Annotated in this window: 48 protein-coding genes (1 of these 48 running past the window's edge); 41 read left to right on the top strand and 7 right to left on the bottom strand. The window is 41.0% G+C overall.

Features of this window, described 5'->3' with window-relative positions; genetic code table 11:
• The 8 genes from ACKWB9_RS07215 to ACKWB9_RS07180 form a co-directional block, all read left to right on the top strand.
• On the top strand, nucleotides 1-178 hold the 3' portion of the coding sequence (locus ACKWB9_RS07215; protein ID WP_414002337.1) for a TAT-variant-translocated molybdopterin oxidoreductase. It extends 2,954 nt beyond the left edge of the window; only the last 178 of its 3,132 coding nucleotides appear in the window; its start codon lies beyond the left edge, outside the window; it ends in the stop codon at nucleotides 176-178.
• 32 nt (nucleotides 179-210) lie between these two features.
• Nucleotides 211-1,950, top strand: a complete 1,740-nt coding sequence (gene nrfD, locus ACKWB9_RS07210; RefSeq protein ID WP_414002336.1) for an NrfD/PsrC family molybdoenzyme membrane anchor subunit — start codon at nucleotides 211-213, stop codon at nucleotides 1,948-1,950.
• Between the two features lie 87 nt (nucleotides 1,951-2,037).
• On the top strand, nucleotides 2,038-2,568 hold the full coding sequence (locus ACKWB9_RS07205) for a DUF3341 domain-containing protein (protein ID WP_414002335.1): 531 nt from the start codon (nucleotides 2,038-2,040) through the stop codon (nucleotides 2,566-2,568).
• A 2-nt stretch (nucleotides 2,569-2,570) separates the two neighbouring features.
• Nucleotides 2,571-3,131, top strand: a complete 561-nt coding sequence (locus ACKWB9_RS07200) for a c-type cytochrome (protein ID WP_414002334.1) — start codon at nucleotides 2,571-2,573, stop codon at nucleotides 3,129-3,131.
• A 16-nt stretch (nucleotides 3,132-3,147) separates the two neighbouring features.
• Nucleotides 3,148-4,482 carry a quinol:cytochrome C oxidoreductase gene (locus ACKWB9_RS07195; protein ID WP_414002333.1) on the top strand — a complete coding sequence of 445 codons (1,335 nt, stop codon included), beginning with the start codon at nucleotides 3,148-3,150 and terminating at the stop codon, nucleotides 4,480-4,482.
• Between the two features lie 31 nt (nucleotides 4,483-4,513).
• Nucleotides 4,514-5,575 carry a cytochrome c oxidase subunit II gene (locus ACKWB9_RS07190; protein WP_414002332.1) on the top strand — a complete coding sequence of 354 codons (1,062 nt, stop codon included), beginning with the start codon at nucleotides 4,514-4,516 and terminating at the stop codon, nucleotides 5,573-5,575.
• Between the two features lie 44 nt (nucleotides 5,576-5,619).
• Nucleotides 5,620-7,449: a cytochrome c oxidase subunit I gene (locus ACKWB9_RS07185; protein WP_414002331.1), complete on the top strand. Its 1,830-nt coding sequence runs from the start codon at nucleotides 5,620-5,622 to the stop codon at nucleotides 7,447-7,449.
• Nucleotides 7,450-7,590: 141 nt separating this feature from the next.
• A complete protein-coding gene (locus ACKWB9_RS07180; protein ID WP_414002330.1) occupies nucleotides 7,591-8,418 on the top strand; it encodes a GIN domain-containing protein in 828 nt (275 codons plus the stop codon).
• Nucleotides 8,419-8,711: 293 nt separating this feature from the next.
• On the opposite strand, the gene ACKWB9_RS07175 is transcribed toward ACKWB9_RS07180, so the two are convergent.
• Nucleotides 8,712-10,976, bottom strand: coding sequence for an acyl-CoA dehydrogenase family protein (locus tag ACKWB9_RS07175; protein ID WP_414002329.1), 2,265 nt, complete (start codon nucleotides 10,974-10,976; stop codon nucleotides 8,712-8,714).
• Nucleotides 10,977-11,075: 99 nt separating this feature from the next.
• Between ACKWB9_RS07175 and ruvB the strand changes: the two genes are divergently transcribed.
• The 12 genes from ruvB to ACKWB9_RS07115 all read left to right on the top strand — a co-directional run bounded on the left by ruvB (nucleotide 11,076) and on the right by ACKWB9_RS07115 (nucleotide 31,845).
• Nucleotides 11,076-12,098: a Holliday junction branch migration DNA helicase RuvB gene (ruvB, locus tag ACKWB9_RS07170; RefSeq protein WP_414002328.1), complete on the top strand. Its 1,023-nt coding sequence runs from the start codon at nucleotides 11,076-11,078 to the stop codon at nucleotides 12,096-12,098.
• A 28-nt stretch (nucleotides 12,099-12,126) separates the two neighbouring features.
• On the top strand, nucleotides 12,127-13,020 hold the full coding sequence (gene queG / locus ACKWB9_RS07165) for a tRNA epoxyqueuosine(34) reductase QueG (RefSeq protein ID WP_414002327.1): 894 nt from the start codon (nucleotides 12,127-12,129) through the stop codon (nucleotides 13,018-13,020).
• Between the two features lie 232 nt (nucleotides 13,021-13,252).
• Nucleotides 13,253-15,952 carry a class I SAM-dependent DNA methyltransferase gene (locus ACKWB9_RS07160; RefSeq protein ID WP_414002326.1) on the top strand — a complete coding sequence of 900 codons (2,700 nt, stop codon included), beginning with the start codon at nucleotides 13,253-13,255 and terminating at the stop codon, nucleotides 15,950-15,952.
• A gap of 3 nt (nucleotides 15,953-15,955) precedes the next feature.
• Nucleotides 15,956-17,893 (top strand): DEAD/DEAH box helicase, encoded by a 1,938-nt coding sequence (locus tag ACKWB9_RS07155; protein ID WP_414002325.1) that lies wholly within the window; start codon nucleotides 15,956-15,958, stop codon nucleotides 17,891-17,893.
• Nucleotides 17,886-19,091: a GIY-YIG nuclease family protein gene (locus ACKWB9_RS07150; RefSeq protein WP_414002324.1), complete on the top strand. Its 1,206-nt coding sequence runs from the start codon at nucleotides 17,886-17,888 to the stop codon at nucleotides 19,089-19,091. Before ACKWB9_RS07155 ends, ACKWB9_RS07150 begins: the two co-directional genes overlap by 8 nt.
• Nucleotides 19,092-19,126: 35 nt before the next feature.
• Nucleotides 19,127-19,861, top strand: a complete 735-nt coding sequence (locus tag ACKWB9_RS07145) for an HTH domain-containing protein (RefSeq protein WP_414002323.1) — start codon at nucleotides 19,127-19,129, stop codon at nucleotides 19,859-19,861.
• Nucleotides 19,862-20,035: 174 nt separating this feature from the next.
• Complete coding sequence (locus tag ACKWB9_RS07140; protein WP_414002322.1) at nucleotides 20,036-22,330, top strand: NADP-dependent malic enzyme; 2,295 nt, start codon at nucleotides 20,036-20,038, stop codon at nucleotides 22,328-22,330.
• Between the two features lie 79 nt (nucleotides 22,331-22,409).
• Nucleotides 22,410-22,991, top strand: coding sequence for a Holliday junction branch migration protein RuvA (ruvA, locus tag ACKWB9_RS07135; RefSeq protein WP_414002321.1), 582 nt, complete (start codon nucleotides 22,410-22,412; stop codon nucleotides 22,989-22,991).
• A 5-nt stretch (nucleotides 22,992-22,996) separates the two neighbouring features.
• The gene (gene sov / locus ACKWB9_RS07130) at nucleotides 22,997-30,175 is read left to right on the top strand and encodes a T9SS outer membrane translocon Sov/SprA (protein WP_414002320.1); all 7,179 of its coding nucleotides are present in this window, start codon (nucleotides 22,997-22,999) and stop codon (nucleotides 30,173-30,175) included.
• A 121-nt stretch (nucleotides 30,176-30,296) separates the two neighbouring features.
• The gene (gene gcvH / locus ACKWB9_RS07125; protein WP_414002319.1) at nucleotides 30,297-30,677 is read left to right on the top strand and encodes a glycine cleavage system protein GcvH; all 381 of its coding nucleotides are present in this window, start codon (nucleotides 30,297-30,299) and stop codon (nucleotides 30,675-30,677) included.
• Entirely contained in the window at nucleotides 30,670-31,071 is a 402-nt protein-coding gene (locus tag ACKWB9_RS07120) for a VanZ family protein (RefSeq protein WP_414002318.1), read from the top strand. Before gcvH ends, ACKWB9_RS07120 begins: the two co-directional genes overlap by 8 nt.
• 54 nt (nucleotides 31,072-31,125) lie before the next feature.
• Nucleotides 31,126-31,845 (top strand): energy transducer TonB, encoded by a 720-nt coding sequence (locus ACKWB9_RS07115; RefSeq protein ID WP_414002317.1) that lies wholly within the window; start codon nucleotides 31,126-31,128, stop codon nucleotides 31,843-31,845.
• A gap of 63 nt (nucleotides 31,846-31,908) precedes the next feature.
• On the opposite strand, the gene ACKWB9_RS07110 is transcribed toward ACKWB9_RS07115, so the two are convergent.
• Entirely contained in the window at nucleotides 31,909-32,796 is an 888-nt protein-coding gene (locus ACKWB9_RS07110; protein ID WP_414002316.1) for an MBL fold metallo-hydrolase, read from the bottom strand.
• A gap of 115 nt (nucleotides 32,797-32,911) precedes the next feature.
• Here ACKWB9_RS07110 and cyoE point away from each other — a divergent pair, with 115 nt between their 5' ends.
• The 15 genes from cyoE (at nucleotide 32,912) to tsaB (ending at nucleotide 45,123) form a co-directional block, all read left to right on the top strand.
• Nucleotides 32,912-33,814 (top strand): heme o synthase, encoded by a 903-nt coding sequence (gene cyoE / locus ACKWB9_RS07105; protein ID WP_414002315.1) that lies wholly within the window; start codon nucleotides 32,912-32,914, stop codon nucleotides 33,812-33,814.
• Nucleotides 33,815-34,396: a cytochrome c oxidase subunit 3 gene (locus ACKWB9_RS07100; protein WP_414002314.1), complete on the top strand. Its 582-nt coding sequence runs from the start codon at nucleotides 33,815-33,817 to the stop codon at nucleotides 34,394-34,396.
• Between the two features lie 98 nt (nucleotides 34,397-34,494).
• Nucleotides 34,495-35,469: a cytochrome c oxidase subunit 3 gene (locus ACKWB9_RS07095; protein ID WP_414002313.1), complete on the top strand. Its 975-nt coding sequence runs from the start codon at nucleotides 34,495-34,497 to the stop codon at nucleotides 35,467-35,469.
• Between the two features lie 69 nt (nucleotides 35,470-35,538).
• Nucleotides 35,539-35,922: a cytochrome C oxidase subunit IV family protein gene (locus ACKWB9_RS07090; RefSeq protein WP_414002312.1), complete on the top strand. Its 384-nt coding sequence runs from the start codon at nucleotides 35,539-35,541 to the stop codon at nucleotides 35,920-35,922.
• 167 nt (nucleotides 35,923-36,089) lie between these two features.
• Nucleotides 36,090-36,722 (top strand): hypothetical protein, encoded by a 633-nt coding sequence (locus tag ACKWB9_RS07085; RefSeq protein WP_414002311.1) that lies wholly within the window; start codon nucleotides 36,090-36,092, stop codon nucleotides 36,720-36,722.
• Entirely contained in the window at nucleotides 36,722-37,447 is a 726-nt protein-coding gene (locus ACKWB9_RS07080; RefSeq protein WP_414002310.1) for an SCO family protein, read from the top strand. The genes ACKWB9_RS07085 and ACKWB9_RS07080 overlap by 1 nt, the downstream gene beginning before the upstream one ends.
• On the top strand, nucleotides 37,448-37,981 hold the full coding sequence (locus ACKWB9_RS07075) for a DUF420 domain-containing protein (RefSeq protein WP_414002309.1): 534 nt from the start codon (nucleotides 37,448-37,450) through the stop codon (nucleotides 37,979-37,981). It begins immediately after the preceding gene.
• A 1-nt stretch (nucleotide 37,982) separates the two neighbouring features.
• Nucleotides 37,983-38,195: a hypothetical protein gene (locus ACKWB9_RS07070; protein ID WP_414002308.1), complete on the top strand. Its 213-nt coding sequence runs from the start codon at nucleotides 37,983-37,985 to the stop codon at nucleotides 38,193-38,195.
• Between the two features lie 117 nt (nucleotides 38,196-38,312).
• Nucleotides 38,313-38,486: a hypothetical protein gene (locus ACKWB9_RS07065; RefSeq protein WP_414002307.1), complete on the top strand. Its 174-nt coding sequence runs from the start codon at nucleotides 38,313-38,315 to the stop codon at nucleotides 38,484-38,486.
• Between the two features lie 135 nt (nucleotides 38,487-38,621).
• Nucleotides 38,622-39,323, top strand: a complete 702-nt coding sequence (locus ACKWB9_RS07060; RefSeq protein ID WP_414002306.1) for an ABC transporter ATP-binding protein — start codon at nucleotides 38,622-38,624, stop codon at nucleotides 39,321-39,323.
• A complete protein-coding gene (locus ACKWB9_RS07055; RefSeq protein WP_414002305.1) occupies nucleotides 39,316-40,542 on the top strand; it encodes an ABC transporter permease in 1,227 nt (408 codons plus the stop codon). Before ACKWB9_RS07060 ends, ACKWB9_RS07055 begins: the two co-directional genes overlap by 8 nt.
• 1 nt (nucleotide 40,543) lies before the next feature.
• On the top strand, nucleotides 40,544-41,806 hold the full coding sequence (locus tag ACKWB9_RS07050) for an ABC transporter permease (protein WP_414002304.1): 1,263 nt from the start codon (nucleotides 40,544-40,546) through the stop codon (nucleotides 41,804-41,806).
• Nucleotides 41,807-41,850: 44 nt separating this feature from the next.
• Nucleotides 41,851-42,990: an efflux RND transporter periplasmic adaptor subunit gene (locus tag ACKWB9_RS07045; protein ID WP_414002303.1), complete on the top strand. Its 1,140-nt coding sequence runs from the start codon at nucleotides 41,851-41,853 to the stop codon at nucleotides 42,988-42,990.
• A 35-nt stretch (nucleotides 42,991-43,025) separates the two neighbouring features.
• The gene (locus ACKWB9_RS07040) at nucleotides 43,026-44,375 is read left to right on the top strand and encodes a TolC family protein (RefSeq protein WP_414002302.1); all 1,350 of its coding nucleotides are present in this window, start codon (nucleotides 43,026-43,028) and stop codon (nucleotides 44,373-44,375) included.
• Nucleotides 44,376-44,448: 73 nt separating this feature from the next.
• Nucleotides 44,449-45,123: a tRNA (adenosine(37)-N6)-threonylcarbamoyltransferase complex dimerization subunit type 1 TsaB gene (gene tsaB, locus ACKWB9_RS07035; RefSeq protein WP_414002301.1), complete on the top strand. Its 675-nt coding sequence runs from the start codon at nucleotides 44,449-44,451 to the stop codon at nucleotides 45,121-45,123.
• A 144-nt stretch (nucleotides 45,124-45,267) separates the two neighbouring features.
• Here tsaB and ACKWB9_RS07030 read toward each other — a convergent pair whose 3' ends face one another.
• The 4 genes from ACKWB9_RS07030 to ACKWB9_RS07015 all read right to left on the bottom strand — a co-directional run bounded on the left by ACKWB9_RS07030 (nucleotide 45,268) and on the right by ACKWB9_RS07015 (nucleotide 49,476).
• Nucleotides 45,268-46,086 carry a mechanosensitive ion channel family protein gene (locus ACKWB9_RS07030; RefSeq protein ID WP_414002300.1) on the bottom strand — a complete coding sequence of 273 codons (819 nt, stop codon included), beginning with the start codon at nucleotides 46,084-46,086 and terminating at the stop codon, nucleotides 45,268-45,270.
• 84 nt (nucleotides 46,087-46,170) lie between these two features.
• On the bottom strand, nucleotides 46,171-48,210 hold the full coding sequence (locus ACKWB9_RS07025) for a thioredoxin domain-containing protein (RefSeq protein ID WP_414002299.1): 2,040 nt from the start codon (nucleotides 48,208-48,210) through the stop codon (nucleotides 46,171-46,173).
• Between the two features lie 83 nt (nucleotides 48,211-48,293).
• The gene (locus ACKWB9_RS07020) at nucleotides 48,294-48,494 is read right to left on the bottom strand and encodes a dodecin family protein (protein WP_414002298.1); all 201 of its coding nucleotides are present in this window, start codon (nucleotides 48,492-48,494) and stop codon (nucleotides 48,294-48,296) included.
• Nucleotides 48,495-48,564: 70 nt separating this feature from the next.
• Complete coding sequence (locus tag ACKWB9_RS07015; protein ID WP_414002297.1) at nucleotides 48,565-49,476, bottom strand: NifU family protein; 912 nt, start codon at nucleotides 49,474-49,476, stop codon at nucleotides 48,565-48,567.
• A gap of 125 nt (nucleotides 49,477-49,601) precedes the next feature.
• Between ACKWB9_RS07015 and ACKWB9_RS07010 the strand changes: the two genes are divergently transcribed.
• The gene (locus ACKWB9_RS07010) at nucleotides 49,602-50,624 is read left to right on the top strand and encodes a PorP/SprF family type IX secretion system membrane protein (RefSeq protein WP_414002296.1); all 1,023 of its coding nucleotides are present in this window, start codon (nucleotides 49,602-49,604) and stop codon (nucleotides 50,622-50,624) included.
• Nucleotides 50,625-50,674: 50 nt separating this feature from the next.
• Here ACKWB9_RS07010 and ACKWB9_RS07005 read toward each other — a convergent pair whose 3' ends face one another.
• Nucleotides 50,675-51,850: a vWA domain-containing protein gene (locus ACKWB9_RS07005; RefSeq protein WP_414002295.1), complete on the bottom strand. Its 1,176-nt coding sequence runs from the start codon at nucleotides 51,848-51,850 to the stop codon at nucleotides 50,675-50,677.
• A gap of 204 nt (nucleotides 51,851-52,054) precedes the next feature.
• On the opposite strand from ACKWB9_RS07005, the gene ACKWB9_RS07000 reads away from it, so the two are divergent.
• From ACKWB9_RS07000 to ACKWB9_RS06980, 5 genes are all read left to right on the top strand, one after another.
• Nucleotides 52,055-54,256 carry a histidine kinase gene (locus ACKWB9_RS07000; RefSeq protein WP_414002294.1) on the top strand — a complete coding sequence of 734 codons (2,202 nt, stop codon included), beginning with the start codon at nucleotides 52,055-52,057 and terminating at the stop codon, nucleotides 54,254-54,256.
• Nucleotides 54,253-54,984, top strand: coding sequence for a LytR/AlgR family response regulator transcription factor (locus ACKWB9_RS06995; protein WP_414002293.1), 732 nt, complete (start codon nucleotides 54,253-54,255; stop codon nucleotides 54,982-54,984). Before ACKWB9_RS07000 ends, ACKWB9_RS06995 begins: the two co-directional genes overlap by 4 nt.
• Nucleotides 54,985-55,007: 23 nt before the next feature.
• A complete protein-coding gene (locus ACKWB9_RS06990; RefSeq protein ID WP_414002292.1) occupies nucleotides 55,008-55,532 on the top strand; it encodes a gamma carbonic anhydrase family protein in 525 nt (174 codons plus the stop codon).
• 78 nt (nucleotides 55,533-55,610) lie between these two features.
• A complete protein-coding gene (fabD, locus tag ACKWB9_RS06985; RefSeq protein WP_414002291.1) occupies nucleotides 55,611-56,495 on the top strand; it encodes an ACP S-malonyltransferase in 885 nt (294 codons plus the stop codon).
• 156 nt (nucleotides 56,496-56,651) lie between these two features.
• On the top strand, nucleotides 56,652-57,671 hold a 1,020-nt coding region (locus tag ACKWB9_RS06980), incomplete at its 3' end, for a Calx-beta domain-containing protein (RefSeq protein WP_414002290.1).

Genomic DNA, 57,671 nt, shown 5'->3' with positions numbered 1-57,671 from the left:
GACCGCTTGTTCATCGGCTTGTGGCAACGGGGCCATTATATTTGGGGATGTCAACGATAAGGAAAGCAAGGTGGCCGAGCTTAAGGAAAGTGACCGGATGTACCACTTGCTGGAGCATGTGGGAACAAAACCAAATGTGTTCTATCACGTAAAAGTTAGAAATACCAACGAAGCATAAACAATACTAGAAAGTAATTATAACAGAAGTCTATGGCGTCGCATTACGAAGCACCTATACGAAAACCCCTGGTCATTGGAGATAAAGGCTACCATGATGTAACCGTGGATATTGCCGCTCCGGTAGAAGGTAGGGCCAATAAGCATTGGTGGATAGTTTTTTCCATTGCCCTGGTGGCATTCCTTTGGGGGGTAGGTTGTATCATTTATACCATTTCCACAGGTATTGGAACATGGGGATTGAACAAAACAGTTAACTGGGCCTGGGATATTACCAATTTTGTTTGGTGGGTAGGTATTGGTCATGCAGGAACATTGATATCGGCGGTATTGCTATTGTTCCGTCAAAAATGGAGAATGGCGATCAACCGTTCGGCGGAGGCCATGACCATATTTTCTGTAATACAGGCAGGATTGTTCCCTATTATCCACATGGGCCGTCCATGGTTGGCCTATTGGGTATTGCCCATACCTAACCAATTTGGTTCCTTGTGGGTCAATTTTAATTCCCCGTTACTTTGGGACGTATTTGCCATTTCAACCTATCTATCCGTTTCCTTGGTATTCTGGTGGACGGGACTGTTACCGGATTTCGCAATGATTCGGGATAGGGCGATATTGCCTTTTCAAAAAAAGATATATAGCTTATTGAGCTTTGGATGGAGCGGGCGTGCCAAGGATTGGCAACGTTTTGAGGAAGTTTCCCTGGTTCTGGCAGGTTTGGCCACACCTTTGGTACTTTCCGTGCATACCATCGTATCCTTTGATTTTGCCACATCGGTAATACCGGGATGGCATACTACCATTTTCCCTCCATATTTTGTGGCAGGGGCTATTTTCTCCGGGTTTGCCATGGTGAACACCCTTTTGATCATTATGAGGAAGGTGTGTAGTCTGGAAGCCTATATTACCGTTCAGCATATCGAATTAATGAACATTGTAATTATGATTACAGGTTCCATTGTGGGCTGTGCCTATATTACGGAACTGTTCATGGCATGGTATTCCGGTGTGGAATATGAACAATATGCATTCCTTAACAGGGCTACGGGGCCTTATTGGTGGGCCTATTGGGCCATGATGACCTGTAATGTGTTCTCACCACAGTTCATGTGGTTCAAGAAATTGCGTACAAGCATTATGTTCTCTTTCTTTATTTCGATAGTAGTGAACATTGGAATGTGGTTCGAGCGTTTTGTAATTATAGTTACCTCATTGCACCGGGATTATTTGCCATCGTCCTGGACCATGTTCTCACCTACCTTTGTGGACATCGGAATATTTATCGGTACCATAGGATTCTTTTTTGTGTTGTTCCTGTTGTATTCAAGGACCTTCCCTGTAATCGCCCAGGCGGAAGTAAAATCGATTTTAAAATCGTCCGGGGAGCGTTATAAAAAATTAAGGGATGCCGGGAAACCGCTTTATCAAATTTCCAATACTAAGGTTGAAATAAAGAATACTGTTACGGAGGATGTGTTGGTGAAAGATGAAGCCCCTGCAATCGGAGATAAGGAGGGCGTGTCGGAATTGCTCAGTTCCATAGGTGCTTTTGACTCGACCAAGGAGACACCGGACGACTTGAAAAAAGTAAAAGGTATCGGTCCTCAAATGGAAACGACCTTAAATGAAATAGGCATATTTACCTTTGCCCAAGTGGCAAAGATGACTGAAAAAGAATATAACCTGCTGGATTCCATTACCGGATCTTTTCCCGGGAGGGCGCAACGAGATGATTGGGCAGGACAGGCAAAAAAATTAAACAGTAAGTAGTAACGGTTAAGCAGTGTACGGAATTTTGCAAAGATTTCTGCTAACTGCACAACCGATGACTGCTGATTAAATAAATTAGATAGAACAATGGCATCTAAAGTTATACAGGCATATTACAACGATGATGACGTGCTGATGCATGCTGTAAAGAAAGTTAAGGCGGCCAAACACCATATCGAGGAAGTGTATTGCCCTTTTCCGGTACACGGCTTGGACAAGGCCATGGGCTTGGCACCTACACGTATTGCCATTACGTCCTTTATATATGGATGCATTGGGCTAACGGTCGCGATCGTGATGATGAATTTTATTATGATCAAAGACTGGCCTCAGGATATAGGAGGTAAACCCAGCTTTAGTTATATAGAGAACATGCCCGCGTTTGTTCCTGTAATGTTCGAACTTACGGTGTTCTTTGCGGCGCATTTAATGGTAATTACATTTTACCTGAGAAGTAGGTTGTGGCCCTTTAAAAAAGCGGAGAACCCCGATGTGCGTACCACCGATGACCATTTTTTAATGGAGATAGAGATTCATGGTAATGAACGGGAATTGAAAGATTTATTAGCGGGTACGGGAGCTGTGGAAATAAATATATCAGAAAAAAACAGTCATTGAATATGAACAGTTTTAAGACAATAGGAATTGCTTTTGGTTTGTTGGTCGTGTTGGCCTCTTGTTTTGATAAGAGCCAGCCAAACTATCAATACATGCCCAATATGTATGAACCTGTGGGCTATGAAGCATACGGAGAAGTCGATTTTTTGCCCGGGCGATCAGAAGCCATGTCTCCACCGGCAAATACCATTAATAGGGGTTGGTTGCCATATGGGTTCGAGAATACGCCCGAGGGAAAGGAATTGGCTAGACTGAACCAGAGTCCGTTAGATTCTTTAGATCAAGATGAAAACCTGAGTAATGGTAAGGAAATGTACGATATCTATTGTGCCATTTGCCATGGCCCAAAAGGTAAGGGGCAAGGTACTTTGGTAAAAAGGGAAAAGATATTGGGTGTGCCCAGTTATGATGATGTGGCCCGTAATATTACCGTTGGAACAACTTTTCATACCGTACAATACGGATTGAATTCTATGGGGTCGTATGCCTCACAAATGAATACAACGGAAATGTGGCAGGTTTCCGAGTATGTGATGAAATTGAAAGAAGATTTAACAAAATAATAGGCAATCTTATAGTATGTATACGTTTTCGAATAGACTAAAAATAGGTTCCATTATCTTAATGGCTGTTGGGCTGTTGGGCATTATCGGTGGATTTCTTGCCGCACCCGGCACCGTTGAAGAGGCAAAGGCAATAGTTGCAAGTCATAATGGCGGTCATGGAAATGATCATGCCGCGGAAGCGTCCCATGCGATGGCCAAAGACGGTCATGGTAATGAGGCTGCACATGGGGGAGGGCATGACGCTGCGCACGATGAACACGTATTGCACCAATTGCAGAACAAACCATGGGCCGCATTATACGTAGCTGCCTTCTTTTTTATGATGATCGCTCTGGGGGTGTTGGCGTTCTATGCCGTTCAAAGGGCCGCACAGGCAGGTTGGTCCCCATTGTTGTTTAGGGTTATGGAGGGCATTACCTCCTATTTGGTTCCCGGTGGAATTATAGTGTTCGTGATATTGGTATTATCGGTATTGCATATGAATCATTTATTTGTTTGGATGGATGCGGATGTAGTGGCCCACGATGCACTTTTGCAGGGTAAATCCGGGTATCTAAACCCTACCTTTTTCCTGATACGGGCTGCCATTTTCCTAGGAGGTTGGATCGCATACCGTCAATATTCCAGGAAACTATCATTGGAACAGGACGAATCCGATGATAACTCCAAATTTAAATTGAATTTTAGAATTTCCGCGGCTTTCTTGGTTTTCTATTTGATTTCGGAATCCATTATGTCCTGGGATTGGATTATGAGCGTGGATCCACACTGGTTCAGTACCCTGTTCGGATGGTATATTTTTGCCAGTATGTTCGTATCCGGGATTACGGTAATAGCCATGGTCACCATCTATTTGAAATCCAAGGGATATTTAGAAGAAGTTAATGACAGCCATATTCACGATTTGGCCAAGTTTATGTTCGGTATCAGTATTTTCTGGACCTATCTATGGTTCTCGCAATTTATGTTGATATGGTACTCCAATATCCCGGAAGAAGTAACTTACTACGTAACACGAATCCAGGACTATAGATTGCCATTTTTCGGAATGGTGGCCATGAACTTTTTGTTTCCTGTGCTGCTGTTGATGAACAGTGATTATAAGCGATTGAATTGGTTTGTGGTCATGGCCGGAATCGTTATACTGGCCGGACATTATATGGATATTTTTAATGCGATCATGCCAGCAACGGTAGGTGATCAATGGTATATAGGGATTCCGGAGATAAGCGCTATCCTGTTTTTTGCCGGATTATTTATCTTTTGGGTATTCCGGGCATTGACCTCGGCACCATTGCAACCAAAAAGGAATCCATTTATCGAAGAAAGTAAGCACTTTCATTATTAAAGAGTTTTAAAGTATAATTTCAAATCATACAATGACGACATTATTGACTTTAGCTGTTTTAGTTCTTGTAGCAATTGCTATATGGCAAATGACCAAGATATTTGAACTTTCTCAGCTTAGAACGGCTAATTCGGAAATAGCTTCGGACAAGGATAATAAGTACAACGGTTATTTACTGTTCGGTTTCCTTATTTTTATATACGGGATTACAATTTTCAGTTTTTGGAAATACAGCAAATTCTTGTTGCCCGAAGCGGCTTCTGCCCATGGTGGGGAATATGATTACTTGATGCTGGTCTCCTTTGTCATCATCTTTATCGTACAGACCCTTACACAGGCCTTGTTACATTATTTTGGTTATAAATACAGGGGTGAAAAAGGTAAAAAGGCATTATTCTATGCCGATAATGATCGATTGGAATTTATTTGGACCATTATTCCTGTCATCGTATTGGCTGGCCTGATACTTTGGGGTCTTTATACATGGACCAATATCATGGATGTAAACGATGAGGATGACCCCTTGATCATTGAGCTCTATGCACAGCAGTTTAACTGGACGGCCAGATATGCAGGTGATGATAACGTTTTGGGAGGGGCCAACGTTAGGATGATAGATATTGACCGTGCAAATGTATTGGGTCTTGATGAGGCCGATTCATATGGTGCCGATGATGTTATCGTAAAGGAGTTACACCTGCCCGTAGGTAGAAAAGTAAACTTTAAAATGCGTTCACAAGATGTATTGCATTCAGCTTATATGCCACATTTTAGGGCACAGATGAACTGCGTACCGGGTATGGTCACGGAATTTTCCTTTACACCTATCTATACTACGGAGCAAATGCGCCAGAATCCGGATGTGGTCGCCAAAGTAAAAAGAACGAATAAAATCAGGGCCGAAAAATCCGCTAAAGGTGGGGAAGTGTTGGATCCGTGGGAATTTGACTATGTATTGCTGTGTAATAAAATATGTGGAAAATCACATTATAACATGCAGATGAAAATTATTGTAGAAACAGAAGAGGAATACAATAAGTGGATGGCCGATCAACGGACATTTAAGCAAACAATGGTGGCATCGATACAATAGTCCGGGCTGGAAAAAAAATTAAATAAAAGAAATTCAATTAGATTATGTCAGTAGCAACAGCAAATGCACACGTAGATGATCACGCACATGACGATCATGGACATCATCATAAAGAAACATTTGTAACAAAATACATCTTTAGCCAAGACCACAAGATGATTGCAAAACAGTATTTGATTACTGGTTTGATTATGGGGTTCATTGGTATAGCCATGTCTTTATTGTTCAGGATGCAATTGGCCTGGCCCGGTGAGTCCTTCCCTGTTTTTGAAGCACTTTTGGGGAAATGGGCACCCGATGGTGTAATGGATGCGGATGTCTATTTGGCATTGGTAACCATACATGGTACCATTATGGTATTTTTTGTATTAACGGCAGGTCTAAGCGGTACCTTTAGTAACTTATTGATTCCCCTGCAGATCGGGGCGCGGGATATGGCTTCCGGTTTCTTGAACATGGTTTCTTACTGGTTGTTCTTTACATCCAGCGTTATTATGGTCATTTCCTTATTTGTAGAGGCTGGTCCCGCAGCGGCAGGTTGGACCATTTATCCACCATTGAGTGCCTTGCCTATGGCACAGCCGGGTTCCGGTATGGGTATGACCCTATGGTTGGTTTCTATGGCAATTTTTATAGCATCCTCACTTTTGGGATCGTTGAATTATATCGTTACGGTACTTAATCTAAGAACAAAGGGGATGACTATGACCAGATTGCCCTTGACCATTTGGGCTTTCTTTGTTACCGCTGTTATCGGGGTAATTTCCTTTCCGGTTTTATTGTCGGCGGCCTTGTTGTTGATTATGGACAGGAGTTTTGGTACCTCTTTCTTTCTTTCGGATATATTCATTCAGGGAGAGGTATTGCACTATCAAGGAGGGTCTCCCGTATTATTCGAACATTTATTTTGGTTTTTAGGACACCCCGAGGTGTATATTGTACTCCTTCCGGCTTTGGGTATTACCTCTGAGGTCATGTCCACAAACGCACGTAAACCTATTTTTGGATACCGTGCCATGATAGCCTCTATTTTGGCCATTGCGTTCCTGTCTACCATTGTATGGGGACACCATATGTTTATATCCGGAATGAACCCGTTCTTAGGCTCCGTATTTACATTTACGACTTTATTGATCGCGATACCTTCGGCGGTGAAGGCCTTCAACTATATAACTACGTTGTGGAAAGGTAATTTGCAGTTGAATCCGGCCATGTTGTTTTCCATAGGTTTGGTATCTACTTTTATTACGGGTGGTTTAACAGGAATTATTTTAGGGGACAGTACGTTGGATATCAACGTACACGATACCTATTTTGTAGTGGCCCACTTCCACTTGGTAATGGGGATTTCTGCACTTTACGGACTTTTTGCCGGGGTTTACCATTGGTTCCCTAAAATGTTCGAAGGAAGGATGCTGAACAAGAATTTGGGATATGTCCATTTTTGGGTAACGGCCATTTGTGCCTATGGTGTATTCTTTCCCATGCACTTTGTGGGTATGGCAGGTGTGCCCAGGAGGTACTATGAAAATACCGCTTTCCCCATGTTCGATGAACTTACCGATATACAGGTTTTGATGACCGTATTCGCCTTGATAGCCGGTGCCGCTCAATTGGTATTTGTCTTCAATTTTATAAGAAGTATATTCTATGGAAAGAAAGGACCACAGAATCCCTGGAATTCTAACACATTGGAATGGACAGCGGAAATGAAACACATTCACGGTAACTGGGACGGCCCCATTCCGGAGGTACACCGTTGGGCCTATGATTACAGTAAAGTGGACGCTAACGGGGAATACATTATTCCCGGCCAGGATTTTGTACCGCAAGATGTTCCTTTGCAAGATGACGAAGAAGAGCTCAATCATTGATAGCGAATAGAATTTAATTAAAATGCCCGACTAGATGAGTCGGGCATTTTTTTTTGAAGATCGGTCAGTAGTAGCTGTTGGATATTTTGTCTTTAAGTCAAAAATGGATACCTTCATTTTATATTTATCAATAAAGAATATATGAAAAGAGTTGCCTTTTTATTGCTTGTAGGTATAGTAGGATTTCAGGTAAGTGCCCAAAGAAAACCGAAAATAAAAGGAAATAAGAACGTAGTGGAAGTTCGTGAGGACTTGCCCCCATTTCACGCCATTCAGTTAAATGACGATTTGGAAATAGTCTTGCAAAAATCTTCCAATGAGGGGTATGGGCTGGAAATTGATGATAACTTAATAGATGTTCTAAAGTTTAAGGTCGCCGATAGTACTTTGATCATTTCATCGTTCTATAACATCACTTCCAAGAAGAAATTGAATATTACCGTTTTTTATACGGAGTTGGCGGCCATAACCATGAAAAAGGGAGAAATAAGCATGAAAGATGTCATTTCTTCAGACAGGTTGTATGTAAACACTTCGGGTACTTCAAGATTGGAATTGAATGCCACGGCGGACATCATTGATATTAATATGGACGAAATAAGTTCGGGGGATTTTAATTTAGCGAGTGATTCCCTTAATCTTACCCTAAAGGACCGTATAGATGTGAGGGTGTATTCTACTGGTGAGAAGAACACGGTCTATATGTATAAAAATGCCTCCGCAAAACTGGAGGGGACATCGGATTTTCTCATGGCAAAACTGTACGGGAACACGAACCTTAAGGCCGAGAATTTAGAGGCTCGGTCGGCTTTGCTCATCTCCGAAGATTCCCCAAATGCCCGGATAAAGGTGTTGAATGATTTTCAACTGTCCTCCAGGGGGTCTTCCAGGACAAATTTATATGGGAACCCCAAGATTACCATTCTTGACTTTCTGGATACTTCCCAATTGCGAAAGGCGAAAGACTGATTTAAATGGGTTTTTCCTATGGTCTTGTTTTGAAGGCAATCGGTTTTAAGAATTTTTTTATTATCAAATTAAAGATTAAAACCCTGCTCCCGAGCTATCGGGATTCGTTGCAGTTACGTTGGTTTCTATAAATGTTTAAGGATATCTTGTTATTTCGACAGAGCGAGGAACGAGTGACGAGAAATCTTGATAATAATGGGATTCCTCTTCGTGCCTCATTTGGAATGACAGGTGAACTCTAAGAAGAATTTCATTCTTTTGTTTAAAACTATGGATTTCTAATCCATGGTGGTTTACTTGACAATAGGAGCGGATAAACAATGGTCCGGAATGCCAAAACCGTCCACGAGTACTGCTATATGAGGTCGCAATTCTGTTGACAACCGTTCCGTACGCTGGCGTATGGCCTTAGACTTGGTACCGTTTAAATACCCCTGTTCCAGATACCAGGAAGCATCTTTTCGTATTTCATGCAGGGCGTAGAGCGTACCCAGTTTCTGAAACAATGCCCTGTTCTTGGTATCTGCGATTCCTTCCGTAAAATCGGTGAAAGTACGATAGGCCAGTTCAATACTATAGGCTTTTCCCAATGCCAATAAATGGGTCTGTACTTTAAGGAAGGCCTGGTAGGAAGGGATGCCTTTTTTAATGTAGTTCCTTATCCGCATGGCCAAAGTATAGGTGAGTCTCCGGGTACGATAATCAAAAGCGTGTTTATGGAACTTGGGATTGTACAGGTGTTCAGGATCCACTTTGTTGGAATATACCGGGTTTATGGTGGTGAGCTTATCACTTAATTGCGTACCCAAAAGCTTTAGGACAGATGAAAATCCGGCACTGTTGAATTCAGCCTTAAAATTGGACAGTACACCTTTTGCGGCCAATTGCAACAGCACATTGTTGTCCCCTTCAAAAGTGGTGAAAATGTCCACATCCCCTTTGAGGTCGGCTATGCGGTTTTCTGTCAAATACCCTTTTCCACCACAGGCTTCCCGGCATTCCTGAATGGTGCTATTGGCATACCAGGTTATGACGGATTTTAATCCCGCCACCTTGGTTTCCACAATACGCTTGTCCGGTTGTGATTCGTCACAATAGACCGCCATCATTTTATCCAGGGTGATATGATATACATAAGCGGACGCGACCAAGGGGATGAGCCGTAATTGATGTGTCGGATAATCCATCAACAGATCTTCCTGTACCTTTATACTATCATTGAACTGTCTTCTCTTAAGGGCGTGTTTGACCGCCACGGTCAACGCCATTTTAGCTCCGCCCAATCCCGCTCGGGCTACGCATATCCGTCCTCCAACAAGTGTGCCCAGCATGGTAAAAAAGCGTTTATGGGCATTTTTTATATCCGAATGGTAGTGTCCGTTATTCGTGATACTTCCGTATTTATCCAATAAATTCTCTCTGGGAACACGAACCTGATCAAACCATATTTTCCCGTTATCTACGCCGTTTAGTCCCAGTTTATAACCATTGTCCTCAACGGTAATCCCCGGGAGCAGCGTATGGTTTTCATCACGTAAAGGAACCAATATGGCGTGTACGCCTTCATTTTTTCCGTCAACGATCAATTGTGCGAATACGGAGGCCATTTTGGAATGAAGGGCGTTTCCAATATACTCCTTATTGTCATTTTTTCCCGGGGTATGGATAACTATGGAATCCGAATTTTTATCATAGGTAGCCGTAGTCTTAATACCGCGCACATTGGAACCGTGACCGGTTTCCGTCATTGCAAAGCACCCTAACAATTCCGCTGTCCCGGCTTTTCCAAGATAGTTATCATGATGCTTTTTGGTGCCCAGTTTCTGAATACTGCCGCCAAAGAGCCCAAACTGTACGCCGAACTTTATGGCGAGACTGCCGTCTACATACATCAAATGTTCAAAAATAGCCGCATAGCCTTCCATATCTCCCGTGCCACCGTATCCCTTTGGGTAGGCCATGGCACCGTATCCCTTTTTTGAGAGCGACCGGACCTGTTCCAAAACCTTTTTTCTGAACACCTCCTTATCGCGATGTATATCCCATTTAAAAACCGGATCTTTCAGGACCGCTCTAAACCCATCGATGGCCTCTGCATGTTTTCCTTTTAAGATCGCATCGATTTCAGGGGCATTGTAAAAATCGGAAGTTGCTTTGTGCTGTACCTCAATATCGAATAAATGATTGTAATGATTGGGTTGTATGCCCAAATTGATTTCAATGTCCCTAAGGTGGTCGTTAAAGGGGCAGGTATCATAATAGGAACAGACTACTTTTTGACTAAAAAAAGCCAATGGATAGGTTTCGTCCTCGATCAGTTTTATGTTTGAATGGGAAACGATCTGTTTCCAGTGTTTGAATGTCGCATTGGAAGGCGGGCGGTTTACGTCCAGCCAGGATTTTAACTGTTTCTTTTCTTCGGCAGTCAAAGTAGGATCCGTGGCTATTGCCTTTTCTACTACGTTTATTTCTGAAACGGAGACCAGGTCGTCCGACCAGATCACATAAAAAAAGGGAATGTACTGTAGTATTCCCGAGGCGTAAATTTTCTTTTCCATAAAATGAAATTACGAATTTTATTTACGCTGGAACAATCTTGTTCCCTCGTCTAAAAAGCATGGCGGTCTTTTTTCTTTTTCCGCTATCTTTGTTAGCCTATGAATGAGTATTTGGATCCTACGGGAGAACATTTTTCGGATGCCGAAACAGATATGGAAAGGGCATTGCGGCCGGTCACTTTTGATGATTTTACGGGGCAGGAGCAGGTTCTTGAAAACCTTAAGGTTTTTGTGGAAGCGGCCAACCTTAGGGGAGAGGCTCTGGACCATACCTTGTTCCATGGCCCTCCGGGCCTGGGAAAAACGACTTTGGCGCATATTCTGGCCAATGAGCTCGGTGTGGGAATAAAGATTACCTCCGGCCCCGTTTTGGACAAGCCCGGGGATTTAGCGGGACTGTTGACCAATCTGGACGAGCGCGATGTGCTGTTCATAGATGAGATACACCGTTTGAGCCCTATAGTGGAAGAATACCTGTACTCCGCCATGGAAGACTATAAGATCGATATCATGATCGAAACGGGGCCCAATGCACGTTCCGTACAGATCAACCTGAACCCTTTTACATTGATAGGCGCTACCACACGTTCCGGTCTGTTGACCTCTCCCATGCGTGCCCGCTTTGGGATCCAGAGCAGGCTTCAGTATTACTCCACCGAATTGCTGTCTACCATCGTAGAGCGCAGTGCGGAGATCTTAAAGGTTCCCATTGCCCATAATGCCGCGATCGAGATTGCGGGCAGGAGCAGGGGAACGCCCCGTATCTGTAATGCACTGCTCCGCAGGGTACGAGATTTTGCCCAGATAAAGGGAAATGGTAAGATAGATATGGACATCTCCAAATTTGGTCTAAAGGCCCTGAATGTAGATGCCCATGGCCTGGATGAAATGGACAATAAGATATTGATGACCATCATAGACAAATTCAAGGGCGGACCCGTTGGGATAACGACCTTGGCAACGGCCGTTTCCGAAAGTGCCGAGACCATAGAAGAGGTCTATGAGCCTTTTTTGATACAGCAGGGTTTTATCATGCGTACACCGCGTGGCCGGGAAGTAACGGAGCTGGCCTATAAACATTTGGGCAGGATCAAGGGAAATGCCCAGGGAGGGCTTTTTTGATTTGAACCCAAAGGAGAAACATACAACAATGATCAAGACCGAAGCCCAGCGCCTCGGTTTTTTGTCCTGTGGAATCTCCAAGGCCGAATTTTTGGAAGCGGAGGCCCCGCGTTTGGAGAAATGGTTGGACCGGAACATGCACGGTGAAATGGGCTATATGGAAAATCATTTTGACAAACGCCTGGATCCCACAAAATTGGTGGAAGGCTCAAAATCCGTGATTTCCCTTTTACTGAATTACTATCCGTCCGAAAAGCAAGTCCCGGATTCCTATAAAATTTCCAAATATGCCTACGGGAAGGACTATCACCATGTGATCAAATCCAAATTAAGACAGTTGCAGGAGTTTATTTCCAGCGAGATCGGAGCGGTACATGGCCGTGCCTTTGTGGATTCCGCTCCCGTTCTGGATAAGGCCTGGGCCGCTAAGAGCGGTTTGGGGTGGATCGGCAAGCACAGTAACCTGTTGACCCAACAAGTAGGTTCTTTCTATTTTATAGCTGAACTGATCGTGGATTTGGAACTGGAATACGATTCGCCCGTAACCGACCATTGCGGTACCTGTACCGCCTGTTTGGATGCCTGCCCTACCCAGGCCATTGTTGCCCCTTATGAGGTAGACGGGAGTAAATGCATCTCTTATTTTACGATCGAGTTAAAAAATGGGATACCCACGGAGTTCCAAGGCAAATTTGATGATTGGATGTTCGGTTGTGATGTTTGCCAGGATGTTTGCCCCTGGAACCGATTTTCCAAACCGCACCGGGAGCCCCTTTTTGATCCGCATCCGGACCTCCTGTCCATGACCAAAAAAGATTGGGAGGAAATTACGGAAGAGGTATTTAAAAGAGTATTCCAAAAATCTGCGGTAAAACGTACCAAATTTTCCGGTTTAAAACGAAATATCGATTTTTTGGGTTAGAAAGTAATACCTAAATCTATACCTTTTTTCAAGTAGAGAAATTACGGGCGAATTTACTATCAGCTAATTTTTCCAAAATGTCCTTGTTATTCTTTGTTATAGAAAGTAGCACAAAAGACTTTTGGTCAAACATGATGTAAATTATTTTAAGAAAAATATTTAAAAAGCGATAATTGATTCCTTAACAGTCAAAAGATTACTAATTTTAAATTATTAATCTCTGCGCCTATCAATGAATGCATCTCAAATAGAAAAGAATGTAACTACTTTAGTCCAAAATTTCAACAAAAAAGAATTCATATTCGATTTACTGAAAGCATATGGTATATCCAAAACGTCTATCACTCGCTTAAAAAAAGGGGATTTTAATTTATCCAGAGTTAAAGGAGAGGTCCTTTATAAAAGTAAAATGCTTTTTAAAGAGGTTGAATCTGGAACACTATTAAATACCATTGATGAATTAACTAAAGATGTAGATTCATTAAAGCATAATCCACGTTTTGTAATAGTTACAGATTACAGGACTTTATTAGCAAAAGATATAAGAACAGGGTTGACTTTAGATACGCCTATTCTTGAAATCCATAAACACTATGGATTCTTTTTGCCTTGGGCTGGACAAGAAAAATATTCTCAGAAAAATGAGAATTATGCAGATAGAAAAGCGTCATACAAGATGGCGAAACTCTATGATATATTAGTAACTAAAAACCCTAATGTGTATGATGATGGAGGTCATAACTTAAACATCTTTCTATCGCGCTTACTCTTCTGTTTTTTTGCTGAAGATACTGACATATTTCCTATTGAGGGAATGTTTACAGATACGCTAGCACAGCATACCAAAAAAGATGGTACAGATGTAAATATCTTTTTAGATAGACTCTTTAAGGTTCTCGATACAAAAGATAACAGTAAAGAAGCATCACACTTTAGAGAGTTTCCTTATGTAAATGGAGGTTTATTTAGGGATAATATTATTTCACCAAAGTTCACAAAAGAAGCTCGCAAAATTATTTTAGAATGTGGTGATTTAGATTGGAGCGAAATCAATCCAGATATTTTTGGTTCTATGATACAAGCAGTTGTAAATCCTGCATATCGTAGTGGTTTAGGTATGCACTATACCTCTGTACCTAATATTATGAAAGTGATTGAACCTTTGTTTTTAAATGAATTATACGAAGAGTTTGAAAAGCACAAAGAGAATACTAAAAAGTTACGTCAATTAATATACAGAATATCAAAACTTAAAATATTTGATCCTGCTTGTGGCAGTGGTAATTTTTTAATTATTGCGTATAAAGAATTAAGAAAATTAGAAATAAAAATTTGGAAACAAATTAATGAGTTAGAGCCGCAATACTCTTTTGTATTTACAGAAGTAAAACTATCACAATTTTATGGTATAGAGTTAGATGATTTTGCTCACGAAATGGCAATACTATCATTATGGTTAGCAGAGCACCAAATGAATAAAATATTTACAGATGAATTATACGATTTTGGTAGAGCTAAACCTATTTTACCTCTAAAAGAAGCTGGACATATTACACAAGGTAATGCGGCACGTTTAAATTGGGAAGACACCTGTCCTAAAAAAGCAGATGATGAAATTTATATTTTAGGAAATCCGCCTTATTTGGGTGCAAGGTTACAAGATGCGGAGCAAAAAAAAGATATGAATATCGTATTTCATAATATTAAAGGATTTAATAATATGGATTACATTGCTTGTTGGTTTTATAAGGCAAAGGAATACATTGAAGATTCTAATTCAGAATGTGCTTTTGTATCAACAAATTCTATTTGCCAAGGAGAACAAGTAGCTTTAATATGGCCTCATTTGCTTTCTGAAAAAATAGAAATAGGTTTTGCTCATCAATCATTTAAATGGACTAATAATGCTAAAGGCAATGCAGGTGTAATAGTTATAATAGTTAATCTTCGCAATATTTCTAACAAACCAAAATATTTGTACATAGAAAGTTTAGAGAAAAAGACTAATAACATAAATCCATATTTAGTTGATGCAAAGAACACTTACGTGCAAAACAGAAGCAATCCTCTTTCAAAAGTTCCAGAAATTAATTTTGGAAGTATGGCTAATGATGGAGGAAATTTATTGCTTACTGAAAAAGAGAAAAATGAGTTATTGAAAGTTGAACCAAAATCCGAACCTTTAATTAAAAATTTAGTTGGTGCTTTAGAATTTATAAGAGGAAAAGAAAAATATTGTTTATGGATAGATGAAACTAATAAAGAACTAGCATATTCACTTCCATTTGTTGAAAGGCGAATTAAAGCGACAGAGAAGTCAAGACTAGAAAGCAAAAGAAAATCTACACAAGAATTAGCTTGTGTACCTTACAGATTTGCAGAAGTCCGATATTTAAATACGGATTCAATAATAATACCAAGTGTTTCATCAGAGAGAAGAGATTATATTCCAATAGGTTTTCTGGATTCTAATTATGTAATTGTCGCACCAAACTTTGCAATTTACAATGCTGAAATATGGGTGTTTGGAATAATTACTTCAAAAATGCATATGGTTTGGGTTAAAAATGTTAGTGGAAAATTAAAGTCAGATTACCGATATTCCGCTAAACTATGTTATAACACATTTCCTTTTCCAGAAATCAATAAAAAACAAAAAGAGCAAATTAATCTACACGTTTTTGAGATTTTAGAAGAGCGTGAAAAACATTCAGGGAAAACAATGGCTCAATTATATGACCCAGATAAAATGCCTAAAGGCTTAAAAGAAGCGCACCATCAATTAGATTTAGCTATTGAGCGTTGTTATCGTTTAAAGCCGTTTGAGAGTGATACAGAGCGTTTAGAATATCTCTTTAAGGAATATGAAAAAATGATAAACAAAAATACCTTGTTAGAAAAACCTAAAAGAACACGTAAAAAGAAAGCTTAATATATGCCAGATATAGTACACGTAAAATACCAACAAACAGGTAAAAGTAAAAGTACCAATGAATATGGTATGAGAGAAATGCAACAAAAAGCATTTGAAGCTCGTACAGCTCAATACTTATTAATTAAAGCACCACCAGCTTCTGGTAAATCTCGTGCATTAATGTTTATTGGTTTAGATAAATTAGTAAATCAAGGTATAAAAAAGGTTATTGTAGCTGTTCCAGAAAGGTCTATTGGTAGTTCGTTTGCCAAAACAGAATTGCAGCAATTTGGTTTTTTTGCAGATTGGATTCCTAATCCTAAATATAACCTTTGTACACCTGGAGGTGACCAAAGTAAAGTAAAAGCCTTTTTAGAGTTTTTAGAAACAGATGAGCAAATCTTAATATGTACACACGCAACCCTACGTTTTGCGTTTGAAGCAATAGACGAAAAACAACTAAACGATTGCTTATTAGCTATAGATGAATTTCATCACGTTTCTGTAGATGGCGATAATAAATTAGGGTTGGTTTTAAGTAGTGTAATATCTAAATCTACTGCACACGTAGTAGCGATGACAGGTTCTTTTTTTAGAGGTGATAGCGTACCTATTTTATTACCAGAAGATGAAGAAAAATTCATTAAGGTTAAATACGATTATTACCAACAATTAAATGGTTACGACTATTTAAAATCTTTAGGTATTGGTTATCATTTTTATCAAGGTAGATATACAGATGCTATTGATGAAATTTTAGATGAAAACAAAAAAACAATAGTCCATATTCCAAGTGTTAATTCAGGGGAATCTACTAAAGATAAAGAACAGGAAGTAGCAAGGATAATTGATAGCTTGGGAGATTTAGAATATCAAGACCCTGATACGAATGTTAATTTTGTTAGAAGTAAAAAATCGGGAAAACTATTAAAAGTTGCTGATTTAGTTTACGATGTACAAAAAGAAAGAGATAAAATTCAAGAATATTTACGTAATGTATCAAGTGTTGATGATATTGATATTATCATAGCATTAGGTATGGCAAAAGAGGGTTTTGATTGGCCTTATTGTGAACATGCCTTAACCGTTGGATATCGAGGTTCTTTAACCGAAATAATTCAAATTATCGGTAGAGCAACAAGAGATAGTGAAAACAAAACTCATGCGCAATTCACAAACCTAATTGCTCAACCAGATGCCGAGAATGATGAAGTAAAATTGGCAGTAAACAATATGTTGAAGGCCATTACAGCTTCTTTATTAATGGAGCAGGTATTGGCTCCCAATTGGAAGTTCAAACCTAAGTTTCCTGAAGGAGATAAAGAAGAAACAGAGGAAGATGATTCTACTATAAAAATTAGAGGGTTTAAACTACCTAGTTCCCAAAGAGCCAAAGATATTATAGAGTCAGACCTCAATGACTTAAAGGCTAAAATTATGCAGGATGATACTATGCTGAAGGCAATGCCAGGGAACGTTGACCCCGAAGTCATCAATAAAGTATTGATACCTAAAATTATCAAAGAAACGTATCCAGATTTAACAGATGAAGAAGTGGAAGCCGTACGCCAACACGTCGTGGTTGATTCTGTTATCAAGAATGGGATTGTAGAAGAACAAGGAGACAAACGTTTTATTCGTCTGGCAGATAGTTTTGTGAATATCGATGATATAAACATTGATTTGATTGACACTATCAATCCATTTCAGAAAGCATTCGAAATATTATCAAAATCAGTTACAGCATCTGTATTTAAAGCAATACAAGAAACTATTGATGCAACAAGAATCCGCATGACGGAAGAAGAAGCAATCATATTATGGCCTAAAGTAAAAAATTGGATTGCAAAAACAGGAGAACAACCTAGTATCCAAGCTTTTGATCCTCAAGAAAGACGTTTGGCAGAGGCAATCATATTCTTAAAAGAAGCAAAAAGAAAAGCAGTAACTAATGAGTAAAAAAAAGACATTAGAAGATATTTTTAATGATGATGAATTTGGAATTTTAGATTCCAAACCCAAAAAATCTAATGTAAAATCTGAAGATGAACGTTTAATCGAATTGTTCCAAGAGATTAATGTCTTTTTTGAAAAAAATAATAGAGAACCAGAAGCTACTAATGTCACTGAATTTAAACTACTATCAAGATTAAAAGCCTTGCGAAATGATGCAAGTAAAATAGAAACACTAAAGCAATACGATATTCATAACCTCTTAAACACCAAAGAAGAAATTAAGTCAGTAGCTGATATTATAAAAGATGATGATTTAGGCATATTGGATACTGAAGAGGCCTTGTCAATTTTTAAGATAAAGCATGTTCCAAGTATTACTGAAAGAGCGGAAACAGATTTTGTGGCTAGAAGAAAACCCATGAAAGATGAGGAGTTTGCATTGTATGAAGATAAATTCAAACAAGTTCAAAAAGAGCTCAGAGAAGGTAAAAGAAAACTTGTCAATTTTAACTACGAATCTTTAAAGACCAATGAATATTACATCAATAACGGCATTCTTCTTTATTTAGAAAGTATTGAGTGGGAAAAAAGGATACAAGAATTTGATAGTGGTGTGCACAATAGGCCAGATGGACGCACAGTTACTATTTTCGAAAATGGCACAAAATCAAATATGATGTTCCAATCCTTATACAAGGTTTTGCATTACAATGGACAAATGGTTACAAATCCTGATTCTGAAATTGAAAAAGAATTATTTAATAATGCAAATGCAGTTAATGAAGAAGACATAGAAACTGGCTGGGTTTATGTACTAAAATCAAAATCAACTCATGATAAAATTTCCACAATAATTAATCTTTATAAAATAGGTTATTCGACAGTTCCTGTTCCAGAAAGGATTAAAAATGCTTCAAAAGAACCTACCTATTTGATGGCAGATGTTGATATCGTGGCATCATATAAAACCTACAATTTGAATGCTCAAAAATTTGAGCATCTAATCCATCGCTTTTTTGCAGAGGTTTGCCTAAACATTGATATAAATGACGAGAAAGGAAATAGGATAACGCCACGAGAATGGTTTGTCGTTCCTTTACCAATAATTAACAAAGTAATTGGTCTAATATTAAATGGTGATATTGTAAACGTTAGATATGACGCAAAACAAGAAGCATTGATTGAAATATCAAAAGAGTAAGGCAATATGGAAGCATAAATAAAGTTGTCCTAGATATGAATAAATTCAAAAATGCCGCATTATTAATCCTCACTGAAGTAGATAAGCCACTACACTATCAGGAAATTACCAGACTTGCTCTAGAGAAAGATATACTTCAAACTGAAGGAAAAACTCCAGCTGCATCAATGAATGCTCAAATAGTTACTGAGATTAACGCTAAAGGTGTAGCTTCTGATTTTATTAAAACTGCACCTGCTACTTATAGTATCAATCCAAATAAAAGAGCAATAAAAAAACCAAAAACAGTTTCTAAAAAAGAAAACGGGCAAATTGAAAAGATCGGTAGTGGTTTCACCGGTAAAGCTGGAGAACACTATGTGACCTCAGAACTATTATTCAGGGGATATAACGCTAGCATCATGAGTGTAGACATTGGCATGGATATTATAGCAACCAAAAACAATAAGCTCTTCTCTTTGCAAGTTAAGACTTCTAATTTACTAGGTTCGAATAGCTATATTTTCGACATGCGAAAAGTTTCTTTAGAAAGAGACCATGCCGGAAATATTTTTTATGTGTTTGTAATGATTCATCCTGACGGCTCAAAATCAGCCGTTATACTTACTTCAAATAAAATTGAAGAATTGATTCACACTAATGCTATAAAAAACATCACAAAATATGAACGATTTAGAGTAGTACTAAAAATTAGGAATAACCAAATTTTTATTGGAACCCTTGATAATCCTATTGACTATTATTGGAATAACTGGAGTATTATCAAATAAAAAATGTACCTTATTTGCACCTCTAAACTATAACTAACTAATAATCAATACACTTCATTTTCTGTATCGAAAAAAACAAAACCCTCTAATCTATAGGGTATCCGGAACATTAATTCCCGGAGCGCACCTTCTTTACAAAGAATACCCCTAAATTTGTTTTTTAAAGAACACTTCATGAGTAAGCAAAAGCAAAGAAGGGAAGCACTGATATACCATGCCAAACCCCAACCCGGAAAAATAAAGGTGGTACCCACAAAACCCTATTCCACGCAACGCGATCTGGCTTTGGCCTATTCCCCCGGTGTGGCCGAGCCTTGCCTGGAAATTGAAAAGGACAGGGAGAACGTCTATAAATATACTGCCAAGGGGAATATAGTTGCCGTTATTTCCAACGGTACCGCCGTATTGGGCTTGGGTAATATTGGTCCCGAAGCCTCTAAGCCCGTGATGGAGGGGAAGAGCCTGCTCTTTAAGATTTTTGCGGATATTGATGGGATGGATATTGAAGTGGATACCGAGGACGTAGATAAATTTGTGGAGACGGTAAAGGCCATTGCACCCACTTTTGGAGGGATTAACCTGGAGGATATAAAAGCGCCCGAAGCCTTTGAAATAGAAAGAAGATTAAAAGAGGAACTGGATATTCCCGTAATGCACGATGACCAGCACGGTACGGCAATAATTTCGGCCGCCGCCCTGTTGAACGCCCTGGAGCTCTCCAAAAAGAAAATAGAAAAAGTAAACATTGTCGTTAGTGGAGCCGGTGCCGCTGCCATATCCTGTACCAAACTGTACAAGGCATTTGGTGCAAGATCCGAGAATATTGTAATGTTGGATAGCAAAGGTGTTATCCGAAAAGATGCGGAAAACCTCTCCGAAGCTAAGCGGGAATTTGCCACGGACCGAAAAATAAACACTTTGGAAGAGGCCATGGTAAATGCGGATGTATTCATAGGGCTGTCCATGGCCGATATTGTCACTCCCGAGATGTTAAAATCCATGTCCAAGAACCCCATTGTTTTTGCCATGGCGAATCCAGATCCGGAAATTGCCTATGATACGGCCTGCAAGGCCCGTAAGGATATTATTATGGCGACCGGAAGGTCCGATCACCCCAACCAGGTGAACAATGTCCTTGGTTTTCCTTTTATTTTTAGGGGTGCCCTGGATGTAAGGGCCACCAAGATCAATGAGGAAATGAAAATGGCGGCGGTAAGGGCCTTAGCGGACCTCACCAAGGAAACCGTACCGGAGCAGGTGAACATTACCTATGATACCACCAGGCTTGCTTTTGGGAAGGATTACATTATTCCCAAGCCGTTCGATCCCCGTTTGATTTCAAAAATCCCTCCTGCCGTTGCCAGGGCGGCCATGGAAAGTGGTGTGGCCAAGTTTCCCATTGCCGATTGGGATAAATACGAGGAAGAACTTTTACTGCGGTCCGGTAATGACAATAAGGTGGTGAGGATGCTGCATAACAGGGCCAAGGTGAATCCCAAACGAATTGTTTTTACCGAAGCCGAATTGTTGGATGTGCTAAAAGCCGCCCAGATCGTATATGAAGAGGGTATTGCCGTTCCCATCCTTTTAGGGAATAAGGACGTCATTGAGAAAAATAAACAGGAATTGGAGTTTGATGCGGACGTTACGATCATTGATCCAACTTCGGACGAGTCGAAAACTATACGTGCCCGGTATGCCGATAAACTTTGGCAGCTCCGTAAACGTAAAGGGGAGACCCGTTACAGTGCAAAAGTGAATATGGCCAAAAGGAATTATTTTGGTTCCATGATGTTGGTGGAAGGAGATGCGGACGGTATGATTTCCGGATATTCCAGGGCCTATCCTAAAGTATTAAAGCCCGTTTTTGAAGTCTTGGGCCGTGCAAAGGGTGTGACCAAGGCATCTACCGTAAACATTATGATTACCGAAAGGGGACCGCTTTTTTTGGCGGATACCTCGATAAATATCGATCCAAATGCGGAAGAACTGGCGGAAATTGCCCAAATGACCGCAAATGTGGCCAGTACCTTTGGATTTGACCCCGTGGTGGCCATGTTATCGTACACCAACTTTGGCTCTTCCAACCATAAAGGAGCCCAAAAAGTACGGGATGCCGTGCGGATCTTACACGATAAAAACCCCGATTTGGTCGTAGATGGTGAAATACAGACCGATTTTGCCCTTACCCAGGACCTCTGTAACAATAATTTCCCCTTCTCTAAACTGGCCGGAAAAAAAGTAAATACGCTGATATTCCCCAATTTGGATTCGGCCAATATTACCTATAAGCTTTTAAAAGGGCTGAACAATGCGGATTCTATCGGCCCCATAATGATCGGGTTAAAAAAGTCCGTACACATTTTACAGTTGGGCGCAAGCGTGGACGAGATGGTCAATATGGCCGCCGTAGCCGTAATTGATGCCCAGGAAAGGGAGAAGCGTAAAAAAGCGAAAATGAGCAAATAAATGTAAGAATTTCCGCTTCTCCTTCAGTTTAAAAAACAACCCGAAACTTTTGAAACCTGAAATCCGAAACAATTAAAATATGATCCATCATCTTAAAGGAAAACTGGTAGAGAAAAATCCTACTCATATTATAGTGGAGTGCGGTGGCGTGGGTTATTTTGTGAACATTTCCCTAAATACCTTTTCTAAAATTCGCGATGAAGAAAAAATTAATATCTATACCCATTTGCAAATAAAAGAGGACGCACATACCCTTTTTGGATTTGCGGAGAAATCGGAACGGGAGATTTTTAGATTGTTGCTATCCGTATCGGGTATCGGTTCAAGTACCGCCAGAACTATGCTTTCGTCCATGTCTCCCGTTCAGGTCAGGGATGCGATCGCCCATGAAAATGTCCCTGTGATCCAGTCAATAAAGGGGATAGGGGCCAAAACGGCCCAAAGGGTGATTTTGGATTTAAGGGATAAGATTTTAAAAGTTCAGGATATGGACGAAGTTTCCCCAATTTCAAACAATACAAATAAAGAAGAAGCGTTATCTGCATTAGAGGTTCTTGGAATTGCAAGAAGACAATCCGAAAAGATAGTGGACAAGGTCATTTCCGAAGATTCCTCCTTAAGCGTGGAGAATATTATAAAACTTGCGCTCAAAAATTTGTAACAAGTTTGAAACAAGGGGCAACTAAATTTCTTAAAACATGTTTTAAGTTAACATTCCTATTCATACTTTTTTGTGCTTCGATACAACGGACAGTGGCACAAGAAACGAATGAGCAGGAGGTTGATTCCGTTAAAACAGGTTATGATCTGGGAAGGATTATTCTGGAAAACCCGGATAGTATCGTATCCAAATACATTTATGACCCCAAATTAGATCGCTACATCTACAATGAAAAAATAGGGGATTTTAATATTGGATACCCCATCATTCTTACGCCCGAACAATATTTTGACCTCATTAAGAAAGAAGGGATCAAATCTTATTTCAAGGAAAAATCCGATGCCTATTCCGGTAAAAAGGCAGGTAGTGAAGAAGCCAGAAAAAACCTACTGCCGAATTTCTATGTAAACAATAATTTTTTCCAGTCCGTCTTTGGCGGGAATACCATCGAGGTCATTCCCCAGGGTTCCGTGGCGATGGATCTGGGGGTAATTTGGCAGAAAAACGACAACCCTTCACTTTCCCCAAGGAACAGGACCAATCTTTCATTTGATTTTGATCAACGTATAAGCTTGAGTATGTTGGGGAAAATAGGGGAACGATTGCAGGTGACCGCTAATTATGACACCGAGGCGACTTTTGATTTTCAGAACCTGGTAAAACTGGACTTTACGCCTACGGAGGACGATATTCTACGTAAGATCGAAGTGGGTAATGTGAGCATGCCCTTGAACAGTTCGTTAATACAGGGCGCACAGAGTTTATTCGGGGTAAAGACCCAATTGCAATTTGGGAAGACTACCGTAACCGCGGTGTTTTCGGAGCAGCGTTCACAAAACAACACCGTTGTGGCCCAGGGGGGGGGTACCTTAAACGAATTCTCTATTACGGCCCTGGATTACGATGAGGACAAGCACTTTTTCCTGGCCCAGTATTTCAGGGATAATTATGACAGGGCCCTGGAAACCTATCCCTATATCCAAAGTCAGGTACAGATTACCCGATTGGAAGTATGGGTCACCAACCGAAGCCAGCAAACATTGAACGTAAGAAATGTGGTGGCCTTACAGGATTTGGGGGAACCCGGCGAAGAAAAGACCCGGGTCGGACAAAACAATGGGAACGGAGCTGCCTTTTTTAACGACCCCACCGATTTGCGCCCCAGGAACAATGCCAATGATTATGACCCCACATTAATTGGAAGCGGCGGAGCATTAACGGATGGGATCCGTGATGTGGCTACCGTGGAGAACGGTTTTAATGCAGCCAGTTTTGTTGGTGGATACGGCCCCAATCAGGGATTTGATTATGCCATTTTGGAAAATGCCAGAAAACTGGAAGAAGGCAGGGACTATGATTTTAATTCGCAATTGGGCTATATTTCCCTGAATCAGCGCCTGAGCAATGATGAGGTGTTGGCCGTGGCCTATCAATATACATTTCAGGGAGAAGTATTTCAGGTAGGTGAATTTGCCAACGGAGGGTTAGATGCCACAACGGTTTCCGGTAATGTGAATCCCATTATCGAGAACAATACTCTTATATTAAAACTTTTAAAGAGCAATATTACCAACATCAACGATCCTATCTGGGATTTGATGATGAAGAATATATATGCGACCAGGGCTTTTAGATTGAGTCAGGAAGATTTTAAGATGAACATCCTATATTCCGACCCCACGCCACGTAACTATATTACCCCTATAGTTGAGGGGCCGGGCTCTGGATGGCCCGAGGGTCTGGAAGAGCGGATCCTTTTAGATGTCTTTAATCTGGATAGGTTGAATATCTACAACGATGTGCAACCCGGAGGGGATGGCTTCTTTGATTTTGTGCCGGGGCAGACCATAGATATTCAGGGAGGTAGGATTGTCTTTACCAAGGTGGAACCTTTTGGGGAATACTTGTTCGAGACTTTGGCCAATGGGAACGAGGCCCAATACGATAACCCGTCGGCCTATAATGAAAACCAACAGCAGTACGTCTTTAGGGATATGTACGAGCTTACCAAGGCCGCTGCCCTGCAAGACCCCGAAAAGAACAAGTTCCTTTTAAAAGGGAGGTACAAATCCGAAAGTGGTAGCGGGATTCCCATAGGTGCCTTTAATGTGCCCAGGGGTTCGGTACGGGTAACGGCCGGGGGCAGGCAATTACAGGAGGGAATAGATTATACGGTGAATTATCAGGCCGGTACAGTACAGATTTTGGACCCGAGCCTGGAAGCCTCCAATACGCCCATAAATATATCCGTGGAAAATAATGCGGTATTCGGTCAGCAAACAAGACGGTTTACAGGGGTAAATGTAGAACATCAGTTCAATAAGAATTTTGTATTGGGAGGAACGTTCTTAAACCTGAACGAACGCCCATTGACACAAAAATCGAACTTTGGTGTGGAGCCGGTAAACAATACCATTTTTGGACTGAACGGAAATTTCTCTACGGAAGTTCCCTTTTTGACCAGAATGGTCAACAAACTACCGAATATTGATACGGACGTTCCTTCAAATATTTCGGTGAGGGCGGAAGTAGCCTGGTTGAAGCCCAATTCGCCCAAAAATGCGGATTTTCGGGGAGAGACGACCACTTATGTGGATGACTTTGAAGGTGCTCAGGCACTGATAGATATTCGTGCTTCCCTGGGATGGACCCTGGCGAGTACACCTTTGGAATTTGCTCCCGGAGGGCAGTTGTCCGGGAGTTCCCCGGAGGATGCCGCCAATTTGGAAAACGGTTATGGAAGAGCCAAGATGGCCTGGTACACCATTGATCCCATTTTCTATACCAACCAAAGACCGGCAGGTATTAGTGATAACGATATTTCTACCAACCCGACACGCCGGATCTTTATAGATGAGGTTTTTCCACAAGTGGATATTGCCCAGGGGCAGACTACCGTGCAGGGAACATTGGACATAGCCTATTATCCAAATCTAAAAGGCCCCTACAATAACAATCCTAATTTTGAAACGGAACGGCCGGAGGAAAAATGGGCAGGTATCATGCGCTCGTTGAGCAGTACCAATTTTGAACAGGCCAATGTGGAATTTGTGCAGTTTTGGGTGTTAGATCCCTATGTGGACGGTGAAGCCACGGGTTCGGGAGAGTTGGTACTGAATCTTGGGAATATATCCGAGGATGTTTTAAAGGATGGCAGAAAACAATATGAGAACGGATTGCCCGGTGTGGAGAGCAATGATTTTGTAGCACCTACCTCGTGGGGCGAAGTTCCTGCAACACAATCATTGGTCTATGCCTTTGATGCCAACGAGGCCAACCGGTCCCTGCAGGATATTGGTTTTGACGGATTGGACGATGCCGCAGAAGGGACCGTCTATGATAATAATGGGGGAACAGATCCCGCTTTGGACAATTATCAATATTACCTGAACCGGGAAGGTGGAATCCTGGAACGTTATTTGGATTTTAATAATCCGGACGGTAATTCCCCCGTTACGGTGACCAATACCAATAGGGGATCTACAACATTGCCGGACGTAGAGGATATTGACCGTGACCTGACCATGAATACGGTGAACAGCTATTACGAATACCGTATAGAGATCAAGCCGAACACGACCATAGACGATAAATACGTAACCGATATCAAAGAAGGGATTACTCCCCAGTTGCCCAACGGAGATCAATTGAACAGAAGATGGATACAGTATAAAATTCCATTAAGCGATTTTTCCGATGCCGTTGGAGGGATTACGGATTTTAGATCCATCAGTTTTATGCGGATGTACATGACCGGCTTTACCAGTCCTGCGGTACTTCGTTTTGCTACCTTGGATCTGGTGCGGGGAGATTGGCGTACCTATACCAGGACACTACAGGACGTGGATGTGGACAGCGACCCTTCGGATGATGGGACCACATTGGATGTGAATACCGTGAATATAGAAGAGAACAACAGCAGGCTTCCTATTCCGTACGTATTGCCCCCAGGTGTCGTTCGTGAACAGTTGAACAATAACAATACCATTATCCGTCAGAACGAGCAGTCCCTGTCCTTATTGGTGGATAATTTGGAATCTGAAGATTCCAGGGGTGTTTTCAAAAATTTGAATATCGATATTCGGCAATATAAAAGTCTTAAAATGTTTCTGCATGCCGAAAAAATTGTAGATAGTGATTATTCCGATGACGATATGCCTTTGGTAGGTTTTCTGAGAATAGGTACGGATTTTACACAGAATTTTTATCAGATCGAACTGCCTTTGCAATTCACCCCCTTCAGTGCTACCTCGGAGAGCCAGATATGGCCGGAAGCCAATGAAATGAATATTTCATTGAGCGATTTGAACAAGGTAAAGTCCCTATGGATCACCAGTGGGGATTTGAGCGATATCCGATTTTTTGAAGTGGACAATGGGGAGGTGTTTCCCGTAAATGAATTTGACCCAAGAACACCGGGAAGGTTGCGTATAGGAATAAAAGGAAATCCATCTTTAGGGAGTATCCGTAGTATGATGGTGGGGATTAAAAACCAGGATGCACTGCCTGCAAGAGGTGAAGTGTGGTTCAATGAACTGCGTTTGGCGGGCTTGGACAATAATGGTGGTTGGGCGGCCGTAGGAGCGGTAGATGCCAACATTGCCGATTTTGCCAATGTAACCGCAACGGGAAGCACCAGCACCTCGGGCTTTGGGTCTATCGATCAGATGCCCAATGAACGGGCCAGGGAAGATGCCATTGCCTATGATGTGGTCACCAATATAAATGTGGGACAACTATTGCCGAAAAAATGGGGTGTACAACTACCTTTCAATTATGGTATATCCGAGCAATTGATCACTCCGGAGTTTGACCCCGTCTATGACGATTTAAAACTGGATGACCTGATCGATGCCGCTCCCGATGCGGAGGCTGCGGATGAAATAAGAAAACAGGCCGAGGATTACACCAAAAGGACAAGCATTAACTTGATCGGGGTACGGAAAGATAGGGGAGAGGAAGCGGATGCCAATTTTTACGATATAGAAAATTTCACCTTTAATTATTCCTATAACGAAACAAGCCATAGGGATTTTGAAATTGCCCAACTTAGAGATCAGAACATAACCACGGGGTTTGTGTATAATCACAGTTTTGACCCTGTAGAAGTAGCGCCCTTTAAAAAGAAGGATTCCTTGTTTACGGGCAAATACTGGCAGTGGTTAAAAGATTTAAACTTGAATTTGCTACCGGCAAGTATCTCGTTGAATTCCGATATCAACAGGCAATTTAATGCGCAACGGTTTAGGGATGTACGTGAGGAAGGCGTAGATCGTTTGGAACTTCCAGAATTGCAACAGCGCAATTACCTGTTCAATTGGCAATACGCCGTAAATTATAATTTGACCAAATCCCTTCGTCTTAATCTTACGGCCTCTAACAATAATATCGTCCGGAACTATTTTGAGGAAGAGGGTAATCCAAATTCGCCCATTGATAAGACATTGGGCCTTTGGGACGGTTTCTTTGATATTGGGGAACCCAATAGGCATTCACAAGAATTACAGTTGAATTACGAAATTCCCTTTGCCAAGGTTCCGGCATTGGATTTTATAAACGCACAATACAGTTATACCAGTAATTTTGACTGGCAACGTGGTGGAGATGCCTTGCAGAAAGTAGCGAGAGAAGCGATCAATACCATTCAAAATGCCAATACCCATACGATTACGGCTTCTTTGACCATGCAGAAGTTTTATGACCTTATCGGTCTAAAGAAAAGGGAAGGCGGCTCGTCCAAAACTTCCAGCGGGCCCGTCCGCAGGGATAAGGCGGGAGTTCCCGTAAATGATCGGGAGAAAGAGGTGAAAAAGACCAGTGGCCTGTTCAATACCGTTGTGGATGTTTTGACCATGGTCAAAAGACTGAATATTACCTATAATGAAAACAATGGTACGGTATTGCCCGGTTATACCCAATCCGTTGGGTTTATAGGAACGGCAAGGCCTACCTTGGGCTTTGTTTTCGGGAGCCAGTCCGATGTGCGTTTTGAAGCCGCAAGAAACGGCTGGTTGACTACTTTCCCCGAGTTTAACGAGCAATTTATACAACGTACGAATAAACAATTGAATATTACGGCCACGGCACAACCCGTAAAGGACTTGACGATAGACTTGTTCGCGGACAGGCAGTATTCCAATAGCTATCAGGAAAACTTTAATGTGGATATAACCGCGGACGAACCCTACAACGTACAGTTGGGCAATAATTTTGGCAACTTTAGTATCTCTACCATAATGATCGGTACCGCTTTTGGAAAAAGTGACGAATTTGATTCCGCTACCTTTCAAAAATTCAAGGAAAATAGGATTACCATTGCCAATCGTTTGGTCGCCGATCGTGGTCAGAACCCCGGAACTTTGGATGCCGATAATTTTCCGCAACTGTATGGCAAAACACAACAAGAAGTGTTGTTGCCCGCGTTCTTTGCGGCCTATACGGGCCAGGACGTGAACCGGGTGAATTTGGATGTGTTTCGGCAAATACCCATTCCCAATTGGAATATCAAATATACGGGCTTAATGAAAACCAAGTGGTTCAAAAAGCGATTCAAACGTTTCTCCCTGAGCCATGGATATCGTGCGTCCTATAGTATCAACTCCTTTCAGACAAATCTGGAAAAGACACAGCTAATTGCAGATGGGGCATCACCCGTTAATAATGAAAACGGGGATTTATTACCGGATTTTATTTTGAACAACGTAGTGTTGACCGATCAGTTCAACCCCTTGGTCCGTGTTGATTTTGAGATGAAGAACTCCGTAAGTGTTCTGGCCGAAGTCCAAAGCCAACGTATGTTGGCGTTAAGTTTTGACAACAATCTAATGACAGAGAATAATAGCAAAGACTATACTATAGGTTTGGGATACCGTATCAAAGATGTGAAATTCGTAACCAATATTGGCGGGAACAAGACCAGACTTAAGGGAGACTTAAACCTTAAGGCGGATGTTACCCTAAGGGATAATATCACGATTATTAGAAATCTGGATATTGATAACAATCAGATTACTTCCGGGCAAAATTTATTATCCATTAAATTTACTGCGGACTATGCCCTGAGCAAACAATTGAACGCTCTGTTCTTTTATGACCATTCCTTTTCACAATTTGCCGTATCCACGGCATTTCCACAGACCACGATCAATGCCGGTTTCACTCTGCGCTATAACTTCGGGAATTAAGACGGGATAGAATATACGGCAGTTTTTTTTGTTGTTTGAAGCTTCTAAATTTACTGGATACAATATTTTTGAAAATCGTTGGGGAATCAATTACTTTTGCTGAAGGATAAATAAAAAAGGAATGAATATACCATCGGAATTAAAGTATACCAAAGACCACGAATGGATCAAGATCGAAGGAGATGTGGCCACCGTGGGGATTACCGATTTTGCCCAGGGCGAATTGGGGGACATTGTTTACGTTGAAGTGGAAACCTTGGAGGAAACACTGGATAGGGAAGAGGTATTCGGTACCGTTGAGGCGGTAAAAACGGTTTCGGATTTGTTTCAGCCATTGTCGGGTGAAATCATCGCTTTTAACGAGGCTTTGGAAGACGAACCGGAAAAGGTAAATACAGATCCTTACGGAGAAGGTTGGATGGTGAAAATAAAATTTAATGATTCCAGCGAACTGGATGATTTGCTTTCGGATGCGGATTATAAGGAACTTATAGGTGCATAGGGCAAATTTTTTTACCATATTGTTAATAAGCTGGATAGTGTTCGTTACATTTTCCAGCTTATTTTCTTTTGAAGGAATGGATACTTCGGGAATAGATATTCCCCATATGGACAAGCTGGTACACTTTACGTTCTATTTTGTAATGGCCATATTGAGCGTAGTTGCATTGAAGGAAGATTTGTGTAAGGGGATAAAACTGTCCAAGGCACTGTTCTTGGGGACATCTTTTTCTGTTTTATATGGCATAATTATTGAGGTGATTCAATCAACGTGGACATCGGATCGTCACGGGGATGTATGGGATGCCATAGCAAATACCATGGGTGCTTTGGCGGGCATGGTGCTAACAGCTATATGGATTTCAAGGAAAGGGCCGTTAAAATGGAAATTTTAATTGCATTTTAATCAATTTATTAATTAAATTAGCAAACATTAAATTATTTAGGATATGGAACCGAAAAAGAATCCCAAAGCGGATTTAACTACAAATAGCAGTTTATATTTTGTGATAGGATTGTTCGCGGTAATGATTTTTACTTATGTGGCGTTTGAGTGGAAAACGTATGATAAGACGAACGATTATGATATTTCAATGAACGTGGATGATTTGTTGGACGAAGAGGTTCCGATGACGGAACAGATCAAAACTCCACCACCTCCGCCACCTCCTGCGGCACCTGAAATTATTGAAGTTGTTGAAGACGAGGAAGAAGTGGAGGAAACGGTTATAGAGTCGACCGAAACAAGTCAGGAAGAAGAGATCATGGAAGTGGAGGATGTGGTTGTCGATGAGATGGAAGAAGATGTGGATGTCCCCTTTGCCGTTATTGAGGATGTACCTGTTTTTCCCGGTTGTGAAAAGGAAAAAGGAAAAGGAGCTTCGGCCATGCGTGCTTGTTTCAATAAGATGATCCAAAAGCATATTGGCAGAAACTTCCGATATCCTGAAATTGCTCAGGAAATGGGTGTTCAGGGAAGGGTTAGCGTAATGTTCGTCATCCAAAAAGACGGAAGTATCGGTAATATAAGAATGCGTGGTCCGGACAAGAATTTGGAAAAAGAAGCGGCAAGGATTATCGGGAAACTGCCAAAAATGACCCCGGGAAAGCAAAGAGGTAGACCGGTAAGGGTTCCCTTTAGTATCCCGATTAATTTTAAACTACAGTAAATATATATCTTTTGATTATAGAAAAGGCCCGGACTATGTCCGGGCCTTTTTGCTGGGAAAGATTTAATATCGTTCAGGACTATTTTTTAGGCTATTGTAAAATGTAGCCCTAATTCTTTGAGGGTTGATAAAGCCATTACCGTGTGTTGCATCATATTTATTGGTTAGACTATTGTCCTTTTCCACATCTTCCAAAGACTTTCCTTCCTGGATTGCCTTTTGTATATTTTCCCTGATTTCGGAAAGCATGGCCGTATATTCCCGTAGTTCGGTTTTATTTGATGGTCTTCCGTGACCGGGAATGATTTTGGTATCACCATTAATGATCGTCAAAGCCTTTTTGTGCGCAGCGATATAGCCGTTAACGCTACCTCCGTTTTTTAAATCGATATATGGGTATCTGCCGGAAAAGTAAGCATCTCCCATGTGCAATACATTATTGTTCATGAAATAGACCATGGCATCACCATTGGTATGGGCGTTGTGTACATGAAAGGCCATAATGGTCTCATTTCCGTCGTACAAGGTAACATCTTCCGAAAAAGTTATTTCCGGGAGGATGGCGTTGCCGAGTTCGGGCCTTTCCTTTAATCGTGTCTTTAAACTTTTTCTAACATTCTCGTGGGCTATCAATGTAGTCTCTTTGGTATTGAAATTGATATTTCCTCCCGTGTGGTCCCCATGCATATGTGTATTAAAAAGATAGGCAATGGGTTTGTCCGTAATGCTATGGATCGTTTTTTTGATTTTTGGACTCAATCGGTCAAATTGATCGTCGATCATAAAAACATGCTCACCACCTACATATATGCCTATATTTCCACCTTGCCCGGTGAGCATGTAAACATTTTGGGAGAGGGTATCTACGGTAATTACAATGGCATTTTGTTGTGCGGATAACGATAGGGAAGAGCTTAATAGAATAGAAATAAAAAAGCCGATTTGTTTCATTTTTAGGATTTTACGAATTGAATGAACAGGAATCAAATATAATAGAAATAGTGCTATTTAATTGCAGAAATATGTGTTGCGGGTTATCTTTGCAGACCTATTTTTAATTCAAAGCATGAAGACTGCTGTAGAGGTGGCGAAAGCAAATCAAATTTCATTGGTTTTTGCTGATTTTAAAGAGATTACCAAGGCCAAACTGGCTATTAGCGTGGTATTTTCCTCTATAGCCGGGTATTTTCTGGGAGCTTATGATGTAAAGTGGATGTCCGTTTTGCTATTGGCATTTGGCGGCTATTGTATGGTAGGGGCCAGTAACGCTTTCAATCAGATTATTGAAAGGGATTTGGATGCCTTGATGAAAAGAACGGGGAACAGGCCCATACCATCGGGTAGAATGTCCGTTTCCACGGCTATGGGAATCGCCATTTTATTGACCGCCCTTGGGGTGATATCATTGTATATCCTCAATCCCAAAACAGCCATGTTCGGGGCCATTTCGATTTTTCTGTATACCTGCGTATATACTCCACTAAAAACGATAACGCCACTTTCGGTTTTTGTGGGCGCCTTTCCCGGGGCTATTCCTTTTATGCTCGGATGGGTGGCGGCCACCAATGAATTTGGAATTGAACCGGGAACATTGTTTATGCTTCAGTTTTTTTGGCAGTTCCCACACTTTTGGGCCTTGGGTTGGATGTTGGACGAAGATTATAGGAAAGGCGGGTTTAAGATGTTGCCTACTGGAAAAAAGGATGCCGCTACCGCATTACAGATTATAATGTACACCATTTGGATGATGGCCGTTTCGGTAATCCCGGTTTTTGGGATCACCGGGAGACTGCATTTGTCCGTTCCATCGGCTATTATTGTTTTGCTCATGGGGGGCGTTATGCTGTTTTTTGCATTAAGGCTTTATACGAACAGGGATAATATATCGGCTAGGAGGTTAATGCTGGCCAGTGTGAGCTATATAACGTTTATGCAGGTGATATATGTAATGGATAAATTTTTGGCATAGATGGATTTAACACAGGGTACCACAAAGGAAAAAAACGATAGGGCAAAAAAAATGATGCTTTGGTTTGGCATTGCCAGTTTGCTTATGGGCTTTGCCGGTTGGACCAGTGCCTATATCGTTAGTAGTTCCAGGGAAGATTGGATTCAAGACTTGGACCTGCCTTCTTCATTTTACATAAGCACGGTAATACTAATAATAAGTAGTCTTACCTATTTTCTGGCACAGAAAGCTGTTCAGGCCAATAAGATGGATATGTGCACCTTATTGTTGCTGATTACTTTGGGCCTGGGAACGGGCTTTGTTTTTTTTCAATTCGATGGTTTTTCCCAAATGGTAGATCAAGGGTATTATTTTACCGGACCTACCAGTACCATTAAAATGTCCTATGTATTTTTGATCGCCATGGTGCATATTGTGCATGTGGCGGCAGGAATTATTTCCTTATTGGTCGTCCTGTTCAATCAATGGAAGGGGAAATATTCGTCCACGGAGTATTTGGGACTGTCCTTGGGTGCTACTTTTTGGCACTTTTTAGATTTGCTTTGGGTGTATTTGATCGTATTTATGACCCTGGTAAAATAATAATTTAAAACAATGAAAGTTTTGAACTTAAATCAGCTTTTATATAGTTCAAAAAAATGTAAATTTGCTAAAGTTTTATTAAAACGATAAATTAATTTATGGATTCTACGGTTACAACGACAACGGAAGAAAATGTATGGGGAGGTGGCAATAGACCGCTCGGGGCCAGTTATGGCAAACTAATGATGTGGTTTTTCCTTGTTTCGGATGCTCTTACCTTCTCTGGCTTTCTTGCTTCTTATGGCTTTTCAAGATTTAAATTTATCGAGACTTGGCCCATTGCCGATGAAGTATTTACGCACGTTCCGTTTTTCCATGGAAATTACCCGATGATATATGTGGCCTTTATGACCTTTATTTTGATCATGTCTTCCGTGACCATGGTATTGGCCGTGGACGCCGGTCATAAAATGAAAAAAAATGCCGTGATCTGGTATATGTTCGCGACCATTATAGGAGGGGCTATTTTCGTAGGTTCCCAGGCATGGGAATGGGCTACTTTTATAAAAGGTGATTTTGGTGCTTTGGAAACCAAGGGAGGTAGGATCCTTCAATTTGTCAAAGCGAATACCGGAGAAAGGGCCGCTATTGCGGATTTTGCAACATTCATTCCAACGGAAAGGACCACTCATGAAAGAAAGAACGGTATTTGGTTTGATACGGAAGGCACAAGAACGAGCCATACGGTCAGTGAGGTAATAGAAGGTTTTAAGGCAGACCCCAATATTCTGATAAGAACGGAGACGATTAACGAGGCAGGGGAAAAAACGGTATTGTCCCGATCGGAGTCAATGGCTAAGCTGAAAAATGCTACTCAAGTTGTTGAAGGGGCCAATCTGATTCATAATGAATATGGTAGTCGTCTTTTTGCGGACTTCTTTTTCTTTATTACAGGCTTTCACGGGTTTCACGTATTCTCTGGGGTACTTATTAACCTGATCATATTCTTTAATGTGGTTTTGGGTACGTATGAAAAAAGAGGCCATTATGAAATGGTGGAGAAAGTAGGTCTTTATTGGCACTTTGTAGATTTGGTCTGGGTATTCGTATTTACATTTTTCTATTTGGTATAATCGTTTTAAGGTCGTTTCCGTGAAGGTTGGGAATCTTGAAGAATAGTAGTTTAAAATATTAATTATATAATGGCACACGAGCATAAACTTGAGATTTTTAGAGGATTGTTGAAGTTTAAATCCAACACCCAAAAAATTTGGGGCGTATTGGCTTTTTTGACCCTTGTAACGGCTGTGGAAGTGGTTTTGGGTATTCTAAAACCGGAGTCTCTTACGGATTCCTATTTTTTAAGGATGAAGTTATTGAACTGGATATTCATTATTCTTACCCTGGTAAAGGCATATTATATTGCTTGGGATTTTATGCACCTGCGTGATGAAAAAAGCGCTTTGAGAAGGGCCATTGTATGGACACCGATATTCCTGGTCATATATTTGACAATCATTCTTTTGGTAGAAGCCGATTATATTTATAACATATATAAGGATGGGTTTGTAACCTGGAATTTCTAGAAAATAAAAACAGTATTAAAAAGACGGTTTAAACACCGTCTTTTTTTATTTTTGTACGTGTCATTGGGCAGTAAGCCTACATCGATTCAGCTTAACAAATTATTGGTGTATAGATGAATTGTACCTGCCTGTTTTAGGTAGTCCACTCCTAAAATAAATGCCAACAGATGAAAAAGACCTTCGTTCTTGTTGTACTTTTTATACTGCCCATTGTGGCATATCTTTTCTTTGCCTCTGGAGTGAACAATTTTGGTAAACTTCCAACACTTACGGAGGGTATTAAAGAACTGAATGCAGAAGGGCAGGATGTGCGATTTACCGATAATATTACGATCCTTGGTTTTTTAGGGTATGATATCGCTTTGAAAAAAGGGAATGCGTTTAACCTGAATCAAAAAATATACAAGCGTTTTTATGAGTTCAAGGATTTTCAATGTGTAATGATAGTGCCAAAAGGAACAGAGGATAAAGTTGCAGAACTTAAAAAAGAACTTGCTGATTTAGCGGATGTAAGAAAATGGAGATTTGTCTTTGCAGACCCTCAAATGGTAAGGCAAATTTTTGGCAACCTGGGGACAAACCTGATGTTGGACAAAAATTTGGGTACCCCTTATGTTTTTATAATTGACAAGGAGAGGAACCTTAGGGGAAGGACCGCCGATGAGGAGGAAGGAACAAAATATGGTTTTAATACCAATTCCGTGGCGGAGTTGAACAATAAAATGGAAGATGACGTAAAAGTCATTTTGGCCGAATACAGGCTAGCTTTAAAAAAGAACAATGCAAACAGGGCCAAATAGTGAATAAAAAATACACATACATTTGGGTTTCCTTGATCATTCTGATTTTTGGGATCATTGTTATTCCGAGAATTGTGGACCGCATCAAATCGGGCGCGGTTGTGGAAATGGATCGCATGCATATTCCCGAAAAAGAAAAGAAGTTGGGTTATATTCTTTTGAACGGCGAAAAAAGACGTGTTCCCGGTTTTCAATTTACGAATCAGGATAGCTTACTTATTTCGGATAAAGATTATCTGGGTAAAGTGTATCTGGTAGAATTCTTTTTTACCTCCTGCCCAAGTATTTGCCCGATAATGACAAAAAATCTAGTAGCCCTTCAAGATCATTTTGAATACAATTCCAATTTTGGGGTGGCCTCCTTTTCCATAACTCCACAATACGATACCCCTCGAACACTTAAAGCGTATGCCGAAAAAAATGGAATAAAAGATGTGGATTGGCATTTAATGACAGGGGACAAAGAAGCTATCTATGATCTGGCCAATAGCGGATTTAATATTTTTGCCGCCGAAATGCCGGATGCCCCGGGAGGTTTTGAACATTCCGGACTATTTGCCTTGATAGATAAAGAAGGTTACATACGTTCACGAACGGATAGGTTTGGAAATCCAATAGTGTATTATAGAGGTGCCATTACGGAGGAAATGGGGGAAAATAACCAAGGGGAAAAGGAAGAGATAAGTATTTTAAAAGAGGATATTAAAAAATTGCTGGAAGAGTAAATGGAAACTACGGTCATAAAAGAAAAGAGGATCAAACTATGGATAACTATACTTTCCATTGCAATTCCCCTGGTCGTTGCCATGCTCTTCGGATATAAAATACCCAATGCCGAACCGCTCAACTTTTTACCGCCCATTTATGCCGCTACCAATGGGATAACGGCACTTTTACTTATTGTTGCCGTTGTGGCGATCAAGAAAGGAAAACAAAAATTACATCAGGCTATAATGATCGGCTGTATTGTATTGTCATTGGCCTTTTTGATAATGTACATAGCGTATCACATGACCGCTGATGCTACTTCTTATGGAGGGGAAGGGATTATGGGATATGTTTATTTTTTTGTTCTTATTTCGCATATCGTTTTGTCCATAGCCATTATTCCCCTTGTACTCATTACGTATAGCAAAACATATTTAGGGGATTTTAAGGCACATAAAAAATGGGCCAGATACACTTTTCCCATTTGGTTGTATGTGGTTGTAACGGGTGTAATTGTATATATTATGATTTCACCTTATTATAGTTATTGATATGAAAAAGCACCTTTTGGTCATTTTTTTGGTGCTGGTGTTGATGCCACAACTTACCGAGGCGCAATGTGCCATGTGTAGGGCCGTACTGGAGAGCGAGGAGTCTGGGAACGCCGCCAAAGGAATCAATAACGGTATCGTCTACTTAATGGCGATACCTTATATATTGATTGGAGGACTTTTCTATTTCATCTATCGGAAAATTCGATCTTAACAAAAATTTAGGGCTTTAACACTTTTTTCTTGCTCAATCTGTAACATTGTAGCGGATAGCTAGTCTTAAATGTATATGCAATACCCATATTGTATTCATCGATCAAATCAATCACACATGTTCGACATTGAACGTTGGCAGGAAATTTTCGATATCGTTCGGAAAAATAAATTACTGATTTTCCTTAGGGGGATTTCCGTAGTTTCCGGTGTAGTTATTCCCATTGTTTTACTAGAAAAAAACTTAAATCGTCATAATAAAGGCATGATGTCAAAAGTGGGTACGGAATAAATTAAAATCCCGTGAATTTGCTAAAAACTAAAGAAATATCAAAAAAGAGAGATAGATCATGTAACATTTTATCAAGTTGGATGTCCTATGCATGAATGTCGTTTGAGGAACCTCTAAACCAGTAACGGAAGCAAAATGATTAAAATTAAAGATCTTCACAAATCCTATAAAATGGGAAACAATTCCCTACATGTATTAAAAGGGATAAATTTTGTGGCGGAAGAAGGGGAATTAATTGCCATAATGGGGTCCTCAGGTTCCGGGAAATCTACGTTATTGAATATTTTGGGTATGTTGGACGAAGCGGATTCCGGCGAATATACGTTGGACGGGGTTCCGATCAAGGATTTGAACGAAACAAAGGCGGCCAAGTACCGCAATCAATTTCTGGGTTTCGTTTTCCAGTCCTTTAATCTGATCAATTATAAAAGTGCCATGGAAAATGTGGCCTTGCCCCTGTACTACCAGAGAATGGGTAGAAAAGAACGCCAGGAAAAGGCGTTGAAGTATTTGGAACAGGTAGGCTTAAAGGAATGGGCGACCCATTTGCCCAACGAGCTTTCCGGGGGACAAAAACAAAGGGTTGCCATTGCCAGGGCCATGGTCTCGGAACCAAAAGTGCTTTTGGCGGATGAGCCCACAGGTGCCCTGGACAGTACCACGTCTTATGAGGTTATGGATTTGATCCAAAAAATTAACGATCAGGGCAACACCATTTTGGTGGTTACCCATGAAGAGGACATTGCCCGCATGTGCAAACGGATCGTACACTTAAAAGATGGGGTTATCGTAGAAGACAAAAAAGTAGCACAAGTTAGAGCATCGGAGTATGTTTAGCAGGGATAACTGGAAAGAGATATTCGAAACCATACAAAAAAACAAGTTAAGAACGTTCTTATCTGGTTTTACGGTAGCCTTGGGTATTTTGATTTTTGTGGTACTCTACGGCTTTGGTAATGGGCTGATCAATACGTTCGATGAATTTTTTAAAGATGATGCGACCAATACTTTTTTCATCTTTCCGGGCAGGACCTCCAAACCTTATAGAGGATATAAATCCAAACGAAGAATAGAGTTCGATAATACGGATGTAACGGACATTGAAAAGAACTTTGTCATGTTTACCCAATACATTTCCCCAAGGATGGGCAGGAGCGGTTTGGTTAAATACAGGGATAAATCCAATAATTATATCACGCGTGGTGTGAGTGAATCTTATCAGTTTGCCGAAAAGACCATAATGATGAAGGGCAGGTATTTAAATAAGACCGATATAAAAGCCCGTACAAAATATGCGGTTATTGGTAGGTTGGTGGAAAAAGACCTGTTCGAAGGAGAACCGTCCATTGGAAAGTATATTGATATTTCCGGAAGTGCATTTAAGGTGATCGGTGTGTTTCAAGACGATGCCGGTGATAATGAGGAACGAAGAATATATATTCCATATACCACAAGGCAACTTATTGAGGGAACGGACAAGGTAAACCAAATAGTCCTTGGGTTTAAACCGGAAATTGGTTATACCGGGGCAATGGCCTTTCAAAGAAGTTTGGACAAATTTATTCGAAGTAAAAAATTCATAGATCCGGAGGATCAAAACGGACTGTTCATTCGGAACATTGCCGATCAATTAAAGCAAAACCAGCAATTTGCAAGAGTACTTCAACTTATCGTTTCCATAGTGGCTTTTGGTACCATTATAGCGGGCATTATTGGCATTAGTAATATCATGGTATTCGTAGTAAAGGAAAGAACCAAGGAATTGGGCATACGAAAGGCTTTGGGCGCTACCCCAAGATCTGTGATCGGTACTATTTTATTGGAATCCATATTCATTACAACAATATCCGGTTTTGTGGGAATGATGATCGGAGTGGGCCTATTAAGTTCTCTGGGAGAGAAATTGACGGATTATTTTATAACAGATCCCTTCATTAATATGGGCACGGCTATTTTCGCCACCATAACATTGATCGTATTTGGGGCCATAGCAGGCTATATACCGGCCAGAAGGGCGGCACGTATAAAACCCATAGTAGCACTTAGAGACGAATAAGATGAAATTCATATTTGATAGAAATACATGGCAGGAAATATTCGGTTCTATTGGAAAGAATAGGACTAGGACCATAATTACCATTATTGGGGTGCTGTGGGGAATATTCATATATATAGCTTTATCGGGTGCGGCAAAAGGACTTGATAATGGTTTTGAACGTCAATTTGAAAGTGTCGCAATGAATAGTATGTTCGTTTGGGCACAGCGTACGAGCATTCCTTTTGACGGGTTTAAGACCGGTAGGCGGTTACAGCTTAAATTGGGAGACGTTCAGGTATTAAAGAATAGAATACCGGAAATTAATTATATCGCCCCTAGAAATGCAAAGGGAGTATTTGGTGACCCTCCCGGATTGGTCATACGTGGTCAAAAATCTGGGAATTATGCGGTGTACGGGGATTTTCCGGTGTTCACCAAAATTGCTACAAAAAAGATTTATGATGGGGGAAGATTTATTAATGATGAGGATATAGCACAGACCAGAAAAGTCTGCGTGATCGGGGAACGTACCCAAAAGGAACTTTTTGAAAAGGAAGAGAACCCTATTGGAAGTTATATACGGGTAGACGATATCTATTTTCAGGTAATAGGGGTCCATAAATTTACGCCAGGTGGCGGTTTTGAAACCGACAGTGATATATATATACCTTTTACCACATACAGAAAGTTATATAACACGGCGGACAATGTTGGGTGGTTGACCATTGCCGCTTACGATAATGTAGATGTCGTGGAGGCCGAAGAAAATGTAAAGGCGACACTTAAAAATATCCATAGGGTAGACCCCAAGGACGAAAGGGCGTTCGGGTCCTTTAATCTGGGCGAAATTTTCAATAAGGTAATGGGCTTTTCAAAAGGGATGACTTTCTTATCACTTATTGTAGGGATTGCTACTATTTTGGCAGGAGTTATCGGAATCGGTAATATCTTATTGATTTCCGTAAAGGAACGTACCAAAGAACTGGGGGTCAGAAGAGCCTTGGGAGCAACTCCCAGGGAAGTCCGTTCGCAAATAATCCTGGAATCGGTTTTCCTTACCATGCTGGCAGGAACGATAGGTATAATCCTGGGAGCTTTGGTACTCAGTATTATCAATAGTTTTACAGAGGGCATTGATTTTCCCTATACGAACCCCACCGTACCAATACCACTTGTACTGGGAGCCCTTGCCATTATGGTGATCTTGGGAACTTTAATAGGGTTGATTCCCGCACAACGGGCAGTGAGTATCAAACCGATAGATGCATTAAGAGAAGAATAGTAAACAATATAATACAGAACCATAAATTATAAACACGCTTTAAAATGAATAAAATTGTAAAATATATAATAATAGGGGTCTTAGTCTTGGGCGCATTATGGGCCGCTGTTTTTTTCATAAAGAGTAATAGCAAATCTTCTATTATCTATGAAACCTCAACACCGTTTATTTCAAGTGTAGAAAAGAAAACCGTTGCTACGGGCAAGGTAATTCCGGAAGACGAGGTAGAGATCAAACCGCAGATTTCCGGAATTATAGAAAAAATCTATTTGGAGGAAGGTGTCAGGGTAAAGGCCGGAGACTTGATCGCGGTGATAAAGGTCGTACCCAATGAACAGGCTTTGAACCAGGCAAGCGGGCGTGTTAGAAATGCGGAGTTGGCCCTGAACAATGCCAAAATAGAATTTGACCGGAATAAGGCACTCTTTGATAAAGGGGTCATTTCCAGTCAGGATTTCAATAATCTACAACTCACCTATAATCAGGCGGAACAGGAGCTGAAAAATGCACGGGCAGATTATCAAATTATTAAGAGGGGTTCCGTGGGCGGTTCGTCCAGTGCCAATACGAACATACGTGCTACCGTAGATGGAACCATTCTTGAAATTCCCGTGGAAGAAGGTGATCAGGTGATACAAAGCAATAATTTTAATGATGGTACGACCATAGCCTCTATCGCGGATTTGGGCAAAATGATCTTTGAAGGTAAAGTAGATGAAGGAGAGGTGGGAAAATTGGAAATAGGCATGCCGTTAAAAATTACTCTGGGGGCCATTGAAGGAAAAGAATTTGATGCCAAATTAAAGTTTATCGCACCAAAAGGTGTTGAAGAGACCGGGGCGGTACAATTTAAGATAGAAGGCGATGTTGCGGTAGAGGATAATGTCCTTATCCGTGCCGGATACAGCGCAAATGCATCCCTTGTTTTGGAAAGGAAGGATAGCGTTATGGTAATCCCTGAAGCCCTGCTGCAATTTGATAAAAAAACGGACGACCCCTTTGTTGAAGTGGCTACGGGCGAGCAAAAATTTGAACGTAAGGATATTGAAATCGGGATTTCGGACGGTGTTAATGTTGAAATTTTGTCGGGACTTACGGAAGACGATGAAGTTAAACAATGGAACAAGACCGAACCGATCAAAAAAGGAGAGGACGAAGATAAGGAGAAAGAGGCCAAAGCTTAACCGTCTATCAATAATACGAATCAAATAATCAAAAAATGAAATTTAAACTAACTACTTTATTGCTGGTGGCGGCAATAACGTTTAGCTCGGCACAGGTAACAAAATGGACACTGGAGGAATGTGTTGCGTATGCCGTGGAGAATAACCTTTCCATTGAACAGTTTGAGCTGGATCTGAAAAATGCAAAAATTGACAAGTCCGATGCATTGGGTAGTTTTCTACCCACTTTAAATGCATCCTCTTCATTTTCGAGCAATACGGGATTTTCTATTAACCCTACCAATAACTTGCCCACCAATAGTACAACAAGCAACGTTAGTGGTGGTGCCAGTACCAATATAACGTTATTTGATGGGCTTAGGAACGTGAACCGATTGAACAGGGCAAAATTAAATGCGATAGCAAGCCAATATCGTCTGGACAATTTAAAGGATGATATTCGTTTGAATGTGGCCAACGCATACCTTCAGGTTTTATCGAATAAAGAATCCCTAAAAGTCTTTAAGGCACAATATGCGGTTACGGGGCAGGATTTAAAACGCACCAAGGAGTTGGTGGATTCGGGAGTGGTACCCCGTGGTGATCTGTTGGAGATAGAGGCAACGGCCGCTAATCAAGAACAACAGATCGTTAATGGCGAAGGCCTGGTTTTGATCTCAAGAATCAATCTTGCCCAATTGTTGCAAATAACGGATTATGGGAATTTTGATATTGCCGATGAATCTTTTGATATACCCCCCTCCGATATTTTGAACAATTCCGCCAAAACTATTTTTGCCAAAGCACTGGAATTTAGAAACGATATCAAACTTTCAAAAGCGAATATAGATTTAGCGGAGAAGGACTTACAAATAAATAGGGGTGCCGTATTGCCTACCTTATCAGGTTTTGCAAACTACGGGACCCGATATTCGGGTGTAACACAGATTCCCGATGTCAATGGTAATCTTTTTACGCCGAGTTTTACGGATCAATTGTGGATTTTTGATGGGATATCTTATGGAGTACAGCTAAATGTACCTATTTTTAGTGGTTGGAGCACGAGAAACAACATTCGACGCTCTAAAATTGCCCTGGAACGATCTAAATTACAGTTCGAACAAGATAAGTTGGCGTTGGAAACCAATATTCAGCAAGCTTATGTAGATGTAACCACTTTTTTTAAGGCTTATGAGGCGGCCCAAAAGACGTTGGAAGCGAGAAAGTTGGCCTATCAATATTCAAAGGAACGTTTTAATGTGGGGCTTATGAACGCTTTTGATTTTAGTCAGGCGCAATCCAGGGTAGACAATGCAGAAGCACAAGTTATACGTACCAAATACGATTATATCTTTAGATTGAAGATATTGGAATTCTATTTTGGGATTCCCATGGCACTGAATTAAAAACCAGACTTGAATTTTTATAGACCCTTCAGGTTTTTAAAACCTGAAGGGTCTTATTATATTCGCAAGAATTATGGGATTGATTTTAAATTTGGAGACGGCAACGACCAACTGCTCCGTGAGTTTGGCCAAAAATGGAAGTGTTATTGCCATAAAAGAACACAATGCACCCAATTATTCCCACTCGGAACAATTGCATTTGTTTATTCAGGATTGTTTAAAGGACGCAGGTTGCCAAATGCAGGATCTGGATGCCGTGGCCGTTAGCAAGGGACCAGGTTCCTATACGGGGCTTCGTATAGGTGTTTCCGCTGCCAAAGGACTTTGTTTTGCCTTAGGGATACCGTTGATTTCCATTGCCACGTTAAAAAGTATGGCGTTACAATCCAAGAATATAATCCAGGATTTGGTAATTCCTGTATTGGATGCAAGGCGGATGGAGGTCTATTCCTGTGTCTATGATGTTGATTTAAATGAAATTAGGGAAACCAGGGCCGAAATTATCGAAGAAAATTCCTTTACGGATTATCTTTCGGGTAAAAAAGTACATATCGTAGGTAGCGGTGCGGAAAAGATCCAGAATACCTTAAATCATGAAAATCTTTCTTTTGATACCAGAATGGTACCATCGGCAAGGGAAATGGCCGTTTTGTCCCATACCAAATACGAACAAGGGAAATTTGAGGATGTCGCTTATTTTGAACCGTACTACTTAAAGGATTTTATCCTGCAAAAGGCGAAAAAATAAAGGGAAATTTATAGGTGTCGAAAAAAACAGATACGAATTTCGCCGATTTACACGGATTCATAAATTTTCTTCTCTATGTGGATATCGAGATAGATTCAATATAACGCCGATAAAAACCTTTTGATCTTTTATAAAACTACACCCTTAAGCTTGATGTACGACCCGCTGTGGGAACGGGATTTCGATTTTCTGGGCATCGAACCTGGTTTTTATTTCTTCCATCACAAAAAAATGTGCGGGCCAAAATACATCATTGTTGGCCCAAAACCGTAAAGTGAGGTTTACGGAACTATCCGCCAGTTCCCCCACATAAACTTCCGGTGCCGGTTCTGCCAGGATATGTTCACTTTCAGCACATATTTGAAGCATGATATCCTTGGCCTTTTTAATATTGGAGCCATAACCGATACCAATATCAATTTTGTCACGACGTGTATTTTCGGCATTATAATTAATAATGTTGTTATTGGAGAGCTGACCATTGGGAATAATCGCTACCTGATTTCCGAACGTATTGAGTTTGGTGGTGAAAATGGTAATTTCCTTTACCGTACCGTCCACACCCTGGGCAGATATAAAGTCACCGACTTTAAAGGGTTTGAACAATAGGATCAGCACCCCTCCCGCAAAATTTGCCAATGAACCTTGTAATGCCAATCCAATGGCCAATCCTGCAGCACCCAACATAGCCACTAAAGAAGTGGTTTCTACACCGAGCTGCGTTATTACAAGGATAAATAGGATAATTTTAAGTGCTATCCCGATAAAACTCTGTAAAAAAGTTTCCAATGTAAGATCGTAATCCTTTTTTTCAAAGAATTTCCGGACCATTCTATTTATGAACCTTATGATATAAGTTCCGGCGATCAATAATACAACGGCCCATATAAGATTGGGCAATACCTTCCAAATCCAATTTATGGCATTGTCCAAATGCTCCTGGTAATCCATTAATTCCTCCATATGTACTATTGTTTAATTTTTGGCAAAACAAGATAAAATTGAATAATCTCTTTTACAAATAAGGATTAAACAATTGTTAAAATTTTAGGAATGCCCCATATTTTTCAAGGCTAAATGAACATCTTCTACAGGAAGTTTGCAAGTTCCTTTTTTACATACATAAATAAACGTTTTGTTCGGTACAAACCTTTCTTTTAATAAGGACAGTCTGCTTTTTGAGGCCGTTGCGGCAATTAGGGTATTTGGTAAGAATTTTGACCGGATTTCTGCTGCAATTTTTTTAAAATTAGGGCCTACAATGGCAATTTCATAAAATGGGCCGTTTACCAGTTGTGCCAAATGAAGCCAATGGGCATGGTTTTCCGGACGTTCCTCAATACTTTTGGACATAGACTTCATCATGCCTTCCATATAGAGGCCGTAGTCCGATTCCGGAAAATATTTGGAAAGTTTAAAAAGGTTTATGGCCATTATAGCGTTGTAGGAAGGAATCACATTGTCCGTAACCTCTATTGTTCTTCTGACTACAAAATCATCCAACATGGAAGTGAAGAAAAACAACCCACTTTCCGGATCCTTGAAATGAGCTATGGTATAATCGATCAACTTTTGGGCTTTTTCCAACCATGCTTCTTCAAAAGTTGTTTCATAAAGTCCGATAAAGGCATCTATGACGGTGGCGTAATCCTCCAAAAAACCATTAATCGTACTTTTCCCGTTTTTATGATTGTGAAATAATTTTCCTTTTCCATGAAATAGATGGGTAACAATAAAATGGGCATTATTCAGTGCATGCTCAAGATATGACGGATTTCCAATATAGCGATAGGCGTCTATCAACCCCTTTAACGCCAACCCGTTCCAGGACGTGAGTATTTTATCATCTAGACGAGGTTTTTCCCGTTTATTTCGTTCTTTTTTAAGAATACCCAAGCATTGGGTCATTCTTTCCATGATAATCCTGGGAGATAGTCCATGTTTTTCGGCTATCTCCTTTTCATTGGCATCTCTGATCAATACATAATTTTCGTTCTCCCAATAACCATAAGGGTTTATGTTGTAAACATCCGAGAATAACGGATAATCTTCTCCCAGTAAATCGCTTAACCGGTTTTCCTTCCAAACATAGTAAGCTCCTTCTTCTAACTTCCTATTTTCATTAGGACTATCGGCGTCCAGTGAGGAGTAGAACCCATGATTTTCATCCAACAATTCTTCTATTAAAAAAGAAATGGTTTGATCCGTTACCTTTTTGTAAAGCGGGTGCTTGGTAGTGGCATACGCTTTGGCATATAGGCTTACCAAAAGGCCGTTATCATAGAGCATTTTTTCAAAATGGGGAATATGCCATTTTGTGTCAACGGAATATCTGGAAAATCCACCGCCCACATGATCGTAAATTCCACCCCAGGCCATGCGGTCAAGTGTAGTCCGTACATGATTTTGAATGTCGCCATCCTTTTGGATCAAGGAAAAGTGATGCAGAAAATTAAGGTTTACGGGCATCATGAACTTGGGTGCCCGTTTGTAACCACCTAAAAAAGTATCGAAATATCCGGACCAGTGCTTGACCAGATCCCTGATTTCATGGGTTGAAACAATACCCGTATCCCCGCTGGTCGGAATCCCGTTAATCTCCTTTAGTCCCGCTTCCATGTTCGTTGCATAACCAATGACTTTTTTCGGTTCTGTACGATACAGATCGGCAAGCTGTTGTAGTACCTGTATCCAATTTTCCTTTTTTACATAGGTAGCTCCCCAAAAAGGACGTCCGTCCGGCAGTGCCACAATATTAAGGGGCCACCCGCCGCTTCCGGTCATCATTTGGAGTGCGTCCATATAAATTTGGTCAATGTCCGGTCTTTCCTCCCGATCAATTTTGATATTGATGAAATTGGAATTCATTACCCATGCCACCTTTTCATCTTCAAAGCATTCGTGTTCCATTACATGGCACCAATGGCAGGCCGCATAGCCTATGCTCACCAATAACAGTTTATTTTGATTTTTGGCCTTTGCCAATATTTCCGGTTTCCATGCTTCCCATTGTACGGGATTATGGGCATGCTGCAGGAGGTAAGGACTGCTCTCCTTAATAAGGGCATTGGTGTATTTATGATCCATAATAGTAGTATTGGAGGAAATCCGTTTTAAAACGAGCCAAAAAAAGCGCCATTAAGGCGCTTTGATTTTTGGTTTGAAGCGTGTTATTTGACTTCAAAAGTGATTTTTACATTGACCCTGTACTCGGAAATTTTTCCATTGTCCACGGCTGCGCTCTGTTCGTTCACATAAACGGAGCGTATGTTCTTGACCGATTTGGATGCCTGTGCAACTGCACTGTCAACGGCATCTTCCCAACTTTTATTGGAATTTGCCAATACCTCGATTACTTTTAATACTGCCATAATTAGTGTTTTTAAATTTCCCTTAAATTAAGGATTTTAGGCTATAAAGTTCAATCCAGCCCCTTATTTTTTACCCATTTATAGCTACTACTTCGTTGACCCTGTCGCCCATCATGTTTTTGAGCATGGTTTCAATACCGTTCTTTAGCGTAAAGGTAGAGGACGGGCAACCGCTGCAGGCACCTTGTAGAATAACATTTACCCGTTTGCTGTCCGGTTCATAGGACTTAAAGAGAATGTTCCCTCCGTCACTGGCCACCGCCGGTTTTACATACTCCTCTAAAATATCGATGATTTCCAGGGAAGTATCGTCCATGTCTTTTTTTGTTTCATGGGCGGTATTGGAAATTTCTTGTGATTTTTGGTCGACAGTTTCAACGTTCCCTGTAACAATTTCTTTTCCATCTGCAATAAAATTGCGGATCAATTCCCGTAATTCCAGGGTGATGTCCTCCCATTCCGCTACCTCATACTTGGAAACGGAAACATAATTCTCATCAATAAAAACCTGCTTTACAAAGGGAAATTGAAAAAGGGCCGTTGCCAAAGGGGAATTTTTGGCCTCGTCTATATTCTTGAATTCATAAGTGGCCCCAACAATTTTTTTACTGGCCACAAATTTCATGGTCGCCGGGTTGGGGGTAACCTCGGCGTATACGGTAACAGGTATTTTCTTATCGGTCTCTTCTTCAATAACGACCGGTTCTCCCGCATTTAAATATTCTACCAGTTGTTGGGCCACTTCATCTTTTACGTCCTCCCATGCAACAATATCAAAACGTTCCAGACCAATAAAATTACCGGATACATAGATCGTTTTTATAAATGGCAGATGAAACAGTTGCTGTGCCAAAGGGGAATTTTTAGCCTCGTCAATATTCTTGTATTCATAATTTTTCCTGTGTACCAACAAATGGTTTGTCTCAAATTTTAATATGGCCGGATTGTTGGTCTTTACAACGGTGATCGAATACGTTTTCATTTCATTTCAATTTTAAACAAAAATACGAAGGAAATCTAAGTTATGGGGTACATAATAATGTTATGGATAAGCCGTTATACTTTATATTCAGTACAATTTGAACCTATAGCCTCATTTTTCCAAAGATGAAATTTAAACTACTCATATTAGTTGCAAGCCTGGTTTTTGGCTATAAATCCGTTGCCCAAGAAGGGATTCCCGTATATTTTGATTATTTATCGGACAATTACTATTTGGTATATCCGTCCATGGCCGGAATCGGAGAAGGAGGCAAGATAAGGGCCACGGCCAGAAAGCAGTGGTTCGATGTTGAAGATGCACCAAATCTACAGACCATAAATGCCCATTTTAGATTGGGCGATGGCCCAAGTGGCGTAGGGGCCATAATTTTTAACGATGCCAATGGTTATCACTCCCAAACGGGATTAAAATTGACCTATGCCCACCATTTGAGAATAAGTGGCAGTGACGCCAGGGTCTTGAACCAGTTTTCTTTTGGATTGAGCGGTACCGTATTACAGAGTAGTTTGGATGAAACGGATTTCAGGTCCGTTACTCCAGACCCTGCGATTTCCGGACAAAAATTAAGCGCTTCCTATTTTAATGTAGACCTGGGGGTTTCCTATAACTATCAGGAGTTTTATGCGCATTTTGCGGTTACCAATGCACTTACGGGGAGTCAACGAAATGTGTATTACAGGGATAGGCAGGACAATCCCGATCAATTGGTCATTGATAATATCAGAAGATATTTGGTCTCCGCAGGTTATGTATTCGGAAGAAATGAATGGCAGTATGAACCTTCCGTTTTATTTCAATTGACCGAATTTACTAAAGAAAAAACCGTGGATATCAATGCAAAGGTCTATAAGGACGTGAACTTTGGAAGAATATGGGGCGGACTTTCCTACAGGCGCAGTTTTGATGGGGCCCAGTTCCAGACCGCTGCCGGATTTGGAAAGCAGCGCTTGCAATTGATTACCCCTATTATTGGTGCCAACATCAAGAATTTTTTGGTTTCCTATAATTATTCCTATCAATTGGGCGATATCCGGTTTGACAATGGCGGTTTTCATCAAATTACCTTAGGATATGATTTTGGTCAGACCGAGCGTAAGTATGACTGTTATTGCCCGGCGGCACAATAAAAGAGACCTGCCCGTTTCCGATACAGGTCCCCGAACACGGTCAGATCAATTTATTCCCAAGTATAATTCTTTGTTGAAGCCTGTTTTTTTATAGCTTTTAGCATGGCGTTTTCCAAGGCCCCTTTGTTTTCTTCTTTTTGTTTTTTGACGATATACGCCTGTCTTTTGGTATTCAATGTTTGAATTTCTTTCTGTATTCTTTTTCGTTCCAACCTTTTTTCTTCAATATATTGTTGCATTTCCTTTTTGGATTTTCCTTTTAATTCCTTTGGCAACTTGTCTTTGGAAATCTCGGAAAGGTCAAATTCCTTATCCTCGGATGCATCTACCAGATCCCACTTTTTATTAGTGTAAAACCTTGAGCTTTTGCTCACGGCCCGTTTAACGGCAACAACTTCCTCCAGTTGCATGGCATTGGCATCCTGTACTTCCTGTGCCATAAGTTTAGATTTGCCCAAGGCTCCATAAGAAATGTAAGTCTTGTTTAATTTGGAGTTTAATTGGATGATGATATCATCATAGGGAGTGCTTATATGAACGATTTCTTCATTATGGTCTATGGCCATGTATTCCCCACCCGTTAAAGCGGCTCCTTTTTTCCAGTGGGTGTTTATACCTGCATCATAGTCACCACAGAAAATGGTATTGACCACTACATCTTTTTCCTTGGCGTTTACCAGAGCGTCCTTATAATTTAATTTCCCCTGATCAAAAGGTTCGTTGCCCGCAATAAAGATCATTTTAAGGCTATTAGGGTTTTTGCCCCAGTCCAGTTGTTTTATGGAAGTATGGATTACCTCCCCACAAAATTCCTCGCCCCCGTTGGTGGTCAGTGAAAAAAGCTTTTCGGAGATTTCATCCAGGTCATTGCTAAAGTTCAATACTTGTTGAATGTATCCTTCCTTAGCAGAGAGGTCGTCGTTTCCATATTGATATAGGGCGATCTGAAGCTCCGGTTTGGCAGCATTGCCACACTTTGCATAGGTGAACTCGTTTACAATGTCCCACAATTGGGATTTTGCCTGATTTATAAGTCCGTCCATGCTGTTACTGGTATCCAATAACAGTGCAATTTTTACAGCATTCCTTTTGATATCGTTTTGGGGATGAACAGCTTTGGCAATAATTGGCTTATTGATGGTTTTCCCTTTTAATTCACAGCTATGGCCCATCGCCGCAATACCTGTTATTGCTGCAAGCGCCATTATTTTTTGATACTTTTTCATGTTTCGTTTTTTAATATTGAGTTCTAAAACTAAGGGCAAACTTTTTTCCATACCATGGGTTTTGAGTAAAACATCACTTTGAATGAGTAAAGTTGGTCTTTGCTTTTGTGAACGCCCCGGGAACCTGTTTTTTTAGTCATGAATGCGTATGAGCCTATTTTTTAGTGCCGTATAGATCCGCTAAGTTTACGGTAATTATTAGGTATGCAGTTAAGGATTTGTCATATTATATGGTGTTTTTTGGTCGGAAGCACTCTGTGTTTTTCCCAGGGGGAAAGGAACAGGGAAAAATTCACTATTAAGGGAAGTGTAATTGTTAAAGAAACTTTTAAGCCTATTTCCGGTGTTTCCGTTTATACGGGTTCGGGTGCGTATACGACTACCAATAGCTTTGGCGAATTTCAAATTCTTGTGGCCATGGGGGAAGAACTTGTTATAGAGGATTTCGGTTTTGAGACCGTTAGGCATCGTATTGGCAGTAAGGACGATATTAACGTACAGGTAGAAGGTTATGATATTGCCTCCCAGAAGAAAGATAATTCCAAAGTTTCAAAAAGGACGGTGCATCGGGCTTATTTGGATTCCGCCGCATTCTATAAAAAAAATGATATCGCCAAGAGTATTGATTTTGTTGCCCTTTCCATGGCGGAATTGGGAAAACGGGGCAATAAGAAAGAAATGGCCCGGTCCTTAACGGCCCTGGGAGAAATCTATCTTTTTCACAAGCAATACGATCTTGCCGTCGATAATTTTGAGGATGCCCTGGAAACCAACAAGACAATTGTGACTACATTGTTGCTTGGGCGAACCTTTATATTAAGCAAGGATTTTGAGAAGGCGGAACAGGTATTGAATACCATAATAAAATTGAAAAATATCGTTCCTGCCCAGCACGTCGATCTGGTTGAATCCCTTGGAGATGCTAAAAAAGGTCAAGGTGCCCTAAAGATGGCCATAGCATTCTATAATGAAGGGCTGAAGATGGCAACAAAAAACCGGATGACCTCCAAAATGGCCGATTTAAACTCTAAAATAGCCGATGCCTATAGCCAAGATAACCAGTTGGTGGAAGCCGAGGCGTATTATGGTAATTCCTTGCAGTTAGCGAGTGGATTGGAACCTAAAAGAGCATTGCAGGAGAAGGAAAAAGTGGCGGACTTTTACAACAAAAAAAGTCGGTACAATGAGGAAATCGCCCTTCGGAAAAATAGTCTGGTAGCCTTGGGAAAGCTTAATGGCCTGGAACACCGACATAAAGAAATAAATCTCGGCGATACCATAACCGCACAGCGGATCAATTATAAAATAGCCAATGCCTATATTGCCCAGGATAAGTATAAAGAAGCCGTTCCCTATTTGGAACGCAGTATTGTGGAGGCGGATTCCGAAGATGATCTGGTGGTGCAAAAAGATGCTACCCGAAAGCTGTCCGAAGTCTATGAATTTAAGGGGGATTTTAATAAGGCCTTGGAAACATACCAAACGTACGTTACTTTGGTGGATACACTCTATATACGGAAGCAGCAGGAGATTTCCAGGGCGGCACGGTTTAACCGGGAAATCGCATCTACGCAAAATAGGATCGCGGGGTTGGAACAGGAGCGCGAACTTTCACAGAGCAAATATGACCTAGCCCTTACGGAGCAGGAATTGGCACAAGAAAGCTATAAAAGACAGCGATGGGTCATTTATTCACTGATTTTTGGACTATTGCTTACCGGTTTGGCGGCATTCTTTTTTTATAGAAGCAATCGGCAACAAAAATTGACCAATAACCTGTTGGCATTAAAATCTTTGCGGTCACAAATGAATCCTCATTTTATTTTTAACGCATTGAATTCCGTTAATAATTTTATCGCTAAAAGCGATGAGCGCAGTGCCAATAGGTACTTGAGCGAGTTTTCCACACTAATGCGTTCCGTACTTGAAAATTCGGAAGAAGATTTTATTCCCTTGACAAAAGAACTGGAGCTCCTTGAGCTGTACGTGAAATTGGAGCATTCCCGGTTTCCCGATAAGTTTGACTATAAGATCGATGTGGACAAGGCACTGGATGTTCACACGTTTCAAATTCCGCCCATGCTCTTACAGCCTTATATTGAAAATGCGATATGGCACGGACTTCGGTACAAAGAGGAAAAAGGTTTTTTAGAAATTATGATTCGTCCGAAAGGCCCGCATGAAATGGAAATCTGTATTTCCGACAATGGGATCGGTAGAGCGAAATCCGCAAAATTAAAGACTCAAAATCAGAAAAAACAAAAATCCAAAGGTATGGGGAATATCAAACAGCGTGTTGCTATTTTAAATGATATGTATCCGGATAAAGTGGATATTTCCATATCGGATTTAATGGACGATGGTACCGGAACAAAAGTGATGTTCATATTAAAAAAAGATAGATGAACTTAAAAGCAATAGTAGTAGAGGACGAGGCCAATAGCCGAGAAATTCTGAGGAATTATTTGAACAAATATTGCCCTAGGGTGGATTTGATCGGGGAAGCTTCCTCTATAAAAGAAGGATTGGAACTGATACGGGAGAATACTTTGGATTTGGTGTTTTTAGATGTGGAGATGCCTTTTGGAAACGCCTTTGATCTTTTGGAAAAGGTTCCCGAAAGAACTTTTGAGACCGTATTCGTAACGGCCTATGATCACTATGCCAAGGATGCCCTTAACAATCATGCGGCCTATTACCTTATGAAACCCATTAATATAGACGAACTTATAAAAGCGGTGGATTTTGTACAGGAAATCAAAGAAAAGGAAAATGCCCTTCAGGAAAGGGTATTGAATACAAATTCCAGGGGAATCGAAGGTAAGATAACCTTGCCGCAACAAGATGGTTTTCAGGTTTTAAATGTGGCGGATATTCTATATTGCAAAGCGGACGATAATTACACCGAAATCTATCTGGAGAATAAAAAGATCCTGGTCAGTAAAACATTAAAATATTTTGAAGAGGCATTGTCGGATTTTCCTTTTGCTCGAGTGCATAAATCCTATTTAGTAAATGTAAGCGAAGTAGTGAAATATAGACGTGGAAAAGGAGGGAGTGTAGTTATTTCCAATGGAAAGGAACTTTTGGTATCGGCATCAAAGAAGAAGGAATTGTTATCCTATTTCGAGTAAATTGAACAAGAAAAATTAATGAAATGATTAAAAGTGTCGGGGGGAAAACACCCAAAATAGGAGATGACTGCTACATTGCGGAAAATGCCACCATTGTTGGGGAGGTTGTCATGGGCGATCAATGCAGTGTTTGGTTCAATGCGGTCATAAGGGGGGATGTACACTATATTAAAATGGGCGATAAGGTAAATGTACAGGATGGTGCCGTTATCCATTGTACCTATAAAAAATCCCCTACCGTTATTGGGAATAACGTATCCATAGGCCATAATGCCATAGTGCATGGCTGTACCGTGCATGATAACGTATTGATCGGAATGGGCAGTATAATTATGGATGACTGTATTGTAGAACGCAATAGTATAATTGCTGCTGGAGCGGTTTTGACCAAGGGGACTCATGTTCCCGAGGGTAGTGTATTTGCAGGGATGCCCGCTAAGAAAATCAAGGATGTAGGCCCTGAATTGAGTTCGGGCGAGATCGATCGGATAGCCGAAGCCTATGTAGCCTATTCCGGATGGTTCAAAGAAGGCGATAATGACGTATGATTCAATGGAAGTGCAATGGATAACGGCACGGATTTGAAAATTATATGCTTATTTTTGTAGCGTTAAAACCAAACAATTATGAATGCATATGTTTTTCCGGGGCAAGGTGCCCAATTCGTTGGTATGGGGTCGGATCTTTTTGAAAAATTTCCAATGGCCAAAGACCTGTTTCAACAAGCCAATGACCTATTGGGATTTTCCATTACGGATATTATGTTCAACGGAACGGCGGAAGGGTTAAAGGAAACCAAAGTAACCCAACCCGCTATTTTTTTGCATTCCGTGATATTGAGCAAAGTAATGGGGAGCGATTTTAAACCGGATATGGTTGCGGGCCATTCTTTGGGCGAATTTTCGGCTTTGGTGGCAAATAATACCCTGAGTTTTGAAGATGGCTTAAAATTGGTATCCCAAAGAGCTTTGGCCATGCAGGGAGCATGTGAAACGATACCGGGTACTATGGCGGCCGTGCTAGGGTTGGATGATGGTGTTGTGGAAAAAGTTTGTGAAGAAACATCGGGTATAGTTGTGCCGGCCAATTATAATTGCCCCGGGCAATTGGTCATATCCGGAGAAGTGGAGGCCATAAATGTGGCTTGTTCAAAAATGAAGGAAGCGGGTGCAAGAAGAGCCTTGGTACTACCCGTGGGAGGAGCGTTTCATTCCCCTTTGATGGAGCCTGCCAGGGAAGAGCTGGCGACGGCCATAGAAAATACAAGCTTTACAGAGCCCAGTTGTTCCGTATATCAAAATGTAAGTGCGAATGCGGTAAACAATGCCTCGGAAGTTAAGAAGAATCTTATGCTGCAATTGACAGCACCTGTAAAGTGGACACAAAGCATCCAAAATATGGTAAAAGATGGAGCCACTCTCTTTACCGAGATAGGTCCGGGCCGTGTATTGCAAGGATTGGTCAAAAAAATAGATTCTTCTGTAGAAACCACTGCACCTACGATGGCATAAGAGGATATTTCTTCCATTTTTGTATTTTGACCGAAAAAGCCAGTTTTAATCTGTTAATTAATGGTTTAGGTATATTTTTTAGTAATATTGAACCCCTTTGAATGAACTTGAATATCTAAACCAGAGATATAATTTGTAATTAGTCAAATTGCACTTATGAAATTGAAGAGTCTCGATTTTACTTATAATCCAACGAATTTCTTTATAAGCCTGTTTATGTTGTTTGGCCTTTTCTCCTATGGTCAGACCATTTCGATGGGTGCTGGGGTATCCCAGTCGGAGGGGAATGCGGGGGCTACGGCCTTCGTTTTCACGGTGAACCGTACCGGGGACGTATCGGGTGCTTCCAGTGCTACCTATTCGGTTGCGGGAAGTGGCGTAAGCCCTTCCGATGCCACGGACTTTACCGGTGGCGTACTTCCGGGGGGCACGGTCAGTTTTTTGGCCACCGAGACCAGTGCCACGATTACGGTGAACGTCAACGGGGACACGGACGTTGAACCTGCCGAAACTTTTGAGGTCACCCTGAGTGCGCCCAGTGTCGGTACCACGATTGGTACGGCCACGGCGACGGGTACCATAAACAATGACGACAATGCGATCTCGATGGGTACCGGGGTATCCCTGTCAGAGGGGAATGCGGGGGCTACGGCCTTCGTTTTCACGGTGAACCGTACCGGGGACGTATCGGGTGCTTCCAGTGCTACCTATTCGGTTGCGGGAAGTGGCGTAAGCCCTTCCGATGCCACGGACTTTACCGGTGGCGTACTTCCGGGGGGCACGGTCAGTTTTTTGGGCGGGGAGGCCAGTACCACGATTACGGTGAACGTCAACGGGGACACGGACGTTGAATCTGCCGAAACTTTTGAGGTCACCCTGAGCGCGCCCAGTGCCGGATCTACGATCGGTACGGCCACGGCCACGGGTACCATAAACAATGACGACAATGCGATCTCGATGGGTACCGGGGTATCCCTGTCGGAGGGGAACGCCGGGGCTACGGCCTTCGTTTTCACGGTGAACCGTACCGGGGACGTATCGGGTGCTTCGAGCGCTACCTATTCGGTTGCGGGAAGTGGCGTAAGCCCTTCCGATGCCACGGACTTTACCGGTGGCGTACTTCCGGGGGGCACGGTCAGTTTTTTGGGCGGGGAGGCCAGTACCACGATTACGGTG

It is taken from the genome of Maribacter spongiae (assembly GCF_047345125.1).
In the GTDB taxonomy this organism is placed as follows: Bacteria; Bacteroidota; Bacteroidia; order Flavobacteriales; family Flavobacteriaceae; genus Maribacter.
Note: the sequence above shows the minus strand (reverse complement) of the source record. Positions and strands in the feature narration are given on the sequence as shown.

Coding starts and splice junctions, on each gene's coding strand:
- nrfD (WP_414002336.1), top strand. CDS start 211: ATGGCGTCGCATTACGAAGCACCTATACGAAAACCCCTGGTCATTGGA.
- ACKWB9_RS07205 (WP_414002335.1), top strand. CDS start 2,038: ATGGCATCTAAAGTTATACAGGCATATTACAACGATGATGACGTGCTG.
- ACKWB9_RS07200 (WP_414002334.1), top strand. CDS start 2,571: ATGAACAGTTTTAAGACAATAGGAATTGCTTTTGGTTTGTTGGTCGTG.
- ACKWB9_RS07195 (WP_414002333.1), top strand. CDS start 3,148: ATGTATACGTTTTCGAATAGACTAAAAATAGGTTCCATTATCTTAATG.
- ACKWB9_RS07190 (WP_414002332.1), top strand. CDS start 4,514: ATGACGACATTATTGACTTTAGCTGTTTTAGTTCTTGTAGCAATTGCT.
- ACKWB9_RS07185 (WP_414002331.1), top strand. CDS start 5,620: ATGTCAGTAGCAACAGCAAATGCACACGTAGATGATCACGCACATGAC.
- ACKWB9_RS07180 (WP_414002330.1), top strand. CDS start 7,591: ATGAAAAGAGTTGCCTTTTTATTGCTTGTAGGTATAGTAGGATTTCAG.
- ACKWB9_RS07175 (WP_414002329.1), bottom strand. CDS start 10,976: ATGGAAAAGAAAATTTACGCCTCGGGAATACTACAGTACATTCCCTTT.
- ruvB (WP_414002328.1), top strand. CDS start 11,076: ATGAATGAGTATTTGGATCCTACGGGAGAACATTTTTCGGATGCCGAA.
- queG (WP_414002327.1), top strand. CDS start 12,127: ATGATCAAGACCGAAGCCCAGCGCCTCGGTTTTTTGTCCTGTGGAATC.
- ACKWB9_RS07160 (WP_414002326.1), top strand. CDS start 13,253: ATGAATGCATCTCAAATAGAAAAGAATGTAACTACTTTAGTCCAAAAT.
- ACKWB9_RS07155 (WP_414002325.1), top strand. CDS start 15,956: ATGCCAGATATAGTACACGTAAAATACCAACAAACAGGTAAAAGTAAA.
- ACKWB9_RS07150 (WP_414002324.1), top strand. CDS start 17,886: ATGAGTAAAAAAAAGACATTAGAAGATATTTTTAATGATGATGAATTT.
- ACKWB9_RS07145 (WP_414002323.1), top strand. CDS start 19,127: ATGAATAAATTCAAAAATGCCGCATTATTAATCCTCACTGAAGTAGAT.
- ACKWB9_RS07140 (WP_414002322.1), top strand. CDS start 20,036: ATGAGTAAGCAAAAGCAAAGAAGGGAAGCACTGATATACCATGCCAAA.
- ruvA (WP_414002321.1), top strand. CDS start 22,410: ATGATCCATCATCTTAAAGGAAAACTGGTAGAGAAAAATCCTACTCAT.
- gcvH (WP_414002319.1), top strand. CDS start 30,297: ATGAATATACCATCGGAATTAAAGTATACCAAAGACCACGAATGGATC.
- ACKWB9_RS07115 (WP_414002317.1), top strand. CDS start 31,126: ATGGAACCGAAAAAGAATCCCAAAGCGGATTTAACTACAAATAGCAGT.
- ACKWB9_RS07110 (WP_414002316.1), bottom strand. CDS start 32,796: ATGAAACAAATCGGCTTTTTTATTTCTATTCTATTAAGCTCTTCCCTA.
- cyoE (WP_414002315.1), top strand. CDS start 32,912: ATGAAGACTGCTGTAGAGGTGGCGAAAGCAAATCAAATTTCATTGGTT.
- ACKWB9_RS07100 (WP_414002314.1), top strand. CDS start 33,815: ATGGATTTAACACAGGGTACCACAAAGGAAAAAAACGATAGGGCAAAA.
- ACKWB9_RS07095 (WP_414002313.1), top strand. CDS start 34,495: ATGGATTCTACGGTTACAACGACAACGGAAGAAAATGTATGGGGAGGT.
- ACKWB9_RS07090 (WP_414002312.1), top strand. CDS start 35,539: ATGGCACACGAGCATAAACTTGAGATTTTTAGAGGATTGTTGAAGTTT.
- ACKWB9_RS07085 (WP_414002311.1), top strand. CDS start 36,090: ATGAAAAAGACCTTCGTTCTTGTTGTACTTTTTATACTGCCCATTGTG.
- ACKWB9_RS07075 (WP_414002309.1), top strand. CDS start 37,448: ATGGAAACTACGGTCATAAAAGAAAAGAGGATCAAACTATGGATAACT.
- ACKWB9_RS07070 (WP_414002308.1), top strand. CDS start 37,983: ATGAAAAAGCACCTTTTGGTCATTTTTTTGGTGCTGGTGTTGATGCCA.
- ACKWB9_RS07065 (WP_414002307.1), top strand. CDS start 38,313: ATGTTCGACATTGAACGTTGGCAGGAAATTTTCGATATCGTTCGGAAA.
- ACKWB9_RS07060 (WP_414002306.1), top strand. CDS start 38,622: ATGATTAAAATTAAAGATCTTCACAAATCCTATAAAATGGGAAACAAT.
- ACKWB9_RS07055 (WP_414002305.1), top strand. CDS start 39,316: ATGTTTAGCAGGGATAACTGGAAAGAGATATTCGAAACCATACAAAAA.
- ACKWB9_RS07050 (WP_414002304.1), top strand. CDS start 40,544: ATGAAATTCATATTTGATAGAAATACATGGCAGGAAATATTCGGTTCT.
- ACKWB9_RS07045 (WP_414002303.1), top strand. CDS start 41,851: ATGAATAAAATTGTAAAATATATAATAATAGGGGTCTTAGTCTTGGGC.
- ACKWB9_RS07040 (WP_414002302.1), top strand. CDS start 43,026: ATGAAATTTAAACTAACTACTTTATTGCTGGTGGCGGCAATAACGTTT.
- tsaB (WP_414002301.1), top strand. CDS start 44,449: ATGGGATTGATTTTAAATTTGGAGACGGCAACGACCAACTGCTCCGTG.
- ACKWB9_RS07030 (WP_414002300.1), bottom strand. CDS start 46,086: ATGGAGGAATTAATGGATTACCAGGAGCATTTGGACAATGCCATAAAT.
- ACKWB9_RS07025 (WP_414002299.1), bottom strand. CDS start 48,210: ATGGATCATAAATACACCAATGCCCTTATTAAGGAGAGCAGTCCTTAC.
- ACKWB9_RS07020 (WP_414002298.1), bottom strand. CDS start 48,494: ATGGCAGTATTAAAAGTAATCGAGGTATTGGCAAATTCCAATAAAAGT.
- ACKWB9_RS07015 (WP_414002297.1), bottom strand. CDS start 49,476: ATGAAAACGTATTCGATCACCGTTGTAAAGACCAACAATCCGGCCATA.
- ACKWB9_RS07010 (WP_414002296.1), top strand. CDS start 49,602: ATGAAATTTAAACTACTCATATTAGTTGCAAGCCTGGTTTTTGGCTAT.
- ACKWB9_RS07005 (WP_414002295.1), bottom strand. CDS start 51,850: ATGAAAAAGTATCAAAAAATAATGGCGCTTGCAGCAATAACAGGTATT.
- ACKWB9_RS07000 (WP_414002294.1), top strand. CDS start 52,055: ATGCAGTTAAGGATTTGTCATATTATATGGTGTTTTTTGGTCGGAAGC.
- ACKWB9_RS06995 (WP_414002293.1), top strand. CDS start 54,253: ATGAACTTAAAAGCAATAGTAGTAGAGGACGAGGCCAATAGCCGAGAA.
- ACKWB9_RS06990 (WP_414002292.1), top strand. CDS start 55,008: ATGATTAAAAGTGTCGGGGGGAAAACACCCAAAATAGGAGATGACTGC.
- fabD (WP_414002291.1), top strand. CDS start 55,611: ATGAATGCATATGTTTTTCCGGGGCAAGGTGCCCAATTCGTTGGTATG.